This window comes from Bryocella elongata (assembly GCF_900108185.1).
Taxonomy (GTDB): domain Bacteria; phylum Acidobacteriota; class Terriglobia; order Terriglobales; family Acidobacteriaceae; genus Granulicella; species Granulicella elongata.
Genome location: NZ_FNVA01000011.1, coordinates 1 through 57,671 on the forward strand (window position 1 = coordinate 1; position 57,671 = coordinate 57,671).

Sequence of the window (57,671 nt, forward strand, 5' to 3'; positions counted from 1 at the left end):
ACTGAGACTCGCTCAACTCGTAACGCAAAACTCCCATCCACTCATCGCAACAAATCAAAACAACTTGCAAAAGTGAATATGTCGATACACCCTAGGCGCGAGATTGTGTGTCAATGCGACAGAAGTTGGCGCAAACCGAGTAGAATCAGTAAAGAGACTTAGTCGTATCGCGATACGACAACCGCGACATCCGATCTCCTCCTCCTTGCGTCCTTGAAAGAAAGCGGCAAAGTGGGAGTGCACTGCTGCCAGCCACGTTCGGCTGGGGCTCGGTCGGCGCCGGTCGAACGGTCTCTGCGAGGTACAAAGGTTCAACGTGAATTCGGAAACTTCACCCGCAGCACGCCCCGTTGGCACGGCCGAGATCGTGCCCGCAGTCAAGAGTCTGCTGCTACGCGATGGCCTGACCTTCCTGGTGCTCTGTGTCTCCGCTGGGCTTCTCTTCGCCGGAACGTCACTGCTCTTCGGCTCCTTCTCTACCCGCCGTGCGGAGCTTGCGAAGGAGTTCGTGGAACAGGGGCGCCAGGCGCTGGACCAGCATCAACCGGAGACCGCGATTGAGGACCTGCGGACGGCCCTCGAATACGGCCCTGAGGACCGCACCAGCCACCTGCTTCTCGCCGAGGCGCTCGCCGAGGGCCACCATACCCAGGAGGCCATGAACTACTTCGCAGGGCTGCGTGAGGTCGATCCTGCTGATGGCTTCATCAACTTCCAGCTCGCACGCCTTTATCGACAGACCAACGCTACAGAACGTGCCATCGATGCCTACCGCGCTGCGACGCTCGGCATATGGGATGGCGACGGCGTAGGCAAGCGCCTGCAGGTCCAGTTGGAGTTCTCCGATTACCTGATCTCGCTTGGACGTCTCGGGCCCGCTCGAGCAGAGCTTCTGGCGGCCACCGGAAGCGCGCCGGAGTCTGCCGCGATCTTTATCCGGCTCGGTGATGAGTTCCATCGAGCCGACGATCCCGAAGACGCACTCGGCAGCTACCAGAAGGCAGTGCATCTGGAACCGGCAAACTTTGAGGCTCTATCGAAGGCCGGTCAACAGGCGTACGAGATGCACCAATACGAAGAGGCACGGCACTTGCTGCAGCTCGCACTGAAGAAGAACAAGACCGAAAAGCCCGAGATCCACGAACTCGCCATGATGAGCGACAACGCAGCGCGGCTGGAGGAGCTCTCCCTGAGCCGCGACCTGCCCGACGAGGAACGAACGGCCCATCTGCGACTGGCGATGGCCATCGCGAAGAGCCGCCTTGCAACCTGCATCACTCATACGTCCACCCCGGCTGCGCCCGCCGTCACGCCGGGGTCCCAGGCACTCGACGCGCTCACGGCTCGCTGGAAGCTCGCGGCAGCTTCCGGTCTCCATGAAGCGCTTGCCGATGAGGCAAGCCAGGATCAAATGACGCAGCTCATCTTTGACACCGAAATCCAAACCGCAAACGTCTGCGGAACGCCCTCGGGCGATGACGCGCTTCTGCTTCTGCTGGCTGACAGTCAGACGCTTACGCCACGGGAGAAACCGGAATGAAGACCTCGTCCACCTCTCCTCTTGGAAAGCTTGCCGCACGCGAGGAGCAGCTGTTCCTGCTGCTCTCGATCTTCATCGGCATCATCTCAGGTCTCCTCGTGGTCTCGTTCCGTATGGCCATTGAGTGGTCTAACCTTCTGCTGCTCGGCGCCCGTCGCCTGCCGCACGATACCCGGCTGATCATCGTTCCTGCCATCGCAGGACTCGTCATCGCCGTCCTCACCCGCTATGTCTTTCCCGCGGTCCGCGGCAGCGGCATCAATCAGACCAAGGCCGCGTTCTACATCCACAATGGCCACATCTCGGTTCGCACCGTCATCGGCAAGTTCTTCCTCTCCGCACTTGCGATAGGAAGCGGACAGTCGCTGGGACCGGAAGACCCTTCGCTGCAGATCGGCGCCGGCGTTGCTTCCATGATTGGCCGACGTGTGAAGCTCTCGCGCGAGCGTCTGCGTCTTCTCGCTCCCATCGGCGCAGCGGCCGGACTCGCGGCTGCATTTAACGCGCCCATCTCCGCCATCCTCTTCGTCATCGAAGAGGTCATCGGGAACTGGACCGCCGGTGTTCTGGGCTCGACAGTGCTCGCCGCCGTAGCCAGTGTCGTGGTGGCCCGCTGGTTCTGGGGCGCCCAGCCCATGTTCCGCGTCCCATCCATCACGTTGCGTGATCCGCGCGAGCTGCTCGCCTACTGGGTACTTGGCATCATCGGCGGTGTGGCTTCGCTGGTCTTCGCGAAGTCGCTCGGCTGGCTTCGACCACTCCTCCGCCGCCAGTCGACGACGTCTCAGCTCTTCCAGCCCGCGATCGCAGGGCTGCTCGTAGGCTCCATCGGCTACTTTGGCCTGCCGCAGGTGATGGGAGCCGGCTATGGCGCGATGGATCAGGCGATGCATGGGCAGTTCGCACTCCGCATGCTGCTGCTGTTGGCTCTCTTCAAGATCATCGCGACCACGTTGTCGTTCTCCAGCGGAACTCCCGGCGGCATGTTCGCGCCGACTCTGTTCATCGGGGCCATGCTGGGAGCAGGCGTCGGTTCTTTTGAAAAGATGTTCTTCCCGCACCTCACAGGATCGATTGGATCCTATGCACTGGTCGGGATGGGAGTGCTCTTCGCTGCATTCCTGCGCGCTCCACTCACCTCGGTCTTCATGGTGCTGGAGGTCAGCGGCAACTACTCCATCATTCTGCCGGTGATCCTCGCGAACACGACCGCTTACCTCATTTCGCGGATCCTGCAGCCCGTGCCAATCTTCGAACTCTTCACCCACCAGGACGGGCTCTACCTCCCGTCCATGGAAGAAGAGCGCGAAGAAAGTCAGCTGCGCCTCGAAGACATCCTGACACCGTCCAAGTTCCCCATCGTCGAGGGAACCCGCACCGTACTGGATGTTCGCAACGCCATGCAAGCGGCGCCGGAGGCAGCGAGCTATCCAGCGGTGTTGATCCGTTGCGCGCACGGTGACTGGTACGCTGCCTCACGAGCGGAGCTCGAAGAGATCGTTGCCAGAATCGGCGACAATCCAACCGATGAGGTGGCGCACCAGACCATAGAGTCCCTGCTGAGCAAGGAACGCACGCCGCACATCTTTCCGGATCAACTACTCTCCAACATCCTTCACTACTTCCAGCGCTGGCCGATACTTCCCGTCGCCAACCGCGCGCAGCTCGGCACGCTTGAAGGCGTGCTCTCGCTGGAGGAGGTTCTGCACCGCTACCAGGGGGCAGGCACCGACCACGCCTAGCGTGACTCCGCCACGTGCAGCAGGAGTTGCGACATGGCATTCGCGTCACACGATCCATCCGTACGACTGCAACCGGGAACGAATACCGGGACTCGCGCTGGCGGCTTCGTTTCACTCAGAGCGGACGCTTCGCGCATCTGCTCCAGCGTCTGCGCGGTGAAGTAAGTCCGCACGCTAAGCTGCGAGCTTCCCTTCTTCCGCCGAAGCTCAAAGACCAGCGCCGATCCTGGAGGCGTGTCATCACGACGGCCATCCAGCAGCCAGTTCAGATGCAACGCTCCGGCAATGTTGGTGAGGTTCGTATCGTGCCCGACCAGCAGCAGCAACTTATCGCTGGGCCGGCCCTCTGCCCCTCGAACACCCCGGCCATCGGCTGCCTGCCTGAGCGAAAGAGCTACGCTCCTCAGCAACGCTGCCGACTGCGGAACCGCGACCGCCTCCGTCTTCAATGCGATGTCCGAAGCGGCGGTATGCAGACCGATGAGCTCGCGCAGCTTCGCTCCATCCACACAGCCCCACCCCACATCCTTCGAGGGCCTGCCCTCGGTGTACTCGAGCAAAAGGATCTCGCTCAGTGTGCTGGCCGTGTTCAATGGGCCACGAACGTCAGCGATGTGATCCCCATTGCCCGCGCTGACTGCAGCCGGGACCTCGAAGATCGAGGTGCGCTTCCCCTCGGCGTTGGAAGCTCCGCAGCCCGAGAGCACGCGATCCAGCGCTGCAAGCTCCGCGTGATACGCCGTCGCTACGGCCCCCGGATCGTTGCCGATGCGCCCCAGAACCGCAGCTGCGCCTAGCGCAGCCTGCTCCGGAGTGATCGCCGCCCCTGGCAGATGAAACAGTGGATCGTTGGTGCCTTCTTCCAGTGCCTTCACCTGAAGATTGCAGCCAGGAAACATCCCCTCAACCAGCGCCTTCGCCGTCTCGCGGGTTCGTTGGTCCGAGTCAGCATGGACCGTCACATGTGCGGAGTCGTCGCAACCGTGCGGCTGCAGCAGCCCCTGCGAAGCCAGGTGCTCGCGATCGTACGCACCGAAGAGCTTCATGAGCTCGTAGCCATGCGCCGTGAGATACCCGGGCTGTACGTCCCACGTGGGCCATGGCGAAGCAGCAAAGCGATCGTACTGCGATGACTTACCCGTTGGGCTTCGCACACCATGTCGCTCTACCATCACGGTGTATACCAGCTGTTCCTGGTCAGCATGGCTGGCATCGGCCGCCGGAGCAGGAGACTGCGCCGCCATGCTCCCAAAGGGAAAGAGCAGGGCGGCGCAGAAGAAGTGAAACAAGTGACGCATCGGAAGTACTCTCCTCGTTTGCAGGGGAAGGCTATCGTGCCGAGGAGAACGAGTAACGGATACCGCCGCTGTAAGTCGGCTTGTAGTACTCGCGCTGATTCACGAAGTTTGTGTTCCCGGTGTAGTAGCCAAAGACCTCGTTGTTCAGGTTAAGGCCCGACACCACGGCGCGGAAGCCCTTCCAGAAGCGATAGCTTGCCTGCGCGTCCACCTGGAAGTGAGTCAGCGTCCACACGTCGCCTGAAGGTCCGCTCGGCCCAAGACCACTCGGATCGCTGCCGGCCACATACGTCGGCGAGGTGTAGTTGTACGAGAACAGGCTCGCCTGGTCATATGCAAGTCCGACGCGGGCGGAAAAGCGCTTCGTATCAAACGTCGGGCTCACCTTCCACGTGTTGGGAGACTGGTCGATCGTCGTCGGATGGTCGCTGCGAAGCGGCAGCCCCTTCTCCTGCGAAGCCGTGTAGCTGTAATTGGCCTGCACACCAAGGCCACGAAGGACACCAGGCAGATAGCTGAAGTGTTGCTGGAAGTTCAACTCGAAGCCATAGATGTAAGCGTTCTGCCCATTGGTGTACTGCGTGATCGCGTCGCCCGGATACTGTGCGAGGGCTTGCTGGACCGTCGTCGGGAAGTACCCTGCCGGGAAGTTGGCCACGTTCAGACCACCGGGCAGCGTAACCTGCACCTGCGGCGCCGTGAGCTGCTTGAAGAAGAAGCCAGCCTGAACAAGGCCAAGCGGGTGCAGGTAGTACTCGTAGAGCAGGTCGTAGTTGTTCGCATGCTCGGGACGCAGGTTGGGGTTACCGATCAGCACCGACACCGGGCTCGCCGTCGAGTCTTCCGTGATGTACGGCACCAGCTGGTACGGGTCGGGCCGCGCCACGCCACGCGAGTACACCGCGCGCAGCGACGAGTCGTTGTTCAGCCCATACCGGAACTGCACACTGGGCAGCACATCCACGTAGCCCGGGTTGTTCTGTACGCCTGAGAACGTGTAGCAGCCAGTCGTCGTAGGCACAGGGTTGGGAGGGTTCGGGTTGCTGGAGCAGGCCGTGGCAGCAGTGCCGCTCTTGCCATAGAAGTTCACCACGTAACCGAAGGTCATATCGCGCGTGGCTTCGATACGCACACCGGTGTTGATGTGCAGCTTGCCGAAGTCGATCGCATTCATCAGGTAGCCGGCGGTGATCTGCTCCACCGTGTGGAAGAGGTTCGGGTAGGTATCCAGCGCCGTCTTCTGCCCGTCAAGATTCCCCTTGAAGTTCGCCAGCGTATAAGCCTGTGCCGCGGAGAAGTTCGAGACCTGGCCGTAGTGGCCGCCGAAGTAGGTTCCGTTGTAGTAGTCCGTGTTGGTGAAGCTGTCGAGCAGCGACGTCATCAGAGGAGCATTGCTGAAGCCGTCATAGACATTCTCAGTCGCGTCCTGCGTCTGATGATCGTTGGCGAACTTGAATCCCATCTCCCACGTGCCCGAGTGCTCCCACCAGCGATACGACTTCGCGTAGGACGCCTGCGCCGTCAGGTTCAGCTGCGTATTGATGCCCGTCGATGTCGTGATGTCGGTGAACTGCCAGTTCGATGCACTCAACAGCGGCGAGGAGGCCGTGTTGTCGCAGTTGCCAAAGTGCGGATGGAGCTTGTCGACCTGCTGTGACGGCACGTAGTTGCAGTACTGCGTCGGTCCAACCCATGAGAAATCAGCCTTGGGATTGCCCGCCGAGTCTTGCTCGTAAGCGCGCGATGCAGACACCTGGTACGTAAGCAGCGAGTTCGAGAACACCGACCGTCCGCCGGCGATGAGGGTCCCCACAGCAGCGTTAGGACGCTTGTTCGATGTATAGAACTTCGGCGCAGAGGACGCTGCCGTACCACTCGGTGCCGTAATCGTTCCAGCGCCACCGACCCCGCAAGCTCCCGCCGCCGTCGAAGAACACGCCAACGCCTTCGATACCGGCGAGTAGTACCACTTGTCTCCATAATCCTGGAGGTCGGAGAAGAAGCCGCGAGCGTAGACGCTGCTGGCGGCGCTCAAACGGTAGTCAACGCTGCCATCGAATCCATAGCGGGTGCGGTAGTAGCGGTACTCGCGAATCGTGTCATTGTCATAGAACGGAGTCGCGTTGGTCGACAGAGGATCGAGCTTTGGCTGGATGTTATCGATGCCGCGTCCGTTGTAGTCATACACCGAGTTGAAGAGCACGCCGAGACGCTTGCTGGCCCCGAATCGTTTGCCCACCGTGCCACCAAAGTCATATTGGCCGCGGCCATTCATGATCGGCGTGTAGCCACCATCTCCATAGAGGTCCAGCGTGGGGCGCTCGCCCGCTTCCTTCGTGCGCAGGTTCACCGAGGCGCCAATGCCGTTGCCATCCATGTTGGCAAGCAGCGTCTTGTTCATCTGGATCGCGTCCACCATGTCCGAAGGGATCACGTCGAGACGCACCTGGCGAACAGTGGGTTCGGGTGCAGGGATCGTGATGCCATCCACCGTCACGTTCGTCAGGCGAGGCTCCGTTCCCCGCACCTGGATGTACACGCCCTCGCCTTCGATGCGGTAGAGCGTCACGCCCGGGAAACGGCCCGTTGCGTCCGCCACGTTTGCGTTCGGCAAGCTGCGAATCACCTCCGACGGCATCACGGCAAGCAGGTTATCAGCGGTGCGAGTCTCATTGATCGACTCAGCCTCTCCATGAGGACGCGAAGCCTCGACGAGAATCTGTTCGCTGGCATTTGCTACCTTGAGCTGCAGCGTCGCATGCGTGGGCTGTCCAGCCGTCACGTCGATGTCCTGCGTCACTGGCGAGAAGCCAACGTACGACACGGTTACCGTGTACTTGCCCGCAGGAATTTCTGCCACACGGAAGTCACCCTGACCGTCCGATACCGTCTTGATGTTCAGAGGCGACAAGACCACCTGCGCTCCGGGCACCGCAGCTCCTCCGGCGTCCTGCACCACCCCTTCCAGGGTTCCTTTGAGCAAAGACTGAGCGTCTGCAGTGGCAAGACCGGCGAGAAACAGCAGCAGGGACAAGAGTAAGTTGGGGAGACGCAGAATCGATATCGCTAGGCGTGCCGAACGTGCAGACATGAAGACTCCTTCGCGCGGCCGAACGTCGCTTGCTGGGATTGCAGGACTCAGCCGGATCGCTGTGTGCAGTCTGGCAAACCAATCTAAGGCGAATCTGATGAGTCTTCGCAGAAGAGCCTGTTTCACGGAATATTGACAATGCGCAAGTACGGTCGTTCTCATGCGCATTCTTATCGCCGAAGACAAGCGCAGCTTTGCGCTGCACATCGGTCGTGCGCTTGAGATTGAAGGCCACACCGTGACGCTCGCACCGGATGGCAGCGAGGCATTGCGATTGGGCAGCACTGCCGGCTTCGACCTCATCCTGCTCGACGTGATGCTGCCACGGCTGGACGGCTTCGAGGTGATTCGCCGTATCCGGAATGGCCGTCTTCCGACACAAACGATCCTCGTCTCAGCCCGCGACTCCATGCAGGACATCGTCGAAGGCCTTGACGCCGGTGCAGACGACTACCTGACCAAGCCCTTCGCCCTCGACGTCCTGCTCGCCAAGGTTCGCGCGGCTCAGCGCCGGATCCCGCAGGCTCCAGCCGTGACGTTGCGATTGTCCGACCTCGAGCTTCGGCTCGAGAGCTTCGAGATGCAGCGTGGCGACCGCACCCTGGTACTCACGCGTACCGAATGCGCCCTGCTCGAAACATTGATGCGCCGCTCGCCGGGCATCGTGCCGCACAGCGTCCTGCTGGAGCAGGCCTGGGGCATGGACGCCAACGTCAGCTTCGATAGCCTGTATGTCTTCATCCGCGCGCTGCGAAGCAAGATCACCCACGGCGGAGAGCCGGAGTTACTGCATACCGTCCGGGGCGTGGGTTACTGTCTTCGCGCCGAGTCCTAGACCATGCCGCGCCGTCCGCTATCCATCTCGCTTCGACTCACAATCTGGTTTGGCATCATTCTGCTTGCTGGCTGGTTTCTCTTCGGCGCCGCAATGTGGTTCACGCTGAAGCACACACTCACCGGCGAGCGGCGACAGACGCTCGACCGAAGGCTCGACCGGCTCCAGGAGTTGCTGCATCGTGACGCAATGCAAAGTCCCGAAGATCGCTACAGTGACTTCCATGACTTCGCGTCGGCTACTGGCAACGGACTTATGGAGGTCTTCAAGACCAACGGCGAGCTTTACTGGCCCTCGCCATCATCTGCTGCGAAGAGCTTTCCGTGGCCTCATGTTGAACAGACCAGCGATGAGAAGTTCGTGCACGTAACTGCGAACGGCCAGCCCTATTGGCTGATGTCTCGACCGTATCGCATTGGTGCGACGGATGTGGTTCTCGTTGCGGCTGCCCCGGAGTCTGGGAACCGGCTCTTGCTTGATCGCTTCTGGAATGGTCTTGTCACCTCTGCGCCGTTGCTGCTGATCGTCGCTATGGCTGGTGGCTACTGGATCAGCCGCCGCGCGCTGAGTCCCGTCGATCGCATCACCGCAACCGCGCGCTCCATTGGCATCCGCAATCTTTCCGAACGTCTGCCTGTCACGAGTTCGAGCGATGAGCTTCAACGCCTCACCGAGACCTGCAACGACATGCTCGAGCGCCTCGAACACGCTGTGCGCCGCCTGAAGCAGTTCACCGCAGATGCTTCGCACGAGTTACGCGGCCCCTTGTCGCTCACGCGACTCATCGCCGAGGTGGCATTACGAAGTCCCGAGGTAGACGCAACCAGCCGCGCCTCGTTTCTGGAGATCGCGGAAGAGTCCACTCGAGCCGCGAATCTCCTGGAAGAGTTGCTCGAGCTTGCTCGTGCCGACGCCGAGCCGCTGGATATTTCGCTTGAGCCGGTAGACCTCAACCTGCTTGTCGAAGAGGTCTGCACGATGGGCCGTAAGCTGGCTGCAGAGCGTGGCGTGGCGGTGCAGTTCGTCGACACGCCGCGCGAGCCCACGGTCGTGCTCGGCCACGCGCCAAGTCTACGCCGCATGCTCTGGATCCTCGTCGACAACGCGATCAAGTACACGCCGACGGCTGGTGACGTGCGCGTAACCATGCACCGTAAACAGCAAAACGCCATCGTCCAGGTCGTCGACACCGGCATCGGCATCGCTGCTGCCGATCTCCCTCGGGTCTTCGATCGCTTCTATCGTGCCGATCCATCTCGTGCGGAAGTCGAGGGCGTAGGTCTCGGGCTTTCGATCGCGAAGTGGATCGCGGACCGACATCGCGCCGAGATCCATGTTGAAAGCCTTGAAGGCAAAGGTTCGACGTTCACACTTTGCTTCAGTACGGCCCCGGCCGCGTTATAAGCGTCCCTCGGACTCGAAGCACAAACGGAACAGGCCGGCTCATAGCCGGCCTGTTCCATTTCGATGGAGCTGTGGCTATTCGTCTTTGTCGCCGCTCTTCAGCTGAGGCATCTCGGTTCCCTTGCTCAACGAGATCAGTCCCGACTTCGCATACGTCATCAGCTTCTCGCGCGTGTCGGTGATGTCCAGGTTGCGCATCGTCAGCTGACCGATGCGATCCTTCGGCGAGAAGCTCGACTCCGTCTTCTCCATGCTCAGGCGCTCAGGCTTGAACGTGAGGTTCGGCGAATCGGTATTCAGCACGGAGTAGTCATTGCCACGGCGCAGCTCCAGCGTCACCTCGCCGGTGATCGGCCGCGCGACCCAGTGCTGTGCGGCCTCACGCAGCATCAGCGCCTGCGAATCGAACCACCGTCCCTGGTACAGCAGCCGGCCCAGCTTGCGACCGTTGTCGCGATACTGCTCGATGGTGTCCTCGTTATGGATACCCGTAATCAGCCGCTCGTAAGCGATGAACAGCAGCGCGAGCCCCGGAGCTTCATAGATACCGCGGCTCTTGGCCTCGATGATGCGGTTCTCGATCTGGTCGCTCATGCCCAGGCCATGACGCCCACCGATGCGATTCGCTTCCAGCATCAGCTCGACGGCATCCGTATACTCCACGCCATTCAGCGCCACGGGTGTGCCTTCAACGAAGCGCACCGTGACCTCTTCGGCCTTGACGACAACATCATCCTTCCAGAACGCCACGCCCATGATCGGCTGCACGATCTTCATCGAAGAATTCAGCAGCTCGAGGTCCTTCGCTTCATGCGTCGCGCCCAGGATGTTGGAGTCAGTCGAGTAGGCCTTCTCCGTTGACATCTTGTAGTCGAAGCCGCTCTTGATCAGGAACTCCGACATCTCCTTGCGGCCGCCCAGCTCTTCGATGAAGGTCGCATCGAGCCAGGGCTTGTAGACCTTCAGTGCGGGGTTCACCAGCAGGCCGTAGCGATAGAAGCGCTCGATGTCGTTGCCCTTGAAGGTCGAACCATCGCCCCAGATGTTGACGTCGTCTTCCTTCATGGCTGTGACGAGCATCGTCCCGGTGACGGCACGGCCAATGGGGGTCGTGTTGAAGTACGTCACGCCTGCGGTCGAGATATGGAACGCGCCTGCCTGTAGCGCGGCGATGCCTTCGCGCACCAGTTGCGCGCGGCAGTCGATCAGCCGGGCCAACTCGGCGCCATACTCCAGCGCCTTGCGCGGAATCGCCTCGTAGTCGGTCTCGTCCGGCTGGCCGAGGTTCGCGGTGTAAGCGTACGGCATTGCGCCCTTGGTCTTCATCCAGTGCAGGGCGGCGCTGGTGTCGAGCCCGCCGGAAAACGCAATGCCAACCTTCTGGCCAACAGGCAGATCTTCAAGAATCACGGACATGTAAGAGAAATCCTCGTGCTCCCGGCCTTGGCCGGGCATCCCTTCCATTCTACCGACTGGTCCACCCGCGCCTTGTTACAAGACCGACCACACCGGCAGCAAAAAAACGCACAACGCCATGAGGCCGGGAGACCTCTCACCGAAGCCGGTTAGGGCGACGGCGGGCGTTGTGCGACAGGGAGACACGTTTGTTCGAAGCCACGCTTCGAAGGTGCACGGCATCGGCTGGGAGAGCAACGGCCACGCCGGATACCTCACTCACGAAATTCAAACTAGGGCAGCGGACGGTGATATGTCAACAATTTTCGAAACATATGTCATATCAATACAGCAAGGCGACGAGGAGCCGTCCACCGTCCGACGGATATGCGGATCCAAGACGTTATCGGGCCTTGGATCGGATCGTTCGCCCATCCAAAGAAGGAGACATCATGCCGTCTTTCCATTCCGGAGCATACAGATCCACACATGCAATCTGAAATTACCGACGTAACCTGTCATATCAATTACGAAAGGCTCCAGAGCCTGTTCCTTTTCCATTGACTCGCCCCATAGCAGCTTTGGGAAAAGAGGATTCGCGTTATGGTCTTGCGACATCAGCCCATGCAGCGACGCACTTGTCTGCCCGACAGACGATCCTGTAAGCGCGGTGTTAGAATCCGGCCACGCCGCTGACCATGACTACCGCCGTCCAGGAAGAGCCGTGCACCGCCATCGCTCCGCCGCTCATCCGGCAGCAGCTTGAGAACCTCGTTCAGGACCGCATCTTCCGCGCCAGCAAACGCTCCGTCCAGTTCCTTCGCTACGTCGTCGAGCGCACCCTCGAAGGCGAAGCCGACCAGATCAAGGAACGCACCATCGGCATTGAGGTCTTCGGACGCAACCCCTCCTACGACACCAACGTCGACCACGTCGTTCGCACCGCCGCCATCGAGGTCCGCAAGCGGCTCGCCATCTATTACGGCCAGCCCGAGCACCGTCAGGAACTCGTCATGAGCCTCGTGCCGGGCTCCTACGTCCCTCAGTTCTCGATCCCGGAGACGGAAGAGCAGGCCGCCGGCCACTCGCACTCGCAGCCCCCGGCCGTCCCGCGTGAGGAAGCTGCACCGCTCGCCGCCGCCTCGCCCCGCTCCTGGCTGAGCATGGCGCTCCTTCTAACCGCGGTCGCCATCGTGGTACTTGCCGCAACTGCCGCCGCCTGGACCCGCTTTCACCCCAGGACCGCCCAGGAGCTCTTCTGGAAGCCGGTGCTGGACACGCCCGGAACCGTCCTCCTGGCCGTCGGAGATGCTCCCAACGGCCCCCCGACGCTCTCTGCCGGATCCAGCGACCAATCCTCCGCGCTGCCCATGGTCCACTCAGCCTCCTCGGCGGTCGTGCCCTTCGCCGACACCGTGACGATCGCCCGCGTCCTCGGCACGCTCGAGGTCCACGGCAAACAGGTGGTCATCCGCGAAGAGCGCAAGAGCAGCTTCTCCGAGCTTCGCGAGAGCCCGGTCGTCCTCATCGGCGCCTTCAATAATGAGTGGAGCCTGCGACTGACGCGCCGCCTCCGCTACTCGCTGGCGCTCGATCCCGACCGGCATCTCGCCTACATCAAGGACTCGCAGCATCCCGAAGCCCGCACCTGGGCCTGGGGCACCAACCAGCCCACCGACCGCCAGGGCGCCGCCGGTACCCCACCCCTTCAGGACTACGCCCTCATCTCTCGCATCTGGAACTCCGATACGGGTCGGGTCGTCGTCGTGGTGGGTGGCCTCTACACCTATGGCACCGAGGCCGCCGGTGAGTTCCTCACCGATCCGACGCTCATGCAGTCCGTCTCCAAGGCAGCGAACCTGGGCGACCCGCACCGCAACGTACAGATCGTCCTCGCCACGACGGTGACCGACGGCACTCCAGGCCCACCCCGCGTCCTGGCAGTGTCTTCGGAATAGCGACCGGTCCTCAATCGGACGTCCCGCCGCAAACACTGAAAACACAGCGCATAAACCGATTCCTGACCGTCAAGGACGGTACCTGTCTATCTCCTTGTCTTCGCGGTCTGTAGAAATCCTCTCGCTTTCGGGAAGCCCTGTTCGCCGGTCGCGAACTTTGGCAGCCCGGGGGGTGGATTCCGGCCGCAACCCCGCCTACGTCAGCAGACCGGAAACGCACCAACTCTCAGGAGACCAGCATGACCCGTACTCTTCGCCACGCCGCTTTGACCGCCATCCTCCTTATAGCGGTGCTGGTCCTCCCGCCCACGGCCCACGGCCAGGGCCTCGGCCGCATCAGCGGCACTATCTCCGACGCCTCCGGTGCAGCCATCCCTAACGCCACCGTGACCCTCGAGCGCACCGGGACCGGCGAGACCCTGACCGCCACCACGGACGCCTCCGGCGGTTACATCTTCCCGTCCGTCGCTCCCGCCGCCTACTCGGTCACCGCCACCGCCGCGGGCTTTGCCACCTACCTCCAGACGAGCGCCATCCTCGAAGCCGACCAGGCCCTCACCGTCAACGCGACCCTCAAGGTCGGTGCGACGACTGAAACCGTCACCGTCACCGACCAGCCGCCCCAGGTGGACACCACCACCGGCACCCTCTCGCAGGTCATCGACGAAAAGCGCGTCAACGACCTCCCGCTCAACGGACGCAACGCCGCCACCATGACCACGCTGGTTCCCGGTGTCGTCGTCTCGCCAAGCACCAACATCGATCAGGGCTCCACCAAGACCTTCCCCGTCGTCGCCGCCGTCACCATCAACGGCACCCGCGCCAACCAGGTCAACTACATGCTCGATGGCGGCAACAACGTCGACGAATACACCAACGTCAACGCCCCGTTCCCCTTCCCCGACGTCCTCCAGGAGTTCTCCGTCGAGACCTCCAACTACAACGCCGAGTACGGCCAGAACGCGGGCGGCGTGGTCAACATCATCACCCGCGGCGGCTCCAACAAGTACCACGGCGATGCCTTCGAGTACGTCCGCAACCGCGTCTTCAACGCCGCGAACTACTTCACCTACACCAACGGCGTAAAGACTCGCGACTTCCTCAAGCGCAACCAGTTCGGCGGCACCTTCAACGGTCCCGTCCGCATCCCGCACCTCTACAACGGCACCGACAAGACCTTCTTCTCCTTTGGCACGCAGGCCACCCGCTACCGCAACCTCGCCTCGGGCGGAACCGCGACGCTGCCCACACCGGCGCAGCTGGCGGGCACCTTCACCGGCCTGGGCTCGGCGACCGCCATCCTGAATCCCACCACGCTGGCGCCCTACCCCTGCACCCCCACGGGCACCACCTATACCTGCCAGGTCAATCCCTCGGACTACAACTCCGCATCGCTGGCGCTGCTCAAGTACCTTCCCACCGTCAGCAACGCCAACCCGACGGTCAACTTCCTCAAGCCCAGCAGCCAGAACTACATCGAGTACACCGCACGCGGCGATCATGAGCTCACCGGCAAGGACCGTCTCACGCTCCGCTACTTCTACGATCGTTACGACCAGAAGGGCGTACTCGACCTCACGGATCTCCTCACCTACACCGACCAGGCCTCCATCCGGTACCACAACGCGCTCATCTCGGAGACCCACACCTTCAGCCCGACGCTGCTGAACAACATCATCCTCAGCTACCAGATCGACGACTCCGAACGCGGTCCGCTCGCCGGCGCACCCAGCGTCGCGTCCCTCGGTGTAAACGTCTGGCAGCCCGCCTTCAGCCAGATCAACTCGATCGCGCTGACCAACTTCTTCACCGTGGGCGACAACCCGGCAGCGACCTTCCGACGTAACAACTACACCCTAAGCGATGACCTACATTGGGTGCGTGGCCGTCACTCGTTCGGCTTCGGATTCCACCTCGAACTCGCTAAGGTCGACGTTGCCAACGACTACGAGCAGCCCGGCCAGTTCACCTTCAACAGCAACGTCACCGACGCCAGCCCCGTGGCCGATTTCCTGCTCGGTGGCCTTACCTCCCTGGTTCAGGCATCAGGGCAATACTTCACCAACCGCTACCACGAGCAGGGCTACTATGCCCAGGACAGCTGGAAGATCAGCCGCCGCCTGACCCTCAACTACGGCCTGCGCTACGAGCCCTTCTCCCCCGAACATGAGGCACTCGGCCGCGAAGGGATGTTCAGCCCCTCCGGCTGGGCCTCCGGCACCATCTCGACCAGCCACCCCACCGCACTCGCCGGTCTTCTCTTCCCCGGCGACAACGGCTTCGTCACCGACATGGTGCACCCCGTCTATACCCACGTGATGCCCCGCTTCGGCTTCGCCTATGACGTCTTCGGCAACGGCCGCACCAGCATCCGCGGCGGTGGGGGTCAGTTCTACGACACCCGCCTGCCCGGCGTCGAGGACAACATCTTCGCCAACACCGTGCCCTTCGTCGCCTCCGTCAGCGCCAGCTTCGCGAACACGGCTGGATCCAGGCCCGCCATCTTCACCAACCCCTACGCCAGCGTCGCGGGAGGAAATCCCTTCCCTGCACCTCAGCCTCCTCCGGCCAACTACTTCACCACCACGAACTACCAGAACGCCAGCTATACCACCTTCAACCCCGCAACCTTCCGCGTCCCCGTCACGTATTCGTTCAATCTCGCCGTCGAGCAGCAGATCACGAAGACTCTCTCCGGCCGCGCGGCGTACGTCGGCTCCCAGGCCCGCCACCAGATCAACCCCACCGACATCAATCCCATCTGGAACCAGGGCTCGAACATCGGCCACCGGATCTACTACTCCGCCACCAACCAGCAGCAGAACTACACCAGCGCGCTGGCCACGACGGACACCGGAGGCAACTCCAACTACAACTCGCTACAGGTCTCGCTTACGGACCACATCGCCTCCTCCCTTACGGCCTTCTTCAACTACACATGGTCCAAGGCACTCGATAACAACCCGTTGGGAGCGCAGGGTGTGACCGCCGTCGTCCCGGGCTCCAGCTATGTGCTGCCCATCTACGAACCGAACTACAAGCGGCTCGATACCGGCCCGGCCGATTACGATCATCGCAACGTAGCGACCTTCTCTTACGTGTGGTCTCTGCCCGCACTCAAGAGCGGCAACGCTGCCCTGCGTTATGCCGTGAACGGCTGGCAGACCAACGGCATCTTCGCGTTCCGCTCCGGCGACGCCCTCACCGTCACCGGATCCAACGTCGATGGCACCGGCCTGGGCCGAGATCGCGCAGTCTGGAACGGGCAAAACCCCTACGGCGCCACGGCCTGCAACGGAACGACCTCCGCTTGCCGCTCCTGGTATAACCCCGCGAGCTTTTCGGTCAATCCCGCCTACACCGCCAACCTCGCGCTGACCTACGGCAACGTCGTCAAAGGCAGCTTCGTCGGACCGCAGTTCGCTTCCTGGGATGTAAGCATGATCCGCGCCTTCCACATCTATGAGCGGTCCGAGCTACAGTTCCGCACCGAGTTCTTCAACGTCCTCAACCACACCAACTTCGGCGATCCTCAGAACGCTCAGACCAACTCCGCCTTCGGCCGCATCACCTCCACTAACGGCGACCCACGCATCGGTCAGCTGTCACTCAAGCTGGACTTCTAGCTTCGGCCCATCAGCAGGAGCGGAGAGGCGTTCAACCCCTCTCCGTCCCTGCACCTCCACGCCTCATCTCCTCTTGTGTCGCTAAGGACTCGATGCTCTGCAAGCACTCGATGCTCGGCCCTGCACTCCTCCGTCGCTGCGGCCTGCTCACCGCCTTCTCCTGCCTCGCGCTGACCGCCGTCGCACAACAGCCCACTGAGCCCTATCTCGATCCCAGTCTCCCCGTCACCACGCGCGCCAACGACCTCGTCGCACGCATGACCCTCGACGAGAAGATCGCGCAGATGCAGAACGACGCGCCCGCCATCCCTCGGCTTCACGTCGCCGCGTACAACTGGTGGAACGAAGCGCTGCACGGCGTCGCCCGCAGCGGCTACGCCACCGTCTTCCCGCAGGCCATCGGACTCGCTGCCACCTGGGACGCCGGCCTCATGCGCCGCATTGGCGACGTCGTCTCCATCGAGGCACGCGCGAAGTACAACCAGGCACTCCGCGAGAACAACCACGACATCTTCTATGGCCTCACCTTATGGTCACCGAACATCAACATCGATCGCGACCCCCGCTGGGGCCGCGGCCAGGAGACCTTTGGCGAAGACCCGTTTCTCACGGGCCGACTAGGCTCCGCCTATGTGCGAGGCCTGCAAGGTGATGATCCCCACTATCTCCGCACCGCCGCCACCGCGAAGCACTTTGCGGTTCACAGCGGTCCTGAAAGCGATCGGCATACCTTCGATGCAACCGTCTCCCCACACGACCTGCAAGACACCTATCTGCCGGCCTTTCGAGCTCTCGTTGTAGACGCCCGCGTCGCCGGAGTGATGTGCGCCTACAACTCCCTCGACGGTTCACCCGCATGCTCCAGTGACCTGCTCATGCAGCAGACCCTGCGCCGCGACTGGCACTTCACCGGCTACACCGTCTCCGACTGCAACGCCATCACCGACATCGCCGTCGGTCATCGCTTCTCTGCCGACATGCCGCACGCCGCAGCCGCCGCAGTCAAAGCCGGCACGGACATGAGCTGCGGCAACGAGTACGCCGCGCTCTCTCAAGCGTCGAAGCTCGGCCTGGTCAACGAAGCGCAGCTCAATGCCACATTGCATGACCTGTTTCTCATCCGCTTCCGCCTTGGAATGTTCGACCCACCAGCATCTGTACCTTTCAACCGCATCCCCGTCTCTGACAACGACTCGTCAGGTCATGCGAGCCTGGCCTTGAAGGCCGCCGAAGATTCCATCGTGCTGTTGAAAAACGTACGTGACGCGCTTCCGCTGTCAGGACGAGCGCTTCACCTCGCGGTCGTCGGCCCCAACGCGGCCTCGCTGGCCTCGCTGGAAGGAAACTACAACGCAGTCCCATCCCACCCCGTGACGCCATTGGCGGCGCTTCAGGCAGACCTGCCCGGGCGAATCACTTACGCGCAAGGCTCGAGCTTTGTCGAAGGCTACCCTGTCCCTGTACCCGAGACCCTCTTGACCAGCATCGCGGGTGGTCGCCGCGTGACAGGACTTCGCGCTGAGTACTTCGCAGGAAAGAGCTTCAGTGGCAAACCCACGCTCTCACGCATCGATCGCAACATCGACTTCGATTGGAACGGAGCCAGCCCGGCGGCAGGTATGGATGCACATGCATTCTCGGTGCGTTGGACGGGCACGATCACGCCACCTTCGACGGGCACGCTCGAATTTGGCTTTTCGCTCTCGCACTGCAGTACGTGCTTCGATGCAGAGAGCATCCGCGTCTGGCTCGATGGAAAGGCCGTCTACAACTTCGACCATCCTGCGACCAAGGGGAGGCACGCGCCCACTCCGCGCTTTACGATGGCATTCAAAGATACCCGCGCGCACGCTCTTCGCATCGAATACGTCCACGACTCGCCACACTTCGGCGCAGGGCTCACGTTCGAGTGGCTTCCACCCGCAACGGCACTGCGCAAGCAGGCCGTTGCCGCAGCACGCTCCAGTGATGTCGTCATCGCCTTTCTTGGACTCAGCCCGAACCTCGAAGGCGAAGAGATGCCCGTCCACGTGGAGGGTTTCAGCGGTGGCGACCGCACGTCGATCGACCTCCCCGCAACACAGCAGCAGTTAACGGCCGAACTCGCAGCTACGGGAAAGCCCGTCATCCTCGTCCTCATGAACGGCGGTGCCATCGCACTCGGCGATGCCGCGCTGCAGGCCTCGGCGATCCTTGAGGCCTGGTATCCGGGCGAAGCCGGAGGCGCCGCAATCGCGAACACGCTGTTGGGCCGCAGCAACCCGTCAGCGAAGCTCCCCGTCACCTTCTACGCCTCCACCTCGCAGCTTCCACCCTTTGGCAGCTACGCCATGCAGCAGCGTACCTACCGCTACTTCACCGGACAGCCACTATACCGCTTTGGCGATGGACTCAGCTTCACGCATTTCACCTTTGCAGACCTGCATCCTGCAGATACGTCTTTGCAGGCTGGAGCATCGCTGCCCTTCGATATCAACGTCAGCAATACAGGCCCCCGGGCAGGCGATGCCGTCATCGAAGCATATCTGATGCCTGTGTCTGAAGAAGCCGCAACGGCAGCACCGATATCGCTGGTGGGATTTTGGAAGATCCACCTCGACGCACGAGAGACACGGGCACAGCATCTCAGGATCGATCCCCGCCAGCTCAGCGTCGTCGCCCCGGATGGACAACGCAGGATCGTCAAGGGAAGGTATCGGTTGGTAGTTGGTGGTTCTCAGCCTGGAGGTTCGAGCGAAACGCTATCCGCTGAATTCTCAATCACCGGCAACCTGGATCTTCCACGCTAAACGGCCTAAGCAGAGGTCGCAGATTTCGTCGATACCTCCACGACACCAAAAGCGAAAGCTCGGTGTGTCCTCCACACCGAGCTCGCAGGAAGGCAGTAGCAGCGCCGCGATCATGTCCGATCAAACGCAACGCCTGTGTGGAATGCTTACAGCTTGTCGGAATAGATCATCCTCATCAGAAAGTTCTCAATCGTCTCCTGACGCCCTGAACGCGGCTGAGGATTGATTCCTCCCGCGAGCGCTCTCTCCTCGAGTTCCCCGAGAGAATACTTTCCGGCAACGATCGCTTTGCCTTCTTCCGTCTGCCATCCTGCGTAACGCTCTGCAAGCATCGCATCGTAGCGGCCGTCTTCGATGATCCTGGCCGCCGTAAGGAACGCGCGCGCGCACAGATCCGCTCCACCAACGTGCGCGTGAATCAGGTCCTCGGGGGTGAAGCTCTGCCGCCGGACCTTGGCGTCAAAGTTGCAGCCGCCCTGCCCGAGACCGCCGGCCTTGATCACGTGATACATGCTCATCGTCATCGTCCAGAGATCATTGGGGAACTGGTCCGTATCCCACCCCAGCAAAGCGTCTCCACGATTGATGTCCAGCGACCCAAGGATTCCCAGCCCACCTGCAGTCGCAATCTCATGCTCAAAGGTGTGGCCCGCGAGCGTCGCATGGTTCGCCTCAATGTTCACGCGGACTTCGTTCTCCAGGTCGAACCGCTTCAGAAACCCGAATACCGTCGCGACATCGAAGTCATACTGATGCGACGTCGGCTCCTTCGGCTTGGGCTCAATCAGAATCTGTCCTTCGAATCCGATCTTGTGCTTGTAGTCGACAACCAGGCTCAGGAAGCGCCCCATCTGATCGAGCTCTTGCTTCATGTCCGTGTTCAGCAGTGTCTCGTAGCCCTCACGTCCACCCCACAGGACGTAGTTGCTCCCGCCAAGCCGCTTCGTCGCGTCCATGCAGTTCTTCACGGTCGCGGCTGACCAGACAAACACCTCGGGATCGGGGTTCGTCGATGCACCTGCCATGAACCTCGGATGGGAGAAGAGGTTTGCCGTGCCCCACAGCAGCTTCGTGGAGTAGCTCTGCATCTTCTCTTCCAGATAGTCCACGATCGCGTGGAAGTTCTTCAGCGTCTCAGCCAGCGTATCGCCCGCTGGCGCAATGTCCGCATCGTGCCAGCAGAAGAACGGAAGGTCCAGCACCCGAAACAACTCGAAGGCGGCATCGGCTTTGACCTTCGCCTGTGCGATCGGATCACCGGCAGCCATCCACGGACGGAAGATCGTCTGCCCGCCAAACGGATCGCCCCCCATCATCGCAAGCGAGTGCCAGTACGCCACGGCAAAGCGCAGATGCTCCTTCAGCGGTTTGCCCGATACCAGCCGCTCCGGATCGTAGAAGCGATACGCAAGTTCGCTCTCGCTGTTGGGCCCTTCGTACTTGACGGTGGGAAATGAACTGAAGATCGTTTCGGACATAATTCCTCTCTCTGAGTGTTACTGCGGATCCTCTGTTGCGCGGACTTATACTTCGGTCCCGATAGCGGTCATCATCAGCGGCCCGCGCCGCCAATGAGCACCCCGATACAAGTACTGCCAGGTGTCCTCGATCAGCGCAGCGCCTCGGCCAATCAGGCACGGAATCCATGTTCTAGCGTGGGAGCGGTGCTGATCCCGTGATCGTGAATGTCGTCATCTGCGCGGCAGCAGGCGCGGCGGGATCTCCCGGCAATGCACCGCCGATAGCGAGTCCGTAGCTTCCAGCCTGGACGGAACGTTCACCCTTGCCATCGACTTCAGAGATCTCTCGCGGTGTGAGCACAAAGCGAAGATGGCGGCTCTCTCCAGCCTTCAGGCTGACACGCTGGAAGCCGACCAGCTGTTGCTTCGGAGAAAGGCCATCGTTCCCGCTTGCGGGAGGTAGAAGATATACCTGCGCCACCTCATCACCGTCTCGATGGCCATCGTTGCGAAGATCCACCTCCGCGGTGATTTCCTTGCCCGCGTCCAAAGCATGTGTCGACAGCACAAGGTGCGAATACGTGAAATGCGTGTAGCTGAGACCATATCCAAAACCAAACAACGGCGATCCGCTGAAATAACGATACGTACGGTTCTTCATCGCGTAGTCGGTGAACGCCGGCAGGTCTGCTACCGACTTATAAAACGTCACAGGCAGCCGCCCCGCGGGATTATTCTTCCCGGCGAGCGTCTCGGCAATTGCCTGCCCGCCATACTCTCCCGGATACCACGCCTCCAGGATGGCATTGGCATGATCCTTCGCCCAGTTCACCGCCAGCGCCGAGCCGTTGAGCAGCACGACCACCATAGGCTTGCCCGTCGCCGCTACCTCCTCCAGCATTCTGCGCTGGCTTTCAGGCAGCACGATGTCTGTGCGATCGCCGCCGGCAAAGCCCGCGGCCGTCACCTTCATCTCTTCACCTTCAAGTTCGGGCGAGAGGCCCACCATCGCGACGACGAGGTCAGAGCTCTCAGCCAGTTTCACCGCCTCGGCCTGCAGAACGCCTGCAGGCGGGACCCACTCCAGTGTGATTCCCCCTCCAAACAGTGGAGCGCGATGGGCATATTCAATCAGGATTGTGTGCGGCTTCGTGTCCGCAAAGTGCATCGTGAACCGTGGCGTTGTGCTCTCGCGGAACTCACCCTTTGACGTCCCGAAGTGCGCGGCCTCTTCACCGTCGAGCAGCACGCGAAACTGCTCATGGTCGCCACATGGATAGCAATGCGCCAGCCGCATGTTGAACTCAAAGTCGCCGGCCTGGGGCATTGCAATCGTTCCGGTCCACCGCACACTGAAGGCATCCTGCGCTTGTCCGGGGACGGGAGCAGCGGAGTTCCAGTCGAAATCAATCTCCGGATCTATCCGCGATGCGACCGGAGACGCGAAATCCGGCTTCGCGAAATACTCGGCCTTCAAACCTTCGCGCGTATCTCCCGCCGCCGGATGGAACAGGGTTCGAGGCGCAGTCAGAGCGACGCCGTCGGCATACGGCGCGCCTTCCGCATAGGTCAGCTTCGCTTGAACGAACTCCTCCCGCAGAACATCCACGGGCATCTTCGGATTCTCCGGGATCGCGTTGTAATTGCCTTCAAGAGCCGCTAAAGAATCCGCGTTCGGACCGATCACTGCAATGCGCTTGTACTTCCCAGGTGACAGCGGGAGAATGCCATCGTTCTTCAGCAGGACCATCGACTCGCGCGAGGCCTTGAGCGATAGCGCAAGGTGCGCAGGTGAACGATCCTCCGAAAAGGGAATCTGTGCATACGGGACGCTGGCCGGTGGGTCGAAGAGTCCCAGCCTGATGCGAGCGACGAACAGCCGCTCCAGCGTCCGGTCAAGATCGCTTTCCTTCAACAGGCCTGACTGAACGGCAGCCGGCAGCGCCTTGTACGTCGAGCCACAATTTGTATCCGTTCCCATCAACACCGCCGTCGCGGCAGCATGCTCCTTGTCCGGGGAGGTGTGGTGAGCCTTTTGCTGAAAGAAGTCATCCACGGCGCCGCAGTCTGAGGTCACGAACCCGTCAAACTTCCAGTCCTTGCGTAGCACCTGGTTCAACAGGAGATCGCTCGCACACGCCGGCACGCCATCGATTGCGTTATAGGCACACATGATCGAGTCCGCTTTACCGTCCACGATCGCCATTCGAAACTGTGGAAGATAGGTGTCCCACAAGTCATGCGGCGTCGGATCGACGTTGAACTTGTGACGTTCACTCTCCGGCCCGCTGTGCACCGCAAAGTGCTTCGGTGTCGCGATCACACGGGGATGCAGCGGATCGGGGCCCTGCAGCCCGCGCACGAAGTTCAGCCCAAGAGTCCCGGTGAGAAGCGGATCCTCTCCATAGGTCTCCTGCCCCCGACCCCAGCGTGGATCGCGAAAGATATTGATATTCGGGGACCAGATCGTCAGCCCGAAGTAGATGCTGTGGATGTCATGCCGGGTGGCTTCATTGAACTTCGCGCGGGCCTCTGTCGAGACGACCTCGCCAATACCATGGAGCAGCGGAGCATCCCAGGTGGCCGCCATCCCGATCGCCTGCGGAAACAGGGTCGAATAGCCTGACCGCGCGACACCATGCAGCCCCTCGCTCCAATAGTCATACGCCGGGATGCCCAGCTTCGGAATCGCCGGAGCCGTATTCATGCTCTGCGCGGCCTTCTCCTCCAGCGTCATGCGGGATACAAGGTCATGCGCGCGTTGCTCCGGCAAGAGCCCAGGATTGAGATAGACGGCTCCCTGCGTCTGTGCGGAAACAGCTGCGGGCATAAGGAAGAGTGCAACGAGAGAGCACGAAAAAAGACGCATCAGAAGACTCCGTCAGGTCTGCTATGCCGAACAGGTACGAAGGGACTTGGGTTGGCACGACCAATTATATGTACCATGCGAAAGATATCCAGCGCCAGCGTCCTGCGATGAGAATCGTCACCTCGTGGCATCCCTCGTCCCGGCATCTGCACACAGCATCACATACAACCCTCCAGCCACCATGAACGCCTCATTTTATGAAGGATTTCACGGTGACGCCGGTAGTGTCCCAAATACCTCTGAAGCACCAAGGCAGGCGACATCGCAGCCGTGCAAACTCTACATCACCTGGCGAAATAATCCTCAGAGCCGGCCCCGATGCCAGGCGTCTTGCAACCTCCGGCTCAATCGCGTTCCAGAGAGCTAAATCCCGTAATACTGTTGAAGTCGTCCTCTGTAGGCAGCGCGCGCGTTGTCGTAGGCGCTACGTAGTTCGGTGCGAGGCGAACAGGTCGCCGCCTCATCAATGCGCACAAGCCGCGAAGCGACTTCGACGAAGGTTAGCGGCGCTACAGACGACGCCGACTTGGCGACCATCGCCTGGATCGCCGCACCGAGGCAACCTGCCTCTTCTTCTAAGGGGACCTGGATCGTCGCTCCCGTTGCATCCGCCAGAAGCTGACGCCACCCCCGCGACCGAGCACCTCCCCCGATCACATAGATGGTCTCCGCATCACGTCCAGCCAACACAAGATCGAGGCCGCTGAGAACGCCAAAGCTCACGCCCTCCACTGCGGCGCGCAGCAAATGATCCGCCGTAAAGTTCATGGCCGACACGCCATGCAAGGAACCCCGCGCGTCCGGAAGATCGGGCGTTCGCTCTCCGTTCAGAAATGGAAGAAACACGAGCCCATCAGCTCCTGGAGCGGTCGCGTCCAGAGCGCAATCTATGTCCAGCACCGTCTTGCCCAGCAACTGCGCCGTCGCTGTCACAACGTTCGTCGCGTTCATCGTGCATACAAGCGGCAGCCATCCACCCGACGATGAGCAGAAAGGCGCGACGTTTCCCGTCGGGTCAGAAGGTACCCTCTCGCTGTAGGAGTACACCGTCGCCGAGGTTCCCAGGCTCAACGTCACGACGCCCTCTCGCACGTTACCCGTACCGATCGCCCCCATCATGTTGTCGCCTCCACCTGCGGCGACGATGCAATCGACGTGTAGACCGAGGATCGACGCAACCTCAGGACGAAGCGTACCCACCACGGCATCGGGGCCGACAAGAGGCGGCAACGCAGCGAACAATTGCCCACTGCCTCCGTCGATCGCGTCGAGGACGTCGCGTGTCCAGGTGCGTTGCCGTACATCAAAGAACGCGGTCCCGGAGGCATCACCCCATTCCGCGGCAAACTTCCCGGTAAGCCAGAAGTTCAGGTATTCATGCGGTAGCAGAACATGCCGCACCTTCGCGAAGTTTTCCGGCTCACACTCAGCAAGCCACAGCAGCTTGGACACGGTGTAACCCGTCAGAGGCACGATGCCGAAGCGCTGGAAGAACGCCTCGCTCCCACCCATGCGCGCGATGATCTCGCTGTTCTGCGGGGCGGTCTCCGTATCGTTCCAAAGCTTCGCCGGGCGGATTACGGCATCGTGCTCATCGAGAACGACAAGGCCATGCTGCTGCCCGCTGACTCCGACAGCGTCCACGTGCGAGCCGTCCGGTGCCGTCGAGAGCGCCGCCTTTACCGCAGAGATCAAAGCATCCACCCACCACTGCGGTTCCTGCTCCCGGGCGCCCGATGGCCGTTCAATCAGAGCGTGCTTCGCATAGCCGCGACCATGCACCTGCCCGCTCCCGTCCACCAGCAGCGCCTTCGTGCCCTGCGTCCCACAGTCGATTCCGAGATACATGGAGTTCATATTCACCCTCTCATCACCCTACCGCACGAAGAGTTTCAGTGGGATACCTTCGCGTCCCCGGGAAACATAGGGTCACATTTCATCGAACCCCGGACACTGCATTGCAGTCAATCACATCGTCAAAGGAATGAGAGTTGCGACTCTATATGTTGAGCGTGACTGGGTCAGCCGTCGGGTCCCTCTCGCGGCACAATCCTGCGGCCATCGCGAAGAATCTTCATTCTGCGATTCCTGCTGCGGTATCGTGAACCTACGCCGTACCGCATTCACTGAACGTTCATGTCTTCGCCTCCTACGAACAACTCGAAGCAGACCCGAAAGTCTCCGGTTCGCCATCCCATTCGCGCCGTTCGCGAACTCGCCTATGTCGAAGTGGCTTCGACAGAGCTGACTCGCGACATCAATCGCGACCTCATCCTCGAGTACGTCCGCTCCTCGCAACCGGTCTCGCGCGTCGATCTCGCACGCCTTTCCGGGTTGCAGCCAAGCACCGTATCCTCCATCGTTGAGCAGCTCAAAGAAGAGCGTTGGATCAAGGAAGGTGGCGCCGTCACGACGGCTCGCGGCCGTCGGCCGACGATGCTCGCTCTCAACGACGACCTCCTGATCCTCGTTGCCGATGTTCGCCCTACCCAGGCGGTACTCGCCGTCGTCGATCTCAATGGCCGCTTCCTCTCGCGCCTCGTCGTTCCGCTCGCGACCAAGGTTCAGAGAAGCATCGGGGCCATCGCCGACGGGATGAATGTTCTGCGGGGCCAGTTCCCGCAGAAGTCCTTCGAGGGCATCGGCCTCAGCGTGCAGGGTCGCGTCGAGCCGCAAAGCAATCGCCTTACCCTCGCTCCCAATCTCAACTGGAAGAACTATGACATCTGCGGCGAGTTGTCGCGCCGCGTCGGGGGCCTGCGCGTCGAGCTCGAAAACGATGCCAACTCGTGCCTGCTCTCGGAGCTCTGGTTCGGCCATCTCGATGGCCTGCGCAACGTCGTGCTGATCGCCATCTCCGAGGGCGTCGGCGCGGCCGTGCTCGCTGAAGGACGCCTCATCAGCGGCCGCGGCGGCCTTGCCGGCGAGTTCGGCCACATCTGTGTCGATGCCTCAGGTCCACTCTGTGGCTGCGGCAAGCATGGCTGCTGGGAGATGTTCGCGTCTTCGCGCGCCGCATTGCGCTACTACGCGGAGCTCACCGGGAGCACAGATAAGCTCACCATGAGCGATCTCGCGACCCTCGCCGTCAGCAAGAACCCAGCCGCTCTCCGCGCACTCGAGCGCCAGAGCGAAGCCATTGGCCGAGGCCTGCGCATGATCAACGCGGCACTTTCCCCCGAGGTCATCCTCTTCGCCGGCGACATCACCACCGTCTGGGAGCTATCGCATTCCATCATCGAGCGCGAGTGCCGCGCAGGCCTGCTCACGGGCTCTGCGCCCAAGCTCATGTCCATTGGCGATGGCGAACTGGCACTCCTTCGAGGAGCCGCTGCGGTCGTCCTGCAGCGGCACTCGGGCTACTACCGTTCGGCCCACGGCAAGCAGCAGCGCGACTGAAGGTCAGCGTTCGTAGGGCTTTTCGAGGTCATAAAAGCCGGCCTCGGGAAGTGCGACTGCGCTCGCGGTATCCGGATGCTGCGGATCGAAGTGCGGGTGCTGATCCCGCAGGAGCGACGCGAGCGGCAGCCTGTCTTCGACGATGCCCCGCACCACGCAGCGCGCGAGCTCATACGCTCCATAACCGTTGAAGTGTGTGTCATCGTGCAGCGCCTCCGGCTGCCTGGGATACGTGTTCGGCGCGGCATAGACAAACAGGCTGCGCGAGGTCGGCTCGCCAATCGCCTCATACAACGTCTTGCTCATCGCGTTCAGGTCGATCAACGCAACCTTCTGCTCCGCGGCAACCTTGCGCATCAGCTCCGGGTACGGCGCAAGAGTGTCAGTAATGTGCCCTTCCGCGTCGAATGTGCGGCGATTCATGCTGGTCACCAGCACCGGCGTCGCTCCTATCTCGCGCGCCTTCGCGATGTACCTCGTGAGCAGCCCGGTATACATCTCCGGCGAGACATATCCTCCACCGGGCTTCTGATCGTTATGCGCAAACTGAAAGAACAGGTAGTCACCTTTCCTGATCGTCGAGAAGATCTTCGCAAAGCGCAACTCCCCATCGAACGACCGGATCGTCTCGCCCGACTCCGCCTGGTTGCTGATCGCCACACGATCGCCGAAGAACGCAGGCAGCATCTGCCCCCACGCCGCCCACGGCTCATTGTCCTGATCCACCACGGTCGAATCGCCCGCAAGGTACACGGTCGGAACATCCGCTGGCTCAACGCGCACGCTCACCAGCGAAGGCCGATCGCCCGCAAACTCCAACGTGATCTTGCTGTCCCAGTCCAGCGAATTCAACTCGCGGGGCTTGCGCTTGACCACCTGCGGCGATCCATCCGGCTTCGTCTGGCCCGCAACCTCCGGTGTGCGCACGTTCACGACAAAGCTCGCGGTGGAGATCTTCCCCGCCTTTGTCGCAACGCGCGCGAGCATCAGCCGCCTCGCCTCAGAGCGCACTGTCGTCACCGCATCCACCGAGCCCCCCAGCGTCACCGTCACTCGGTAGTTGCCATCCTTCGCGGGAATGGAGAGGTAAAAGTCCTTCGCGGCGCTGCAACCCCTCCCATCGAAGTGATCCGGCACCGTGCCAAAATCAAAGCCCGCAGCGCTGGCCGTCGCCACGGACGACGCGCGAAGCAACTGGACGCCGTGGCTGCCCGAGGCAGCGCAGGAGAAGGTCTGCGCCATCAGTCCAGTGGCAGGACCGAAAACCACGCAGAAGAGTATGGCGGACTGAACTCGTATCATCGACTGTTCCTTAGGAAAATGCCTGCAGGGTCGGGCTGGCGATCATGCTCCTCGCCCGGCACAAGCATAGCGTGCTCGCCTCGCCAGACGTTCCGACGAAAGTAATACCATGGTTGCGAATGATTCCGGGATCGCGAAAGACCACGAAAGTTCGCACTCGCAACGATATCGGTTGCCTCAGCTCGGTCGCCGCGTTGGCGCTGCTCGCTACCTCGTGCTTCTCCCAAACCCCGGTGGCCGCGAACCAGCTCTTCACCGCGACTCACAAGGCGATGGGCACCGTCTACACGTTGAGCCTTTATAGCCCGAGCCAGCCCCAGGCTGAAGCCATCGAGCAGCAGGTCTTCGACGAGATCGACCGCATCGATGCCCTGCTCTCCAACTACCAGCCCGCCAGTGAGCTTTCGCGCATCAACCAGAACGCCGGCCGCACCCCGGTAACCACCGATGAAGAGACGATGCGGTTCCTGCTGGCAAGCCAGCATTGGAGCCTTGTCAGCAATGGCGCCTTCGACATCACCGTCGGCCGCCTCATGAAGCTGTGGGGCTTCTATCGTCACCAGGGAGCGATCCCCTCCGACACGGAGCTCGAGAAAGCCCGAGCCTCCACCGGCTGGCAGAAGTTACAGCTCGACGCTTCAACCCGCACCGTGCGCTTCCTCGATCCCGGCATCGAGCTCGACCCTGGCGGCATCGGCAAGGGCTTCGCGGTCGATGCTGCCGTCGCGCTCCTCCGTGATGATCACGTGCCGGCGGCGATGATCTCCGCCGGCGGCAGCACCATCTACGCCCTGGGCGCTCCTCCAGGCGAACCCGGCTGGAAGATCGTCGTTCCGGGGCCGTTACCCAGCAACGCCACGCTATCCAGCATCTATCTTCGCGACACCTCGCTCTCCAGCTCCGACTGCTCGCAGAAGAACTTCGTCGCCAACGGCCATCTCTACTGCCACATCATGGATCCGCGCACCTTGCGCCCCGTCGAAGGCCGGGTGCAGGTCACCATCATCGATCCCTCCGCAACCGCGAGTGACGCGCTATCGAACGTGCTCTTCGTCGATAACCCCGACGAGAGCCTTCGGGTCTTGCAGCATGATGCCCCTGAGGCCCGCGCGTTAGTCGTCTCCAGCACAACCGATCGAAAAACCTGCACCGCATTTCGCTGGACCGCACCCATCGACACAAGCCACTGCACTCTGCAACCATCTCAAGGGCAACGCTCTCACGAAACAGAAGGAAAGGTCTCCCACGAATGAACCGTCGCGACTTCCTGCACACTGCCTCCGCTGCCGCTCTCAGCTCCTCCGCGATCGCCCGCGCCGCCTCGCCCGCGGCCAAGCCCGTGCGCATCGGCATCATCGGCTCCGGCAGCCGCGGCCAGGAGAATCTGCGTCAGCTCCTGCGCGTCCCCGGCGTCTCCATCACCGCCGTCTGCGACATCTACCCGCCGCGCTACGAGCAGACCAACAAGCTCGTCGGCAAGACCGTACCTGCGACAGCAGACCTCAAACAGTTCCTGCGCCGCGACGACATCGACGCTGTGCTCATCGCCAGCCCCGTCGGCTGCCACGCCGAGCACGTCATCGCCACCGCGCGCACCGGCCGCCCCATCTATTGCGAGAAGGCCCTCGGCTTCACCGTCGCCGACAACCAGAACATCCTCGCCGAGGTCCACAAGCACAAAATCCCGCTGCAGGTCGGCCACGAGTATCGCTACGCCGCCTGGGTGCAGGAGGCCCTGCGCCGCGTCAAGGACGGAGCCATCGGCAAGCCCACCCACATCTACGCCTACTGGCATCGCAACGGCAGCTGGCGCCGCCCGGTGCCTTCGCCCGACCCCGGTGGTAAGCTCGAACACCTCATCAACTGGCGGCTCTACAAGGAGACCTCCGGCGGCCTGGGCACCGAGCTCGGCTCGCACCACATCGACATCGCCAACTGGGTCTTTGGGGAGCAGCCTTCCCACGTGCTCGGCACCCAAAGCATCGTCAAGTACCACGACGGCCGCACCGTGGGCGATAACGTCCAGATGGTGCTCAGCTACTCCGAAGGCCGCAAGCTCGTCTTCTCTTCACTCACCGACAACGCGAAGTCCGGCAACGAGCTTTGGATCTACGGCGATGAGGGCAGTGTGCAGCTCACCATCGAAGACGCCGTCTTCTACTACGAGAAAGACAAGATGCGCCAGCGCAGTGGCGGTGTCATCGCTCAGCAAGGCACAGTGACCGGAGCTTCCTACTCCACAACCGGGGAGATGCCCTATCGCGGCCCAGGAGAAAAGCTGACCACCACGACCGAAGACCCAACGCTCTGTGCTGTCCGCTCCTTCGTGGAAGCCGTACGCGGCGAACATGGCATCGACGCCGACCTCAAAGTCGGCTTCGGTTCCGGCATCGCCTGCGCCGTCGCACACGATGCCGTGCAGACTGAAGAGAAGACGGCGATCCCGCTCCCCACCACCAGCATCTAGTCCAGTTCGCGCTCCATGCTCTTCCCGCTACGACAGCGGGAAGAGCATCTTCACGCTGGTCCCAGCAGGCTCACGGTTCGATGCTCGGATCGTGCCTCCATGCAGACGCACAGCGCGATCCGTAATCGCAAGCCCCACTCCCACTCCACCGGTATCCGAGCTTCGAGCGCGATCCACGCGGTAGAACGGCCGGAAGATCTCCGTCAGCTCCGCCTCGGGTATACCTGGCCCTTCATCGTTGATCTCCAGGGCCGCGTAAGACTTGCCCTGCATCGTCTCGCCCGTGAGTCGAAGCTGCACCAGCGTGTTCGGCGCCGTATAGCGAATCGCATTGCGCACCACGTTCTCGATCGCGCGATACAGCAGCTCCTGGTTCCCACGGATGCTGAACTTGCCTTCCTGAATCAACTCCACGCGACAGGGCCGTTGCTGCGCTTCATACGCCGCGTCAGGAAGGATCTTTTCGCACACGCCGTTCAACGACACCACGTCATACGACTTCGCACCATCGCGGGCTTCCATCGCCGAGAGCGTGAGCAGTTGCCCAATCAGCTGATTGAGCCGAAGCGTCTCGCGCTCGATGCGTCCAAGATGCGTCTCCAGCTCTGGCCCCGCATCGTCGCGCGCCAGTTCCAGCGCCACACTCAGCCGCGCCAGCGGCGACCGCAGCTCATGCGAGATATCCCGCACCAGCAGCTTCTGCGCGCCCACCATGGACTCCAGCCGTTCGGCCATGTGGTTGAAGTCATGCACCAGCCCCTGGAACTCATCCGAGTTTGCCTGCGCCGCTTGCTTCGGCGACTGGTCGACACGCACATCCAGCTTGCCTTCTGCAAGCTTTCGCGCTGCCCTGCGCAGCCGCACTAGCGGCCTGCTGATGAACAACACCAGCACAAACGTCGTCGCACCGCCCACAAGGATCGCCACCGGAAGCTGCGGCACCGCAAAGTGCCAGTACTGCCACCGCCGAGGTGGAGGACGATGCCTCGCCGGTGGAGCGATCCACACATACTCGTAGCGCGCGCCAGTCTTCGATGTCTCCGGCACCAGCGCTCCGAAGCTCCCGTTGAAGTCGCGCAGATCGATCCTGTCTGCAATATGGGGACGCACACCGGCCACCGCAACCTTGAGCGAGTGATTGCAGATCACATCGCCCTCCTGGTCCAGCAGCGCCGAGCCTTCCGGCTCAAACCGGCCGGCCACCGAAGCGAACGCCGGGCAACCTCCCGCGTCATACGCCTTGATGGCGATCTCCGCATTGTTACGCAGCGTGCTGTCGAGCGCTTCCGCGATAGACCCGCCATTGGGGAAATGCTGCGAGACAATCAGCCCCGTCGAGATCACAAAGATGAGGCTCTGCGCCAGCCAGAAGATGGCAAAGATCCGAAGAAAGAGTCCACGCATGGCTTAGCTGCGACCTCCTGCGGTACGCCGCAGCACAAGTTGATACCCGGCGCCACGAACCGTCTTCACCAGGTCTTCCCCGTTGCCATCGCGAGCCAGCTTCTTGCGCAGCCGGCTCACATGCATGTCGAGGCTGCGATCGAATGGATTGAAGTCGCGCCCCAGCACCTCTTCCGAGAGCTTGTCGCGATCCACCACCTTGCCGGGCGAGCGCATCAGAACCTCGAGCAACGCGAACTCCACATCGGTCAGGTCCAGCGCATCGCCGTTCAGTGTGACGGAACGGGTCGCACGATCCAGCGTCAGGCCGTCAACGCTGATGGTCGTCCGCTCTTCACTCGAGACAGGCACCATGGCACGGCGGCGAATCGCACGAATTCGCGCCAGCAGTTCGCGCGCATTGAAGGGCTTCGCGAGGTAATCATCGGCGCCAAGCTCCAGCCCCACGATGCGGTCCACATCTTCACCACGCGCGGTGAGCAACAGCACGCTGCCTGCAGAAAACGTCCTGATGTTCTTCAACACCTCGAAGCCATCCATACCCGGCAGCATCACGTCCAGCAGGATCATGTCCCACGAGCGCTGCCGCGCAGCTTCCAGCCCGGAGTCGCCACGATGGACCGACGAGACATGGAAGTCGTAGCGGCCAAGATACTGCGTCAGCATCTCGCACAACTCCACGTCATCGTCGATGATCAAGACCTCTTCCATGGCGCCCTTCGTCTCTGCGTGGATTTACCGATTTAGAGTAGCGCCGATGCGCCTTCCTGCAACAATCCTTTTGTCATGATTGGTCACACCGGTGGTGACAAATCGTTACAGTGCGCTACCCAATGTGACCGCACGCCCCGCCGCGCTGCTTTCTTCTGGAGATGGTTCAGAGAGGCAACGCATGATTCGCTTTCGCACCTTCCTTCGTGTATCGATCGCTCTTGTATTGACGCTGGCATTTGCCACGATCAGCCGCGCCCAGACAGCTACGGGCACAGTCCGCGGCGCCATCACCGACCCCTCCGGCGCGCTCGTGCCGCAGGCGGATATCACCCTTTCCAGCAATGGCGCTGTGGCGCGCAAGGTCAAGAGCTCTGCGAGCGGTGCGTATGAGATTCCGCGGCTCACGCCCGGCCGCTACACCCTCTCCGTGGTTGCCAAAGGCTTCAGCCCGGCGCTCGTCAATGACGTCATGGTTCCCGCGGACAAGCCTGTATCCCAGAACATCCAGCTCGAGATCTCCGTCGATACCCAGGTCCAGGTCGACACCGACGCTCCCGGCGTCAGCGTAAGCCCCGATGAGAACGCCAACTCCATCGTCATCAAGGGCAAGGACCTCGATGCTCTCTCCGACGATCCCGACGATCTGCAGAATGAGCTCACCGCACTCGCCGGTCCCTCCGCCGGACCTTCCGGTGGTGAGATCTACATCGACGGCTTCAGCGGCGGACAGCTCCCGCCCAAGAGCGCCATCCGCGAGATCCGCGTCAATCGCAATCCCTTCTCCGCCGCGTACGACAAGCTCGGCTACGGCCGCATCGAGATCCTCACCAAGCCTGGCACCGACAAGTTCCACGGCTCGCTCATGGTCAACGGCAACGACAACGCCTTCAACTCCCTCAACCCCTTCGTCACCAGCGAACCCGCCTACTACTCCACCTTCTTCACCGGCAACGTCAGCGGTGCGCTGACCAGGAAGGCCTCCTACTTCGCCAACGTCTTCCGCCGCGACAACGCCTCCAACTCCATCGTCAACGCCGAGATCCTCGACTCCAACGGCAACACCGTCGCCTACAAGATCGCCCAGCCCAACCCGCAGTCGCGGCTCGACATCAGCCCGCGCTTCGACTTCCAGCTCGGATCCAGCAACACCCTCAGCATCCGCTACATGTTCGATCGCCAGGTCGCGACCAATAGCGGCGTCTCCGGCCTCGCACTTCCCACCCAGGCCTACGACACGCACAACATGGAGAACACGGTCCAGATCAGCGACACGCAGATCCTTACCCCGAAGATCGTCAACGATCTGCACTTCCAGTACTCCGCCGATCGCAACAATCAGGTTGCGCAGTCCACAGCTACAACCGTCACAGTGCAAGGCTCCTTCAGCGGCGGTGGCAACAGCACCGGCACCGTGCGCGACAACCAGGACCGCTTCGAACTGCAGGACTACATCACCGCCTCCGAAGGCAAGCATGCCCTCAACTTCGGCACCCGCCTTCGCCTCACCCATGAGGTCAACAACGCCAACTCCGGCTTCAACGGCAGCTACATCTACTCCTCACTCACCAACTACGCCGCCGGTACGCCCAGCGAGTACGACGTGACCGCAGGCAAGACCACCGCAAGCATCAACCTCTTTGATGCCGCGCTTTACTACCAGGACGACTGGACCGTCCGTCCTAACCTCACCCTCAGCTACGGCCTCCGCTACGAAGGCCAGAACCGCATCGGCGATCACGCCGACTTCGCTCCTCGCCTTGCCCTCAGCTGGGCTCCAGGCGCTCGCAACGGCAAGAAGGCCAACACCGTCATCCGCGCCGGCTATGGCTGGTTCTACGATCGGTTCTCCGCCACGTACGTGCTCGATGCGATCCGCCAGAACGGCATCAACCAGCAGCAGTACACGGTGAAGAACCCAACCTTCAGCTCCAACGCACCCTCCGCCACAACGCTCGCGACCCTCAGCAGCTCCGCACCCACGCTTTACTCCGTCTCGCCTAACCTGAAGGCCTCGGTGAACATGGAAGCCGCCGTGGGCGTCGACCACAGCTTCGGCAAGCTCCTCACACTCTCTGCCACCTACATCAACTCGCGCGGCGTGCATCAGTACATGAGCGACAACATCAACGCCTACGAACCTGGCACCTACAACCTCGCCACAGCCACCGGAGTGCGCCCCAACGGCATCAACGAGAACATCTACCAGTTCCAGTCCGGCGGCGTATACAGCCAGAACCAGCTCATGCTGAACTACACCGTCCGCATGAAGCGAGCTTCACTCTTCGGCTTCTATCAGCTCGGCTTCGCCAAGTCCGATACCTCCGGCGCCACCTACTTCCCTTCGCAGCAGACCAACCCCGGTGCCGACTATGGCCGCGCCTCCTTCGACGTGCGCAACCGCTTCCTCCTCGGGGGCAGCGTGCAGGCGCCCTTCGGGATCAGCGTCAGCCCGTTCTTCGTCGCCAACGCCGGCAGCCCGTTCAACGTCACCACCGGCACCGACCTCAACGGCGACAACCAATACAATGACCGTCCCGCCTACGCGACGGCAACCGGCACCGACGTCATCCAGACCGCGCTCGGTAAGTTCGACCTCGACCCCAGCTCCACTGCGGCCCGCATCCCGTACGACATCGGCACCGGCCCCTCGAACTGGAGCCTCAATCTGCGCGTCAGCAAGTCCATCGGCATCGGCCCGCGGGTTGAAGGCGGTGTCGGCGGTTCCTCACAGGGTGGTGGCCCCGGCGGTCCCGGTGGCGGAGGCCCTCCCGGTGGCGGTGGCCCCGGCGGCGGCCTTGGGCCCGGCGGACTCAGCGGCAGTGGCGGACCTCCTCGCCTCGATCAGCTGGTGCCCCGCAAGTACTCGCTGAACTTCGCCGTCATGGCCCACAACGCGCTCAATCACACCAGTCTTGCAACCCCCAACGGCGTGCTCACCTCCACCAACTTCGACAAGTCCACCGCGATCGCGGGCGGCTTCTTCGGCTCAGCCGCTTCGAACCGCAGCATCGACCTGCAGATGTCCTTCAACTTCTAAGTTTCCCGGTCGGGAGGGCCTGCGCCATGGGCCCTCCTTCTTTTTAGGAAAGGACTCGAACATGCACGCTGGAACTCGTCAGCACACGCGCCAATGGCCACTGCTCCTCGCTGTCGTCATCGCGCAGCTCCTTTGGATGGACGTCTTTCTGCTCTCCGGCACCCGGGCCCTGCTGCTGTCCATCTTCCTAAGCCACGACATGCCCCAATCCATACACCAGTCAGCCCCCACGCTAGCCGGCCGGGTCCCCGCCACGTCACGCCAGCTCAATCAGGATTAGCCATGCCACTCTTTCGCATCACCGTCGAGCCACTCCCGGCCGCTTCAAGCGCGCTTCCCGAGGATGCCTCGGCCCTCGTCTTCGACGTCGACAACCACGACGACATCATCGCCATCGCCCGCCGTATGAACGGACGTTTCGACCTCGATGAACCCACCAGCCAGGCCTTTGCCATTGGCCTCAAACTCTTCGGCGAAGTCATCCTCAAGAACCGCCAGCGCGAGCCCTTCAGCCTCATCCGGCCTGCCATGGCCGACTTCATGAAGGCCGTGAAGGGGCAGCACACCTCTGACTCTTCGGCCCAATAACGGCTTTGCACGAACATCGAACGATGGTTTGATATCTCTCCCGGAGCAGCGCGGATCTGGGTATAGTACATCTACGACTATTTCAGTCGCATATACACATGAGGCTGAACGTGAGCTCTTCTCTTCGCACTCTTTCCTCCATCGCCGCACTCGTGGCGGTAGCAGCAATCTCGACCCCGTTAGCCCAAGCCCAGGGCCCCGGTGGCCGGCAGCAGCCTCGCTTCGCCCTGCAGGCCCTCGACCTCAACCACGACGGCACCCTCTCCGCCGATGAGATCAAAGCCGCTCCCTCGAGCCTGCTGACGCTCGACCGCAACGGCGACGGCGAGCTTACGGCCGACGAGCTCACGGGCCGGCCACCCGAGGCCGACGCCGCCAATGACCAGCTTGTGCAGCAGCTGATGACCTTCGACAAAGCCGGCAAAGGCTACCTCGTCGCCACCGATTTGCCCGAGCGCATGCAGGGCATGTTCACCCGTGGTGATGCCAACCACGATGGCAAGCTTACCTCCGACGAGATCCGCACCCTCAGCAACCGTCAGGCTATGCCAGCCGGCTCCAGCGCCCGCCCCGGCCACGCCCAGGGCACCTTCCGCATGGACCCCATCCTCAATGCACTCGATCTCAATCACAACGGCATCCTAGAAGCCAACGAGATCGCCGTCGCGACCACGTCGCTGCTAACCCTCGACGCGAATCATGACGGAAACTTAACCTCCGACGAGATCCGCGTGCGGCAGCAAACGGTCGAAGATCGAATCAATCACATGTTCGACGAGTTCGATACCAACAAGGACGGCAAGCTCCAGCGCACCGAAGTCCCGGAGAGCCTCGCAAAGGACTTCGACGCGATGGATAGCAACCACGACGGTGTGCTCGACAAGGCCGAGGTGCTGCAGTACATGACCACACATACTCCCGCGCGTCGCGAAGGCCCCGGTGGCAACGAAGGCGAACACCGTCCCGACGGACCGCCACCGCAACAGATTTAGGGCGTTCCTGAAATCGACTTCAACGAAATCGACAAACACCCTGCACGGATAAGGAGAGAAGAATGCGCGGAAAGACGCGACGCCTGCTGAGTGCCCTCAGCGTGATCCCCATGGCTGCAGCGCCGCTGGCCCAGAACGCCTTCGCCGTTCAGCCAACCGGCGCCCCCACCGGCCCCCAGCTCGGCGCCTGGAGCTTCCACCACGAGAACGTCCTCGGCACCAGCCTGCAGATGCACGTCAGCGCAAGGGATGAAGCCTCCGCTGCCCGCGCCGAAGCCGCTGCCCTCGGCGTCTTCGACCGCCAGCGCTCCATCCTCAGCGCCTGGGACGAGCACAGCGAGTTCTCCCGCTGGGAGCGCACGCGCTTTGAGGCCGTACCCGTCTCCAACGATCTCTTCGCCGTCCTCGCCGCCTTCGATACCTGGCGTGACCGCACCGGCGGCGCCCTCGATCCAAGCGTCGAAGCCGCAACCCGCCTCTGGAAGTCCACCACCGCCGAGGGCCGCGTGCCCACAGCCCAGGAGATCGCCGCAACCCGCGAGGCCGTCGCGCAGCCGCACTGGATCCTCGACGCTCAGCACAAAACAGCGACCCGCGTCAGCGATACTCCCCTCGCTCTCGCCTCCTTCGCCAAGAGCTGGATCACCGCCAAGGCCGCCGACGCTGCCCTCGCAGCCGGGGCCACCGGCATCATGCTCAACGTCGGCGGAGACGTCGTCGCGCGCGGCGCCATGACCCAGGTGGTCAGCATCACAGACCCGCGCTCCTCAGCCGACAACGATCGCGCCCTAACCCACGTCGTCGTCGCCGACCGCACTGTAGCTACCAGCGGCGACTATCGTCGCGGCTTCAGCGCCATCAACACCAGTGCGACGAGCAAGCCAACCTACTCGCACCTGATCGACCCGCGCACCGCGCAGCCCACCTCGCACGTCCTCTCGTCCACCGTCATCGCCAAGGATGCCGAGACCGCAGGCGCCCTCGCCACCGCCTTCAGCGTCCTCACCGAGCAACAGTCCGCCGCGCTGGCCCGCAACACGCCCGGCGTCGACTACATGCTGGTCCTCGCTGATGGCAGCCAGATCACCAGCCCCGGCTGGAGCCTCTACGAGTTTGGCCCGTCCACCGCACGCTATCAGCCCGCAGGCTTCGCCGCGCCCCAGAAGGGTCCCTCGGGGATGATGGACCCCAGTTACGAGCTCACCATCGACCTCAACCTCCAGCGCATCGACAACCCGCGCTACCGCCGACCCTACGTCGCCGTCTGGATCGAAGACGCCGACCATTACCCCGTCCGCACGCTTGCGCTGTGGTTTGAGAAGAACCGTTGGCTCCCCGAACTCAAGCAGTGGTACAAGGACGACCAGGTCCGCACCATGAGCGAAGGCACCGACATCTCCCGCACCGTCAGCTCCGCCACCCGCGCCCCCGGCCACTACACCCTCAAGTGGGACGGCAAAGACAACACCGGCAAGCCACTCAAGGCCGGCAAGTACACCGTCGTCATCGAAGCCGCGCGCGAGCACGGCGGCTATGACGTCCAGCGCCGCGAGATCAGCTTCATCGGCAAGCCCGAGCAGGCCACCATCGCTCCCGGACAGGAGCTCGGAGAGGTCACGCTTGACTACCGGAAGCGCTAACAGCCTGCCACCTTCCACGAGACCCAACGTCTCGTGGAAGGTGCATCTACGCCGTCAATCTGCGATCGTCACCCGCTGGCTGCATATCTACCTCTCCATGGTCAGCTTCGCCGTGGTGTTCTTCTTCGCCGCCACCGGGCTCACACTCAATCATGCTGACTGGTTCGCCAGCCAGCAGCGCACCGTCGTCAAACACGGCGTCGCGGACGCTGCACTCATCGGCAAAGCTCCATCTCACGAGGTCGACAAGCTCGGCCTCGTCGAGATGCTTCGCTCGCGCGAGCACGTGCACGGCGCCGTCGGCGACCTCCGCATCGATGACTCGCAGGTCTCCATCTCCCTGCGGGCTCCCGGCTACACCGCCGACACCTACATCGATCGCGACACCGGCAAGTACGAGCTCACCGAGGTCTCCAGCGGCTTTGTCGCCGTCATCAACGACCTCCACAAGGGCCGCGACTCCGGTAAGGTCTGGAGCCTCGTCATCGACGCCAGCGCCATCCTTCTGGTGCTCGTCTCGCTCACCGGCTTCGTGCTGCTGTGGTTCCTGCACAAGCGCCGCACCAGCGGCTTCCTGCTCGCGCTGCTCGGGACTATCGCCGTCTTCACGCTCTACAAGCTCTACGTCACATAACAACTGGCGTCTGGCCAACTGACATCTGGCAACTGAAAGGGAAACTCGCAGCTCAGAACTCACAGCTCAAGACTGACTCGCGCATTTCCTCTCAACGACTCACCATTCTCCAGAGCCTAGCGCTTCACCCACGCCGTACTCTGCCGCACGATCAGGCTCGTAGGAATCGCCGCAAGCGGCTGGTGCTCGCCGCCTGCCACCAGCTGCTGCAACAGCTGCACCGCGGCCCTCGCGATGTCCGTGCGAGACATCCGCACCGTCGTCAGCGGCGGTATCAGGAACTCGCTGAAGCGCACATCGTCAAAGCCCACCACGGAGATATCCTTCGGCACGCTCAACCCCGCGGCTGACACAGCGTGCATCGCTCCAATCGCCGAAAGATCGTTCGAGCAGAGGATCGCCGTCGGCGGCACACACAGCTTCAACAGCTGCTCTGCCGCCTCCATACCGCGCTCCAGCATGTGGTCGCCCGGCACGATGTACTCCGGCTCCACCGGCAGCCCAGCCTTCTTCATCGCTGCCTGGAAAGCCTTCCGCCTCGCTGTCGCTGAATGCAATCCCGCCGGTCCCGACACGAACGCAATGCGCTTGTGTCCCAGCTCGGCAACATGCGCCACCGCCGCCGCAATCCCCTGCGCATAGTTGATGGAGATCGCCAGCGACTTCTGCGTCGCCGGAGCCTTGTCGATGAACACCATCGGTATGCCGCGCTCCGCAAGCCTGTCCAGCAGCGGACCTTCAATGCCGAACGTCATCACCGCAACACCATCGACCTTGCGTTCCAGCATGCGGTCCACACAAGCTTCCATCTTCGCCAGGTCATAGTTCGTCGAGCCAATCAGCGTCTCGTATCCCGCTTCGACAGCCGCATCCTCGAAGCCCTGGATCAGCTCCGGGAAGAACGGGTTCGTGATGTCCGAGATGATGACGCCAAACGTGCTGCTGCGCCCTGACACCAGCGACCGCGCCACCCGGCTTGGGATATAGCCAAGCTCGCGAATCGAAGCGCGCACCCGCTCCGCAAGCTCCTCATCCACACGTGGATTGCGGTTCACGACCCGTGACACCGTAGAAACAGAGACGCCGGCATGCGCAGCAACACTGCGTATATCCAGGCGGCCTTCGCGTCCAGCGCTCTTGCGCTTGCTTCCCTGCTTCACCTACCGACCTCGCTTCGTTTCCAACCAAACTACCACCAAAGGCAAAGGCCGCCACGCACAACGCGCAGCGGCCGCATCGTCGAAAAGACCTCAGCAGACTTCCTTCGTCTGCCCATACGTCGCGTTCGCTCCATGCTTGCGGAAGTAGTGCCGATCGAGCAGCGCCTGCGTCACCACCTGCGGATTGGCCTCCAGCAGTAGGGTCCGAAATGCCATCCGCGCCACCGCCTCCAGCACCACCGCATTGTGCGCTGCATCATGCGCGTCCGCACCCCAAACAAACGGCGCATGCCCGGCCACGAGGCACGCAGGCACAGCAAGCGGATCAATCGGCTCGACACCATCCACGCCCTTGAACCGCTCCACAATGGCCACACCCGTCTCATGCACATAGCGTCCGCCAATCGCCGCATCGCTCAGCGGCCTCGTCACTGGCACCGGACCATAGAAGTAGTCCGCATGCGTCGTGCCCAGCGCCGGAATCGCACGCCCCGTCTGCGCAAAGCTCGTCGCAAACTCCGAATGCGTATGTACCACCGCACCGATCTGCGCAAACTCGCGATACAGCAACGTGTGCGTATCCAGATCCGACGATGGGCGATAGTCCCCTTCGACGATCTTGCCCTCGAGGTCCGTCACCACCATGTGCTCCGGCTTCAACTTCTCGTAATCCACGCCCGAAGGCTTGATCACCACCAGCCCCTGCTCCCGATCCACGCCCGACGCATTGCCGAACGTATAGAGCACCAGCCCGCGCTTCACCAGCTCCAGGTTCGCCTCCAACACCTCTTCGCGCAACTTCTTCAGCAACATCTCGATCCCTCCTACGCCCCGCTAACGCGAACCGGCTAACCAGCTAACCAGCTAACTCGCTGCCCCGCCGACCCGCCGCCCTACCGCAGCTTGTACGCCGCATCGCTCCACACCAGCTCCTGCCGTAGCTGATGCAGCTTCGTATCCGCATCCAGCCGCACCAGCTCAATGCCCGCGATCTCCGCGAAGTCGGCCATGTGCTCCATCGTCAGCGACTGTGAGAAGCCCGTATGGTGCGCTCCGCCTGCATAGATCCAGCCCGCCGCCGCTACGCGCAGACTCGGCTGCGGAACCCACATCACGCGAGCCACCGGCAGCTTCGGAAAATCATGCTCCGGATCGACGACCTTCACGTCATTCACGATCATGCGGAAGCGGTTGCCCATATCGACGATCGTTGCCACCACTGCAGGCCCAGCAGGCGCGGTGAATACCAGCCGCACCGGGTCGGCCTTGCCACCAATGCCCAGCGGATGCACCTCAACCGTGGGCTTGGCCTTCGCGATCGAAGGACAGATCTCCAGCATGTGCGATCCCAGCACCTTCGGCTCGCCCGCAAAGTCGTACGTGTAATCCTCCATGAAGGACGTGCCGCCCGATAAGCCCTGCGCCATCACCTTCATGATCCGCACCAGCGCCGCAGTCTTCCAGTCGCCTTCGCCGCCAAAGCCAAAGCCATCCGCCATCAGCCGCTGGCTCGCGATGCCCGGCAGCTGCGCCATACCATGCAGGTCTTCGAACGTATCCGTGTACGCTCCAAAGCCGCCCTCGAAGAGAAACGCGCGCATGCCCAGCTCGATGCGCGCCGCATCCGCCAGAGAGTCCGCGCGATCATGCTCCATCGCAATCGTGTACGTGTCGCGGTACTCCTGCACCAGCTTCGCAACTTCGGCGTCGGTGAACTGCGCCATGCGATCCGTCAGATCGCCGATGCCATACCCCGACACCGTGTACCCAAACACGCGCTGTGCTTCGACCTTGTCGCCCTCGGTAACCGCTACGTTGCGCATATTGTCGCCGAAGCGTGCCACCTTGAGATGCTGCGACTCATGCCAGCCCAGCGCCGCGCGTGACCACGCGCCAATCTCAGCAACCGTCTCGGTATCACCCCAGAAACCAACGACGACCTTACGCGCCAGCCGCATCCGCGCCATCATGAAGCCAAACTCGCGATCGCCATGCGCCGCCTGGTTCAGGTTCATGAAATCCATATCGATCGTCGCGTACGGCAACTCGCGGTTGAACTGCGTGTGCAGATGCAGCACCGGCTTGCGTAGCGCCTGCAAGCCCGCAATCCACATCTTCGCCGGCGAGAACGTGTGCATCCACAGCACCAGGCCCGCGCACACATCGCTCGAGTTCGCCTCATGCGCAATCTTCGCGATGCTCTCCGAGTTCACCATCACCGGCTTCGCGACCACTCGCACCGGAATCGCACTCTCGCCATCGAGGCTCGCCGCAATCTTCTGCGCGTTCTCCGCCACCTGCTGCAGCGGCCCCGGACCATACAGATGCTGACTGCCCGTCACAAACCAAAGTTCCAGTGTCTTCCCTGTGCTCACGTGTCTTCCCCTCAATATCGTTTCTGGAAATCGTCTATGCCCGCTGAGGCCGCACCGCAATCTTCCGCAGGTCGCGAAGAATGCCATACATCGACTCCGTCGCGCCCTCCTGACCAAACCCGAAGTACACCCGCCGGTACAGCGCAAACAACTGGTCGTATACGGCCACCGCCTCAGGCTGCGGCGTGAACACGCGATAGTCCGGACACATCTTCGCCTGCGCTTCCTCAATCGTGCTCACGATCCCCGCCGCCAGTTGCGCAAAGATCCCCGCGCCCACGCTCGTCGGCGTCGTCGCTGGCACCAGCACCGGCTTGTTCAGCACGTTCGCATAGATCTGGTTCAGCACATCGTTCTTCTGCGGGATACCGCCCGCATTGATCACCCGCTCGATCGGCACACCATGCTCGGCCATGCGCTCGAAGATGATCCGCGTATGCAGCGCCGTGCCTTCAATCGCCGCGTGCAGCTCATCCTGCGCCGTGTGCAGCAGGTTCCATCCCAGCGTGATGCCTGTAAGGTCGCTGTTCACCAGCACCGTGCGATCGCCGTTATCCCAGCTCAATCGCAGCAGACCCGTCTGCGCAGCCTTATAGCTCTCCAGCCCTTGCGACAACGTCGCAACATCCGACCCCGCACGCTTCGCAATCGCCTCAAAGATGTCGCCAACCGCAGACAGCCCGGCTTCCACTCCCGTGTACTCCGGATGCACGCTGCCCGGAACCACGCCGCACACACCTGGCACCAGGTTTACGTCCTTGCCCATCGCGATGATGCACGTCGACGTGCCCACCACGTTCACCACATCGCCCTCGCGACAGCCCGCACCAATCGCATCCCAGTGAGCATCGAACGCACCTACCGGAATCGGAATCCCCGCACGCAGCCCAAGCTTCTCTGCCCACCCCGCGGAGAGATGCCCCGCCACATGATCCGACGTCAGTACCTCGCCCTGCATCTTCTCGCGCACACCATCGAACAGCGGATCCACCGAGCTTAAAAACGCCTGGCTCGGGTATCCATCCCACTTCGGGTTCCACATCCACTTGTGGCCCATCGCACACGCCGACCGCTTCACGAGCTTGGGGTCCGTCACTCCCGCCAGCGTCGCCGCGACCATGTCGCAGTGCTCGAACGCACTCGCAAACTGCGCCCGCTTCGCAGGGTTATGCCGCAGCCAGTGCAGCAACTTCGCCCATCCCCACTCATGTGAGTACACCCCACCGCACCACTGGATCGCCTCGATCTCCTGGGCATGGGCGAGCGCCGTAATCTCCTGCGCCTCGCGCGACGCGCGGTGGTCGCACCACAGGTAGTACTCGCCCAGCGGCTGCATCGCCGCGTCCACCGGCACAACGCTTGAGCCCGTCGTATCCAGCGCAATCGCTTCCACCCTGCTGCCGTCAATGCCCGTCTCCACCAGCACCGCGCGCGTAGCCTCCACCAGCGCCCGCATCTGGTCCGCATGCGCCTGCGTCGCAAGGTCCGGCTCTTCCCGGTTACGGTGCAACGCATACGACGCCGAAGCTGTCCCCAGCCTGCCCCGCTCACTGTCCAGCAGCGTCACGCGAGCGCTCAACGTACCGAAATCAACTCCCGCCACCACCGCCATATTTCAGGACTCTCCCGAACTTTTAAATGCGCTTCGACACAAACCGAGGAAACGTTTTCCCGCTGGACGAAAACTACTCCTTCCCCGTCGCCAAGGTCAAGATCACGCAACCATTACGGCCTGCGGTCTGACCTGTCCTTTTCTTGCACGGCCGTGCTGGCAGTTTTCCATCGACGGCACTTCACCAATTGCCGCACCGGCCAACCGCCACTCGTCCATCGAAGCGAGAATTGCCGCGCATCCACCACGCGCGGCATTCCAATCCCTGTGAATTTCGGTTTTGGCCCTCGCCCCAAAACCTGTTACACTCGATCTTGTTGCGGGAACAGGCGGCACTGCTCTTCGGGTGACGCTTTCAGCGATCAAAGCATCTCGATCGCTACCGGCAACGGTAGAGGCAGTCGATTCTGCAAGTTTGCAGGAAGTCTGGCTCTGCGTGACACATATCCAAGTGACTGCAAAGAATCTTGGGGACGTAGCTCAGTTGGTTAGAGCGCTGCCCTGTCACGGCAGAGGTCGCGGGTTCGAGCCCCGTCGTCCCCGCCATACATTCCAAAGGACTTACGGAATATATGGGACCTAAGTGACAAGCAAATCAGGACACAATAAGGTCACAATAGCGAATCGCCCAACGATTACGCTTCTGTGCCCGTTCGTACCTGTTTTTGCTTTGCGCCCACGTTTGTGCCCACGCCGGGCACCATCATCTGAACAACCTTGCTCTGTGCTGCCCGCTTGTGCGAGTTCACGGCCTGCGTGTAAACGTCGAGCGTGATCTTGCTGTTGGCGTGCCGCAAAAGCTCCTGGACGGTCTTCACGTCTTCCCCGTTGGCCTTCAGCAGTGTGCCGAAGGAATGGCGGAAGGTATGCCAACCGATGTTCTTGTGGATGCCAGCCGCTTTAGCCGCTGGCTTGATATGCCGCTTCATGAGGTTGTCCGGCCAATAGGGCTGTGTGCCTTTCATGGTCGGGCTGGCGAAGACCCAATCGGACTCCATCGGATAGAGGCAGGTCTTTCTCCAACGCAGAAGATCTTCGGCCATGTAGCTGTCCATCGGGACCGGCCTGGCCGACGCTTCTGTTTTGCAGACACCCATCACCTGATGCCAGATGGACTCGGTGACGCGAATCTCCAGATTCTCGAAATCAATGTCGTCCCACTTGAGTGCGAGAAGTTCACTGACCCGAAGGCCCGTCGCCGCGTCGAGCAGAACCAAGGTCCGCTCCCGCACGGCGAGCTTTGTCAGAAGAGCCTGAAGTTCGTGCAATTCGAGTACATCCGGAATCCGCTCTCGCTTCGCGCTCTGGCGCACGAGCTTGATCGGATTCTTATCCGTCCACTCGTACCGCATCGCGTGACTGAAGAGAGCGCTCATGATGTTCCGAATCTTCGCTTTTGTTCCTCGTGCCCGCTGAATGCTGCCTAACCACTCTTCCACGGCAACAGACTTGACCTGCTGCAAGCGGTGGTCGCCCCACCGTGGAAGAATCCAGCCGTTCAGATAGCATTCGTAGCCGGCTCGTGTCGAGTGCGCTTTGCGTCCCTGCTCGTCCTCGGTCAGCTCTTTCAACCGGTAGTGCGAAATCAGTTCGGCTATCGTACTCGGGCAGCTTACCGCCCGCGGGGTTTGTTGGTTGGCGTCGATGCGCAACGCGTTGGCGGCTTTCAGGGCTGCTGCTTCCGACGGGAGAGTGATGGTGGTGCCGATCACAGCTTTGCGCTGTAAGTTCGTACCGTCCGGCCCAATCTCTCTCCAGCGGAAGACCCAAACATCAGGCCCCTTCTGCCGCTTGCTACGCTGCACGCTTCCTTGCTGATACCGTGTGCGCCTTGGCATATCTACTCCTGGTCCCCGGCGCAACGGGTGGCTTGATTCAAGGCTATCGCTGCGCCGGGCAGAGGTCTAGTGGAAACTCAGCTTGCGAGCTGTTCTGTGATCCAGCGGTCGATGTCACTGGCCCGGAAACGCCACATCGAACCGAGTTGGAAACCCCGGACGATTCCTTGACGCGCATACCGCTGGAGGGTTTTTGGATGTATTCGCATGATTGCCGCCGCTTGGTCGGTATCCAGTAACGGCTCCGGAACGAACGGCTCACTTCGAACAGGCTTTCTCCCCAATTCCTGATCCGGTAGTCTGTGCATCATCGCTGTGCCTCCTCTGAAGCCGAAGCAGCGTCACACAGTCTCAAAGCGGCAACTTGTGGGTTTGTTCTTCTGCCAAGTGAGTCCGCTATTGATTCTTCGGATACTGCTTGCTGACTACGATTGGCGCAGACGCCCGCAAATGTCCAATCACAATTTGCCAGTCGACTATTCCAAAACGTAATAGTCGTTCTGAGCATCGAGATCTCGTAGGCCACGGAAATATAAGCGGATGCGTCAAATTGTTGACAGGGATACGATCCCCACCAGAAAATTTCAAAAGATGGTTTTTGTGTTTCCGATTCTCTAAGGGCCCTTCCACTACTCATTGCGGGCTCTTCGATTCCCCAGGCAGAGAGTCAAGTGGGGGTAGGCATGGCCCGAAGCAAGGTAAAACGCCCGATCAATCTAAAACACATGGAAGCGGCCATTGCGGTAGCAGAGACGCTCAACTTTTCCAGAGCAGCCAAGCGCCTCCATATCAGCCAGCCCGCTGTCACGAAGTACATCAAAGAACTTGAGGAAAGCCTGGGTGCTCTCCTCTTCATCCGGGCGCACCATACCGTTTCTATCACTGAAGCTGGGAAGGCTTATGTTGAGGAAGCCCGGATCGTCGTTCTCCACGCTGGACGCGCGGTGCAGGCGGCGAGGGCCGCTCAACAAGAGGCAGAACTGATTCTCAATGTGGGGCGCTCGCCTTATGTCGATCCCTACTTTACCTCGATGCTTCGGGCGATCCGATTACCGATGTTTCCCAGACTGCACTTACAGCTCTCCAGTGGATTTTCATGCGATCTCACCCAGGACGTACTCAATGGTGATCTTGATATCGCCGTGGTGATCGAGCCGCCGCAGTCAGGCCAATTGGCCGAGTTCGAAATCGAAGAGTCGCCCTTCTACGTTGTCATGTCCAGGGAAGATCAGTTGGCGCAACTTCCCGCTCTTGACTTGAATCATCTCTCGCACAAGCGGTGGCTCCTGTTCCAGCGCAACCTTCATCCTCCGCTCTATGACCTGATCCAGAAGCTAGCGCATGAGGGCCACGTCATTCCATCTGCCCTGCAGCACTTCATGGTGCCGGAAGAGTGCCTACCACTGCTTCTTGAGCCTGGGGGAGTTGTCATTGCGCCGAAGTCGGGGGCTTTAAGAATTGCCCGGGATGGACTCACCATGAGGCCGCTCGAAGACGCTCGCCTGAGGATGAAAACTCGGTTGATCTCGCGGGCCGACAATCCCTCTCCGGCGATCAGCGACTTATTTCGAACCTTCATGCGAAGGCTGAAGCATATTCGATTGGACAACCAGATGTCACTGCCTCTTTCCAGCTAGTCGCTGCGTCGAATCCGAAATTTGTTCAACCTCCACGATCTTCACATTTACAGGGCCGGAAGCATCGCATCTCTGACAGCTAACAATTCCTGAAGTGATGACATTGGCATCAATGTCATCGATCCTTACAACGTGCCCACATACTTTGCATTCGTGTGCGTGCTCCCAACGCGGCTCAATAGCCTGAGTTCCCATGGCTTGTTAGCTCCTGCTCTACCGTCCTCTCGCCTGTGCATCAGCGTGAACCCTACCCGTAACGAGTGTCATCGCTTCTAGGCAGGTCCGCGAAAGTTTGCAACGAACATGCTCTCGGGATGTATGAACGTTGCAAATCAGCGAACGAATGGCACACCAACTCGGGAGTACGTATCAAAGTCAGGCTCGGCTCAAGGAGAGCACTCCTTAGGCCGCCTTAGAGGCTGACTACATAAAGGCGCTCTGAGCTGCATCCAGCACGTGCCATTTCGACCCGCAAATTGCACCGCTGGTATGGGGATCTGTGGTGTTCGTTGCAAGTTTGTGCGCCAGCCCTACGTTGTCTGGGATTGTGACGTCAGGAGCCACAATGTCCATGCCCACACATCCCGCTACTCTAGCTTCATTGATGATTCTGCTGCTATCGCTTCCGATACGAGCACAACAGACGTGTAGTAACGGAATCCGCATTGACGGTGTGGTTACCGACCCCACGGGAGCTGTAATCCCAGGAGCGCAGATACAGACAGTTGGAGGAGAGAAAGCGATCTCGGATTCAGACGGACGATATGGGTTTCCGTGCGTTGCAGGAGCTTCGGTCGTCATAACTGCACAGGCTGATGGATTCTCGAATGGAAATGCTCGCGCTCATGGCCAGCTTGGGAGCACAGTCCATCTCACTATCCAACTGGCCGTTGCCTCCGTGCAGCAGGATGTTCAGGTAAATGGAGATACAGCGATCGAAGATAGGGCTGGTACTACCATCCTGAATGCCAAACAGATTCAGCAACTCCCCGACGATCCTGATGATCTGCTGCGAGAGTTACAAATGCTTGCGTCGAGTGGCGGGGGCGATCCAATGGCAACCTCCGTCCTGGTGGATGGTTTCCAGAACTCCAATGTGATGCCACCGAAGAGTTCAATTGCTTCAATACGCGTCAATCCCGATTCCTTTTCACCTGAGTTTCAATGGCATCGAAGCCGCATTGAGATTACGACGAAGCCGGGGGCGGACAAGTTCCATGGCGCTCTGTCCTTGACCGATAGCAACAGCGCCTTTAATGCGACAAACCCCTTCTCTACGACATCTACACCCGCAGGCCGACGACGTTACGGCTTCGAACTTACCGGTCCGATCCGGCCAAAACGACTCGACTTTGCCATTGCAGCGGAACGGCGCGAGATTGATGAATTCAATATCGTCAACGCTAGGACTCTGGATTCCAGCTACAGGCTGACACCACTGAACCAGACAGTGAGTGCTCCACAGAGACTCTGGATTGGATCAGCACGTCTCGATTCGCAGTTGAACCAGAACGACATCACGACGCTCTCCTGGTCGGCAAATGTCAACGATCAGGGCAATGAGGGTGTAGGGGGACTCGTGTTGCAGGAAGCCGGCTATTCCAGCAACGTAAGCGAGTACGACTTGCGACTTCTCAACACGCTAACGCTCGGCACGAATACGGTGCAGGAGACCCGAGTTGGATTCTCATGGAAACGCACGCGGCAAAATCCGAATTCGAATGCACCCAATCTTCAGGTGGCCGGGTACTTCACGGGAGGCGGGACGACAAGCCAGAACCTAAACAACCGCGAACGCGATCTTGAAGTTGACGACGATGTTATTGCGACACGCGGCAAGCATCAGATCAACTTCGGTCTTCAGTCGATTACGAGCTTTGTCCATTCCTACGACCCGAACACTTTCAATGGAGCCTATGTCTTCGGCGGCGGGAGCGCCCCGGCTCTTAACTCCAACGGTAATTCCACAGGTCAAACGACAAATATTGACGGTATTGAACAATACCGGCGTGCGCTACTAGATCTGCCGGGCGGCACTCCGACCACCTACGGGCTCACAGCAGGAAATCCGGTTGTCCCGGTCACCCAATCTCAGGTGAGCCTCTATGGGCAGGATGTCATGAAGGTTTTGCCCCGTTTGTCACTCACGTTCGGTCTCCGTTATCAATTGGAGGTTCATCCGAGCAGCTACTTTAATTTCCGGCCACGGTTTGGGCTGCTATGGTCCCCGGACAAGAGGGCGAAATGGACCATCGGCGCTCAGGCCGGACTCTTCACAATCTGGGACACGCCTGCGAATCTGATCGAGGTGGAACGACTAAATGGAAGAAGGCAGCTACAAACTATGGTCTATTCTCCCAACTACGGCGCTCCGCTTGTTCCTATTGCCGGCTCAATTCAGGTGAGCACCAGAAATCAGTTCTCGCCAGGAATCAGCCAAAGTCCAGACCTTCAATTCGCCGCCACGGTTACGCGTGAATTCCCACATCATTGGACTGGGCAGTTGTCCTACAGCTTTGGGGGCGATTGGAGATCCTCTCGCATCGTCAATATCAATTCTCCCGAGGTCGCGAGCAGCGTCGGGATGATTCCTGATCCGACTTCGGCACTTCTGGCGCCTCGCCCAGTGGCTCCGAACGAGAACATCCTGCAATACCAGAACTACGGTCACAGTCGGGGAGCGGTGTATGCCGCCACAGCAAAGCAGAACAGCTCTAAGCGTTTCAGCGTGAACGCTACTTTTTGGTACCTAGACTTCAAGGAAAACCCCCAAACGCCACAATCGACGTACAGCGCACAAGGAGACTCGGGACGTCCAGATTGGATGAGAAAGGGAGGAGTCTCCGTGCTGGGTGTACTTCAACTTCCGTACAAACTTGAGCTAGGCACGCAATTTTCGGCGCTGCCGGGCCTGCCATACAACATCACGACAGGGACCGATGCAAATGGCGATGGGAATTTCAATGACCGGCCTTCCTCTGCCTCCGCGCCTGGTCCAAGTGTCTATAACAGTCCTTATGGACTTATGACCACAAACACGGTTAATGGAACGGTGCCATATAACGTCGGCACGATGCCCGGTGTGATCAATCTCGATCCGAATCTACGGCGCACGTTCGTCCTAAATCCTAAAGACAAAGATCATTTGAAGACACTCAGTTTCAACGTTCGCAGTTCCAATGTTCTCAATCACACGAACGTAACTACCGTAAACACGGTTCTCTCTTCTGGAGCGGTCGGTCAACCTATCGCTGCCGGGCCTGCTCGGCGATTGGAACTGGGAACGCGGTTTGAGTTTTGAATGCAACTGCAGCTGCCAAAGACTAGAATTTTACTGTAGCCCAGAGAAAGGCTTACCCATGAGCGAAACGAATGATGTGAGACTTCTTCCAGTTAGGCCCGGAGCGGCGTTAGCCGTAATCGCATTCGTCACTGGAATCCTGTCATTTGAGACCGCGAGAGAGTGCCATCAGAACCTTCAATTGCATGGCTTCCACGCTTCCTTCGGGCCGTCCCTTCTCTATGGATGCGTCATCTGGCTTTGGTGGAATGTGGTCCTGATGTTGCTCTGGAACTTCGCAATGCGATGGTCGGTTGTATTGAAGCCTTCAGCACGGACGATTGCGGCGCACGCCGGTGTTTCATGCGCTCTAGCAGGTGCTCATTTGTTGTTGATTCAATACACCGTTGGATTATGTTCCTCCCTGTGGCCGGCCTGGGGCAGTCATTACATGACGCATCGAGTGGAAGATCCAGAGCACTTTGGTGTCGAGATCATCATCTATGGCTTCATTTATGGCATCTGCGCGTTTCTCTACTCCCGGATGCAAGCACAACATGCAGCCGTTCAAAAGCTGGAAGTGGAACGACAACTCTCCGAAGCGCAACTCAAAGCATTGCAGATGCAGATGGAACCACATTTCCTTTTCAACACTTTGAATGCGATCACAAGTCTCGTTTCGCAAGGTAAGAACGACGAGGCAATGCAGACGCTGGCACACCTCAATGCCATTCTGCGAACAACACTCCAGCGAAGAAGTCCGGAGAAAGTACCGTTCACGGAGGAGTTGCAACTGATTGAAAGCTACCTTGCGATTCAGAAGGTACGGTATGCCGACCGAATCGAAATTGATATTCAAACCACGTCGGAAGCGCGGAAGGGTCTCGTGCCATCTTTTCTGCTTCAGCCTTTGGTTGAAAATGCAGTACGTCATGGCATCGAATCGAGGAAGTCCGGAGGCAGAATTGAAACACGTGCGGAAAAGCTTGGAGATAAGCTGTGGATGAGAGTGCGCGATAACGGTAGCGGCGTCGCCTCCTCCCGCTCACAAGGACACGGGATCGGGATAAGCAACGTTAAGGAACGTCTCGCTTTTTTCTATCCACATACGCATCAATTCGAGATTGAATCGCCATCCGGCGGCGGTTACCAGGTGACGATCCAAATCCCATTCGAGGAGGCTCCTGTATGCAGCTAAAGGCCCTTCTTGTCGATGACGAACCCCTTGCCAGGGAGCTGCTGCGCTCCATGCTTCAAGGTCACGCAGATGTAACCATCGTCGGCGAATGTGCGAACGGCGATGAAGCGATAGATGCTCTGCAGGACAGTTCCATCAACCTCCTCTTCCTGGACGTGCAAATGCCGGAGATAGATGGGTTCGACGTTGTCGAAGAAGTCGGAGTGGAGAACCTCCCGTCAACCATCTTCGTGACGGCTTTTCAGGAACATGCGGTACGTGCTTTTGATGTCCAAGCAATTGACTACCTGACGAAGCCGATCGTTCCTGAGCGCCTTGGGAGAGCGTTACGACGGGTTCGAGAGAAGCTCGAATCCCAGACCACACAGTTGACGCAAGAACAACTGAATTCATTGATCCACAGTGTGCGTGCACAGAATGAAGCGCCAAAGACCTATGCTGTGCGGTTCTTGGTTCGCGATGGAGAAAGGGAGATTCTTCTTCCGGTCTCGGACATCGATTGGGTTGAGGCGGACGCCTACTACAGTCGTCTCCACGTGAACGGGAAGCACTATATGCTTCGCGAGAGCATTACAGACTTGAACAACAAACTCGATCCGACAACCTTCGTGCGGGTCCATCGTTCCTCAATCGTTAACGTGGAGCGCATTCGGGAAGTCTACCGGGAAGGACGCAGCGATTCCTCGCTGGTTTTGAAATCGGGCAGTGTTCTGAAGATGAGCAGGCAGGGGCGTCAACGTCTCATAGACCTCGGACGTTAGCTCGTGTCGTAAAAGAATGAGGCAATGTTGAGACTTGACGCTCGTCTACGATCTTTACGTTTACAGGTCCGGAGGCATCGCACTTCTGGCAAGTAACAATTCCCATTGCGATAACCTTGGCATCAATATCGTCGATCCGAATTATGTGTCCGCATACCTGACATTGATGCGCGTGTTCCCAACGGGTTTCAGTTTGATCGTGCTCCGCAAGTTTTGCCTGAATAGGTTCTGGCATCCGGAATCCCCGCTTATGGTCTGCTCTCACTTGCCGTTGGGTCTACCGCAGGTATCGAGGCGATTCGACTTTGGGCGGTAGGTTTGCAACGAATCTGCGTTGCCCCTAGCTGGCATCGACTAGCGACGAATCGCATGGGTAGCCGTAGAAGCGTTATCACTAGACCTGGTTGGAAGCACGTTCCAAAGACTCACTGGACGCCACTCGACGTGCTGGCAGATAGCAGCCCAATAGCGCCGCTACAGCGACCGCCCATGCTGTCGTAACGTAAGTGACCGGATCATGGGCACTGACTCCGAAAAGAGATACGGGCATGAAGCGCATTGCAACGAAAGCAATTGCCAATCCTATGGCGATTCCTGGCAGAGTGAGCGACATCCCTTGCCGGATAGACATTTCTAAGACAGATGGTCGCCGGGCAACTGAGCCAGCTGATGGAGGGAGTCTGCGGGGACGCTGGGCAATCGAATAAGCAATGACACTGAAGATGCCCAAAGTTCCAAGTGCGAGAGCCATTCCCGCGAAGACGCAGAGCATCACAAGCGTGAACGTCGTTCGTGCCATTGACTTCGTGTAAAGCTCTCCTAGCGTTTCGACATTCGCTAAGGGAATATTAGGCATCACATTTCCTACCTGTTGCTGGATATCTTCCAAGAAAGCTTGCGTCCTGGCTGTCCGGCTGCGCACCGCAAAAACGGTTGCACGTTGCAACTTGTGCTCTTGCCCGGCGAAGTTGTCCATCACTAGGGGCCAGTAGACAATGGCTGGCGCGGGATCTTTCACGCCGTCATAACGCACATCGTCTGACACCCCTATGATCTCCCGCCATGTATCAGTGCTTGTCACGCGGATCTTTTGCCCTAGCGCGTTCTCAGCCCGAGGCCAGTACTGACTGGCAAAAGCTTTCGACACGATAACAACCGGCTTTCTGCTGTAGATGTCACCCCAAGTAAAGTCGTGACCGGCGATTAGCCGGGTGCCAAGTGCCGAGAAGAATCCTGGTGCAACGAAGTTGAATGGTCTGGAGGGCGGAACTTCTCCCTTCTCTTCGAGGTGTTTCTGGACGTAAACAGGGTTCTGATAGCTGTTTTTGTCCATTGGTACAGAACGGCCAAGGCCCACCGCGGATACACCGGGAATCGCAGCTAGCGTTTCCAATAGTTTCTGGTCTTTGTGGATGACTAGATCTGGAGAAGTATCAGGAATCTGGGATTCGGGAATGTAAAAACCAAAGGTCTGAATGTTTTCGGGTTGAGTGAAACCCGGGGAGACGCGCAGCATTGCCCGAACGGACCGAAACATCAGCCCCGAGCAGACCAGCAGAACTACCGACAGTGCGACCTGCAAGGTCACCAACACTCTCGCTGCTATCCAACCCTTTCGACTCTGTCTTTCAACATCTCTATGTTCTTGGAGAAGGCCTTCAAGATGCAGGCCGGTACTTTGAAGGATGGGAGCGCAGGCGATTAAGAGGCAGGTCACTAACGCCACCGTTGCATTGAAGAACCAAACCAGAGGCGTGATGGCAATGTCTCGAATGCGCGGGATGTCCGCACCTTCGAACCTGACGATGATGTGCAATGCTCCATATGCGAGCAGAAGTCCGATGATGCTACCAGCAATGCCGATCAACGCGCTTTCTACAAGAATGGTGGCGGAAAAGTCTTTCCGTGTACCTCCGATAACATAACGGAGAGCGAATTCATCACACCGCACTTCGATCTGAGCGATGAGGAGGTTTGCCACATTCGCACATGCGACGAAAAGCACCAGTACAGCAGCAACCAACAGGAGCCAAAGAGAACTCTGTACGTTACCCAAAACCTGCGTCTTGAGGGGCAGTAGGTTAGGCGCGAGATGTAGCGAGCGATAGAAATCATCGCTAATGCCTGCCGGCGTCGAGAACGTCTTGAGGGCAACTGGGAGGAGGCCCGCAAGATTCGTTGTGGCCTGCTGGAGGCTCACTCCTGGTTTCAACATTGCGATCGCGTTCGCGTTGAAATTCCCGAGGGTTGTGGTGCTTCGATCCCATCTCATCGGAAGAATTAGCGACGGGTCTTGTTGATCGAGAAAATGAAAGTCTTGAGGGAGAACCGCTATGATCTCTCGGGACACCCCTCCGACCGTGATCGATCTCCCTATGACTGACGATGTTCCTCCGAACCGTTTTTGCCAGTAAGGATAGGTGAGCAGGACGGTTTGAGCTGAATTCGGCGAATCGTCTTTTTGAGTAAAGAGACGCCCTTGGAAAGGCGAGACACCTAAGAGCGGAAGTGTTCCATCGGTAACATCGAGCACCCGAACACGTTCCGGGATTGTCGAGCCAGTCACATCGAGTTCGTCATGATCATATGCGCCGATGTCTGTCAGCGTTGTGTTTTGCTCACGATAGATGAAATAGAGAGAGGGCGAAATCCCCATATTCTTGAAGCCTGCTTGTTGCGATTGATGATTCACCGCGAGCAGGCGTTCGGAGTGAGGGTACGCCAGTGGCTTGAAGAGCACACCATTAAGAAGACTGAAGATCATGGTGTTTGCGCCGATTGCCACACCGAGAATGAGTAGAGCGATCACCGTGAACCGGGGAGCGTGCAACATTCGATGCAACGCATCTTCAGTTTCTATCCGGAGCGAGTCGAGCACTGGCCACTGCCAGACCTCACGACTTCGTTGCTCGATCACGGTGATGTCGCCGAACTCAAGATGAGCAGTACGCTGCGCATCTTCCAACGTCATACCATGCTCTATCAGGTCGGCTATTTTTTCGTCGAGGTGCTCACGGATCGACTCAGCAATCTCTTCGTAGCGACGGCGACGAGAAAACATCAGGCCCGGCATCTCTTGTCTCCTACGAAGTTGCCAATGGAAGAACGCGTGCGATTCCGGCAAACATCTTCTTCACGCTCGTGATTTCCTCTTTCAAATGGTCGCTCCCGGCTTGAGTCACGTGGAAGATGCGCACCGGTCGATTCTGTGCCGAAGTGCCCATCTTGGATTCAAGCCACCCGGCCTTCAGCATCCGCTGCAGGGCTGGGTAGAGGGAACCTTCTTCGATCTGGAGGAGGTCGTCAGAGACTTCTTTAATCTTCTGAGCGAGTGCATAGCCATGCATGGGCTTTCGGCTTAGGGTCTGGAGGATCATCAATTCGAGCGCTCCGGGAAAAAGGTCGCGATATTCAGACTTCTTCTTCATGAACTCCTCAAGACATCGTGATTTGAAAATACTCTGCGCGAAATAGTATGTCAAACATGGGGTGGCCGCGTCGTCCCTCAAAATGCATATCGCAGCCCGACCTCTAAGCGGCGGCCATTGTCGCCTGCATAAGCCTTACCGAAAAGCGGAGTGCCAAGAATGCCTCCCACACTGGTCACGTTGAGGTGGTTCAAGGCG

At 60.4% G+C, this 57,671-nt stretch carries 38 protein-coding genes and 1 tRNA gene (1 of these 39 running past the window's edge); 21 read left to right on the forward strand and 18 right to left on the reverse strand.

Going from position 1 to position 57,671, the window contains the following annotated elements; all coding sequences use genetic code 11:
* Positions 1-316 precede the first annotated feature (316 nt).
* Both C4S68_RS22410 and C4S68_RS22415 read left to right on the forward strand, forming a co-directional pair.
* Positions 317-1,540, forward strand: a complete 1,224-nt coding sequence (locus C4S68_RS22410; protein WP_103935363.1) for a tetratricopeptide repeat protein — start codon at positions 317-319, stop codon at positions 1,538-1,540.
* Entirely contained in the window at positions 1,537-3,282 is a 1,746-nt protein-coding gene (locus C4S68_RS22415) for a chloride channel protein (protein WP_103935364.1), read from the forward strand. The genes C4S68_RS22410 and C4S68_RS22415 overlap by 4 nt, the downstream gene beginning before the upstream one ends.
* On the opposite strand, the gene C4S68_RS22420 is transcribed toward C4S68_RS22415, so the two are convergent.
* The gene (locus C4S68_RS22420) at positions 3,279-4,580 is read right to left on the reverse strand and encodes a histidine-type phosphatase (RefSeq protein WP_103935365.1); all 1,302 of its coding nucleotides are present in this window, start codon (positions 4,578-4,580) and stop codon (positions 3,279-3,281) included. The two genes, C4S68_RS22415 and C4S68_RS22420, sit on opposite strands and share 4 nt — an antisense overlap.
* Before the next feature lie 31 nt (positions 4,581-4,611).
* Entirely contained in the window at positions 4,612-7,671 is a 3,060-nt protein-coding gene (locus tag C4S68_RS22425) for a TonB-dependent receptor (protein ID WP_160115290.1), read from the reverse strand.
* A 160-nt stretch (positions 7,672-7,831) separates the two neighbouring features.
* Here C4S68_RS22425 and C4S68_RS23050 point away from each other — a divergent pair, with 160 nt between their 5' ends.
* Both C4S68_RS23050 and C4S68_RS22440 read left to right on the forward strand, forming a co-directional pair.
* A complete protein-coding gene (locus C4S68_RS23050; RefSeq protein ID WP_146072281.1) occupies positions 7,832-8,506 on the forward strand; it encodes a response regulator transcription factor in 675 nt (224 codons plus the stop codon).
* Positions 8,507-8,509: 3 nt separating this feature from the next.
* Positions 8,510-9,910 carry a sensor histidine kinase gene (locus C4S68_RS22440; RefSeq protein ID WP_103935368.1) on the forward strand — a complete coding sequence of 467 codons (1,401 nt, stop codon included), beginning with the start codon at positions 8,510-8,512 and terminating at the stop codon, positions 9,908-9,910.
* A 75-nt stretch (positions 9,911-9,985) separates the two neighbouring features.
* Here the strand turns inward: C4S68_RS22440 and argG are convergent, their stop codons facing one another.
* Positions 9,986-11,326 (reverse strand): argininosuccinate synthase, encoded by a 1,341-nt coding sequence (gene argG / locus C4S68_RS22445; protein ID WP_103935396.1) that lies wholly within the window; start codon positions 11,324-11,326, stop codon positions 9,986-9,988.
* Between the two features lie 677 nt (positions 11,327-12,003).
* Here argG and C4S68_RS22450 point away from each other — a divergent pair.
* The 3 genes from C4S68_RS22450 to C4S68_RS22460 all read left to right on the forward strand — a co-directional run bounded on the left by C4S68_RS22450 (position 12,004) and on the right by C4S68_RS22460 (position 19,678).
* Positions 12,004-13,263, forward strand: a complete 1,260-nt coding sequence (locus C4S68_RS22450) for a hypothetical protein (RefSeq protein ID WP_103935369.1) — start codon at positions 12,004-12,006, stop codon at positions 13,261-13,263.
* Between the two features lie 239 nt (positions 13,264-13,502).
* Entirely contained in the window at positions 13,503-16,889 is a 3,387-nt protein-coding gene (locus C4S68_RS22455; protein WP_103935370.1) for a TonB-dependent receptor, read from the forward strand.
* Between the two features lie 92 nt (positions 16,890-16,981).
* On the forward strand, positions 16,982-19,678 hold the full coding sequence (locus C4S68_RS22460; protein WP_235011802.1) for a glycoside hydrolase family 3 C-terminal domain-containing protein: 2,697 nt from the start codon (positions 16,982-16,984) through the stop codon (positions 19,676-19,678).
* A 146-nt stretch (positions 19,679-19,824) separates the two neighbouring features.
* Here C4S68_RS22460 and xylA read toward each other — a convergent pair whose 3' ends face one another.
* The 3 genes from xylA to xylB all read right to left on the reverse strand — a co-directional run bounded on the left by xylA (position 19,825) and on the right by xylB (position 25,864).
* Complete coding sequence (xylA, locus tag C4S68_RS22465; RefSeq protein ID WP_103935371.1) at positions 19,825-21,156, reverse strand: xylose isomerase; 1,332 nt, start codon at positions 21,154-21,156, stop codon at positions 19,825-19,827.
* A 172-nt stretch (positions 21,157-21,328) separates the two neighbouring features.
* A complete protein-coding gene (locus C4S68_RS22470; protein ID WP_103935372.1) occupies positions 21,329-24,007 on the reverse strand; it encodes a glycoside hydrolase family 3 C-terminal domain-containing protein in 2,679 nt (892 codons plus the stop codon).
* Positions 24,008-24,370: 363 nt separating this feature from the next.
* On the reverse strand, positions 24,371-25,864 hold the full coding sequence (gene xylB / locus C4S68_RS22475) for a xylulokinase (RefSeq protein ID WP_235011803.1): 1,494 nt from the start codon (positions 25,862-25,864) through the stop codon (positions 24,371-24,373).
* A 279-nt stretch (positions 25,865-26,143) separates the two neighbouring features.
* Here xylB and C4S68_RS22480 point away from each other — a divergent pair, with 279 nt between their 5' ends.
* A complete protein-coding gene (locus C4S68_RS22480) occupies positions 26,144-27,406 on the forward strand; it encodes an ROK family transcriptional regulator (RefSeq protein ID WP_103935373.1) in 1,263 nt (420 codons plus the stop codon).
* Between the two features lie 3 nt (positions 27,407-27,409).
* Here the strand turns inward: C4S68_RS22480 and C4S68_RS22485 are convergent, their stop codons facing one another.
* On the reverse strand, positions 27,410-28,708 hold the full coding sequence (locus C4S68_RS22485; RefSeq protein WP_103935374.1) for a rhamnogalacturonan acetylesterase: 1,299 nt from the start codon (positions 28,706-28,708) through the stop codon (positions 27,410-27,412).
* Between the two features lie 119 nt (positions 28,709-28,827).
* Between C4S68_RS22485 and C4S68_RS22490 the strand changes: the two genes are divergently transcribed.
* Positions 28,828-29,961 carry an FAD:protein FMN transferase gene (locus C4S68_RS22490; protein WP_103935375.1) on the forward strand — a complete coding sequence of 378 codons (1,134 nt, stop codon included), beginning with the start codon at positions 28,828-28,830 and terminating at the stop codon, positions 29,959-29,961.
* A complete protein-coding gene (locus C4S68_RS22495; RefSeq protein ID WP_103935376.1) occupies positions 29,958-31,175 on the forward strand; it encodes a Gfo/Idh/MocA family protein in 1,218 nt (405 codons plus the stop codon). Before C4S68_RS22490 ends, C4S68_RS22495 begins: the two co-directional genes overlap by 4 nt.
* A 27-nt stretch (positions 31,176-31,202) precedes the next feature.
* Here C4S68_RS22495 and C4S68_RS22500 read toward each other — a convergent pair whose 3' ends face one another.
* Positions 31,203-32,579, reverse strand: coding sequence for an ATP-binding protein (locus C4S68_RS22500; protein ID WP_103935377.1), 1,377 nt, complete (start codon positions 32,577-32,579; stop codon positions 31,203-31,205).
* A 3-nt stretch (positions 32,580-32,582) separates the two neighbouring features.
* Complete coding sequence (locus C4S68_RS22505) at positions 32,583-33,290, reverse strand: response regulator transcription factor (protein WP_103935378.1); 708 nt, start codon at positions 33,288-33,290, stop codon at positions 32,583-32,585.
* Positions 33,291-33,471: 181 nt separating this feature from the next.
* Between C4S68_RS22505 and C4S68_RS22510 the strand changes: the two genes are divergently transcribed.
* The 6 genes from C4S68_RS22510 (at position 33,472) to C4S68_RS22535 (ending at position 40,184) form a co-directional block, all read left to right on the forward strand.
* Positions 33,472-36,330: a TonB-dependent receptor gene (locus C4S68_RS22510; RefSeq protein WP_103935379.1), complete on the forward strand. Its 2,859-nt coding sequence runs from the start codon at positions 33,472-33,474 to the stop codon at positions 36,328-36,330.
* A 61-nt stretch (positions 36,331-36,391) separates the two neighbouring features.
* Entirely contained in the window at positions 36,392-36,610 is a 219-nt protein-coding gene (locus C4S68_RS22515) for a hypothetical protein (protein WP_103935380.1), read from the forward strand.
* Between the two features lie 2 nt (positions 36,611-36,612).
* Positions 36,613-36,918, forward strand: a complete 306-nt coding sequence (locus C4S68_RS22520) for a DUF3861 domain-containing protein (RefSeq protein ID WP_103935381.1) — start codon at positions 36,613-36,615, stop codon at positions 36,916-36,918.
* A gap of 110 nt (positions 36,919-37,028) precedes the next feature.
* Entirely contained in the window at positions 37,029-37,910 is an 882-nt protein-coding gene (locus C4S68_RS22525; RefSeq protein WP_160115291.1) for an EF-hand domain-containing protein, read from the forward strand.
* Between the two features lie 62 nt (positions 37,911-37,972).
* Entirely contained in the window at positions 37,973-39,550 is a 1,578-nt protein-coding gene (locus C4S68_RS22530) for a DUF2271 domain-containing protein (RefSeq protein WP_235011804.1), read from the forward strand.
* A complete protein-coding gene (locus C4S68_RS22535; protein ID WP_235011805.1) occupies positions 39,531-40,184 on the forward strand; it encodes a PepSY-associated TM helix domain-containing protein in 654 nt (217 codons plus the stop codon). Before C4S68_RS22530 ends, C4S68_RS22535 begins: the two co-directional genes overlap by 20 nt.
* 116 nt (positions 40,185-40,300) lie before the next feature.
* Here C4S68_RS22535 and C4S68_RS22540 read toward each other — a convergent pair whose 3' ends face one another.
* The 4 genes from C4S68_RS22540 to C4S68_RS22555 form a co-directional block, all read right to left on the reverse strand.
* Positions 40,301-41,344, reverse strand: a complete 1,044-nt coding sequence (locus C4S68_RS22540) for a LacI family DNA-binding transcriptional regulator (protein ID WP_235011806.1) — start codon at positions 41,342-41,344, stop codon at positions 40,301-40,303.
* A gap of 90 nt (positions 41,345-41,434) precedes the next feature.
* Positions 41,435-42,157, reverse strand: coding sequence for an L-ribulose-5-phosphate 4-epimerase AraD (gene araD / locus C4S68_RS22545; protein ID WP_103935384.1), 723 nt, complete (start codon positions 42,155-42,157; stop codon positions 41,435-41,437).
* An 80-nt stretch (positions 42,158-42,237) separates the two neighbouring features.
* Positions 42,238-43,719 (reverse strand): L-arabinose isomerase, encoded by a 1,482-nt coding sequence (gene araA, locus C4S68_RS22550; RefSeq protein WP_235011807.1) that lies wholly within the window; start codon positions 43,717-43,719, stop codon positions 42,238-42,240.
* A 34-nt stretch (positions 43,720-43,753) separates the two neighbouring features.
* Complete coding sequence (locus C4S68_RS22555; RefSeq protein WP_103935386.1) at positions 43,754-45,331, reverse strand: ribulokinase; 1,578 nt, start codon at positions 45,329-45,331, stop codon at positions 43,754-43,756.
* A 469-nt stretch (positions 45,332-45,800) separates the two neighbouring features.
* Here C4S68_RS22555 and C4S68_RS22560 point away from each other — a divergent pair.
* Positions 45,801-45,877: transfer RNA gene (locus C4S68_RS22560), tRNA-Asp, on the forward strand.
* 89 nt (positions 45,878-45,966) lie between these two features.
* On the opposite strand, the gene C4S68_RS22565 is transcribed toward C4S68_RS22560, so the two are convergent.
* Entirely contained in the window at positions 45,967-47,043 is a 1,077-nt protein-coding gene (locus C4S68_RS22565; RefSeq protein WP_160115292.1) for a tyrosine-type recombinase/integrase, read from the reverse strand.
* A gap of 203 nt (positions 47,044-47,246) precedes the next feature.
* A complete protein-coding gene (locus C4S68_RS24065; RefSeq protein WP_200821622.1) occupies positions 47,247-47,480 on the reverse strand; it encodes a helix-turn-helix domain-containing protein in 234 nt (77 codons plus the stop codon).
* A gap of 372 nt (positions 47,481-47,852) precedes the next feature.
* Between C4S68_RS24065 and C4S68_RS22575 the strand changes: the two genes are divergently transcribed.
* From C4S68_RS22575 to C4S68_RS22590, 4 genes are all read left to right on the forward strand, one after another.
* A complete protein-coding gene (locus tag C4S68_RS22575) occupies positions 47,853-48,806 on the forward strand; it encodes a LysR family transcriptional regulator (RefSeq protein WP_103935388.1) in 954 nt (317 codons plus the stop codon).
* 604 nt (positions 48,807-49,410) lie between these two features.
* Entirely contained in the window at positions 49,411-52,107 is a 2,697-nt protein-coding gene (locus tag C4S68_RS22580; protein ID WP_235011809.1) for a TonB-dependent receptor, read from the forward strand.
* A 58-nt stretch (positions 52,108-52,165) separates the two neighbouring features.
* Positions 52,166-53,284 carry a sensor histidine kinase gene (locus tag C4S68_RS22585; protein WP_103935389.1) on the forward strand — a complete coding sequence of 373 codons (1,119 nt, stop codon included), beginning with the start codon at positions 52,166-52,168 and terminating at the stop codon, positions 53,282-53,284.
* Complete coding sequence (locus C4S68_RS22590) at positions 53,275-54,045, forward strand: LytR/AlgR family response regulator transcription factor (RefSeq protein WP_103935390.1); 771 nt, start codon at positions 53,275-53,277, stop codon at positions 54,043-54,045. The genes C4S68_RS22585 and C4S68_RS22590 overlap by 10 nt, the downstream gene beginning before the upstream one ends.
* A 394-nt stretch (positions 54,046-54,439) precedes the next feature.
* Here the strand turns inward: C4S68_RS22590 and C4S68_RS22595 are convergent, their stop codons facing one another.
* The 3 genes from C4S68_RS22595 to C4S68_RS22605 all read right to left on the reverse strand — a co-directional run.
* The gene (locus C4S68_RS22595) at positions 54,440-57,118 is read right to left on the reverse strand and encodes an ABC transporter permease (protein ID WP_103935391.1); all 2,679 of its coding nucleotides are present in this window, start codon (positions 57,116-57,118) and stop codon (positions 54,440-54,442) included.
* A 10-nt stretch (positions 57,119-57,128) separates the two neighbouring features.
* Complete coding sequence (locus tag C4S68_RS22600; protein ID WP_103935392.1) at positions 57,129-57,473, reverse strand: PadR family transcriptional regulator; 345 nt, start codon at positions 57,471-57,473, stop codon at positions 57,129-57,131.
* Positions 57,474-57,550: 77 nt separating this feature from the next.
* Positions 57,551-57,671, reverse strand: the 3' end of a protein-coding gene (locus C4S68_RS22605; RefSeq protein ID WP_235011808.1) for a TonB-dependent receptor. 2,792 nt of this gene lie beyond the right edge of the window; the window shows 121 of its 2,913 coding nt (coding positions 2,793-2,913); the start codon falls outside the window, past its right edge — the gene reads right to left on this strand; it ends in the stop codon at positions 57,551-57,553.

Coding starts and splice junctions, on each gene's coding strand:
- C4S68_RS22515 (WP_103935380.1), top strand. CDS start 36,392: ATGCACGCTGGAACTCGTCAGCACACGCGCCAATGGCCACTGCTCCTC.
- C4S68_RS22510 (WP_103935379.1), top strand. CDS start 33,472: ATGATTCGCTTTCGCACCTTCCTTCGTGTATCGATCGCTCTTGTATTG.
- C4S68_RS22505 (WP_103935378.1), bottom strand. CDS start 33,290: ATGGAAGAGGTCTTGATCATCGACGATGACGTGGAGTTGTGCGAGATG.
- C4S68_RS22520 (WP_103935381.1), top strand. CDS start 36,613: ATGCCACTCTTTCGCATCACCGTCGAGCCACTCCCGGCCGCTTCAAGC.
- C4S68_RS22470 (WP_103935372.1), bottom strand. CDS start 24,007: ATGCGTCTTTTTTCGTGCTCTCTCGTTGCACTCTTCCTTATGCCCGCA.
- xylA (WP_103935371.1), bottom strand. CDS start 21,156: ATGTCCGAAACGATCTTCAGTTCATTTCCCACCGTCAAGTACGAAGGG.
- C4S68_RS22585 (WP_103935389.1), top strand. CDS start 52,166: ATGAGCGAAACGAATGATGTGAGACTTCTTCCAGTTAGGCCCGGAGCG.
- C4S68_RS22595 (WP_103935391.1), bottom strand. CDS start 57,118: ATGCCGGGCCTGATGTTTTCTCGTCGCCGTCGCTACGAAGAGATTGCT.
- C4S68_RS22425 (WP_160115290.1), bottom strand. CDS start 7,671: ATGTCTGCACGTTCGGCACGCCTAGCGATATCGATTCTGCGTCTCCCC.
- C4S68_RS22530 (WP_235011804.1), top strand. CDS start 37,973: ATGCGCGGAAAGACGCGACGCCTGCTGAGTGCCCTCAGCGTGATCCCC.
- C4S68_RS22485 (WP_103935374.1), bottom strand. CDS start 28,708: ATGATACGAGTTCAGTCCGCCATACTCTTCTGCGTGGTTTTCGGTCCT.
- C4S68_RS22480 (WP_103935373.1), top strand. CDS start 26,144: ATGTCTTCGCCTCCTACGAACAACTCGAAGCAGACCCGAAAGTCTCCG.
- C4S68_RS22440 (WP_103935368.1), top strand. CDS start 8,510: ATGCCGCGCCGTCCGCTATCCATCTCGCTTCGACTCACAATCTGGTTT.
- C4S68_RS22575 (WP_103935388.1), top strand. CDS start 47,853: ATGGCCCGAAGCAAGGTAAAACGCCCGATCAATCTAAAACACATGGAA.
- C4S68_RS22555 (WP_103935386.1), bottom strand. CDS start 45,331: ATGGCGGTGGTGGCGGGAGTTGATTTCGGTACGTTGAGCGCTCGCGTG.
- xylB (WP_235011803.1), bottom strand. CDS start 25,864: ATGAACTCCATGTATCTCGGAATCGACTGTGGGACGCAGGGCACGAAG.
- C4S68_RS22500 (WP_103935377.1), bottom strand. CDS start 32,579: ATGCGTGGACTCTTTCTTCGGATCTTTGCCATCTTCTGGCTGGCGCAG.
- C4S68_RS24065 (WP_200821622.1), bottom strand. CDS start 47,480: ATGATGCACAGACTACCGGATCAGGAATTGGGGAGAAAGCCTGTTCGA.
- C4S68_RS22450 (WP_103935369.1), top strand. CDS start 12,004: ATGACTACCGCCGTCCAGGAAGAGCCGTGCACCGCCATCGCTCCGCCG.
- C4S68_RS22600 (WP_103935392.1), bottom strand. CDS start 57,473: ATGAAGAAGAAGTCTGAATATCGCGACCTTTTTCCCGGAGCGCTCGAA.
- C4S68_RS22420 (WP_103935365.1), bottom strand. CDS start 4,580: ATGCGTCACTTGTTTCACTTCTTCTGCGCCGCCCTGCTCTTTCCCTTT.
- araD (WP_103935384.1), bottom strand. CDS start 42,157: ATGTTGCTGAAGAAGTTGCGCGAAGAGGTGTTGGAGGCGAACCTGGAG.
- C4S68_RS23050 (WP_146072281.1), top strand. CDS start 7,832: ATGCGCATTCTTATCGCCGAAGACAAGCGCAGCTTTGCGCTGCACATC.
- C4S68_RS22455 (WP_103935370.1), top strand. CDS start 13,503: ATGACCCGTACTCTTCGCCACGCCGCTTTGACCGCCATCCTCCTTATA.
- C4S68_RS22580 (WP_235011809.1), top strand. CDS start 49,411: ATGATTCTGCTGCTATCGCTTCCGATACGAGCACAACAGACGTGTAGT.
- C4S68_RS22460 (WP_235011802.1), top strand. CDS start 16,982: ATGCTCTGCAAGCACTCGATGCTCGGCCCTGCACTCCTCCGTCGCTGC.
- C4S68_RS22495 (WP_103935376.1), top strand. CDS start 29,958: ATGAACCGTCGCGACTTCCTGCACACTGCCTCCGCTGCCGCTCTCAGC.
- argG (WP_103935396.1), bottom strand. CDS start 11,326: ATGTCCGTGATTCTTGAAGATCTGCCTGTTGGCCAGAAGGTTGGCATT.
- C4S68_RS22590 (WP_103935390.1), top strand. CDS start 53,275: ATGCAGCTAAAGGCCCTTCTTGTCGATGACGAACCCCTTGCCAGGGAG.
- C4S68_RS22490 (WP_103935375.1), top strand. CDS start 28,828: ATGATTCCGGGATCGCGAAAGACCACGAAAGTTCGCACTCGCAACGAT.
- C4S68_RS22415 (WP_103935364.1), top strand. CDS start 1,537: ATGAAGACCTCGTCCACCTCTCCTCTTGGAAAGCTTGCCGCACGCGAG.